The following is a 55,722-nucleotide window of genomic DNA, read 5'->3' on the forward strand; positions in this document are numbered from 1 at the left end:
CTTCGTCCACCTCCGCGCCGAAGTCGGCCGCCTCGTCCGCGGCCCCGCCGACAACACCGCCCCCGCACGTGATCAGGAGGAGACAACCCGTGGCGCACGCGTCTGACCCGGTCTGGGAGATCATCCGGGCGAACTGGCGGTTCTCGGCGCTGAGCGCCGCCGTACGGCTCGGCGTGGCCGAGCACCTGGCCGACGGCCCGCTCTCGCCCGGGGAACTGGCCGCGCGCTGCGGGGCCCACGCCCCCTCGCTCGCCCGGGTGCTGCGGGCGCTGGCCCCGCACGGGCTGTTCGCCTCCGACGCCGAGGGCCGTTACGCCCTGACCGAGGCCGGCCGGACCCTCCTGCCGGACCACCCGCGGTCGATGCGCGGCTCCGTGCTGATCAACTCCGACCCGGACCTGTCGTACTCCATGCGGGAGCTGACCGAGACGGTGCGCACCGGCCGGTCGGCGTTCGCGGAGCGGTACGGCCCGCTCTACGACTACCTGGGCACCCGGGCCGACCTCAGCAGGCTCTTCGACGACTACATGAAGCACCGGTCGCTGCCGTACGCCCTGAGCCTGCCCGAGGTGTACGACTTCTCGGGGATCACGACGGTCGTGGACGTGGGCGGCGGGAAGGGCCACGTCCTGGCCGAACTGCTGCGCCGCCACCCGCACCTGCGGGGCACCCTGTTCGACCTGCCCAGGGTGCTGCCGAACGCCCGGGAGAACCTGGCCGAGCTGGGCGACCGGTGCGAGCTCGCCGAGGGCGACTTCTTCGTCTCCGTCCCCGAGGGAGCGGACTGCTACGTGCTCGGCAGCGTCGTGCACAACTGGGACGACGAGGACGCCCTGCGCATCCTCTCGACCGTACGGCGGGCCGTGCCGGACCACGGGCGCGTGCTGCTGCTGGACATCCTGCTCGACGAGGGCGACGAGCCGCACCTGGGCAAGGACATGGACCTGCGCATGATGGGCTACTTCCAGGGCGGCTGCGAGCGGACCCGCTCGGAGTACTTCGCGCTGCTGGAGAAGTCCGGCCTCCAGCCGGTGTCCGACGCCGACCTGGACGGGATCACCAGCGTCATCGACGCCCGCCCGCGCTGACCCCGGCCCGCTCCGGCGGGCCGCACCCGGACGAGCACCCGCACGAGCACCCGAAAGAGCGCCCGGGCCGCCACGGCCCGGGCGCTCTTCGCGGTCCGGCCCCCCGAGCGCGCCGGACCCCGCGGCCGCGCCGTCGCCGCCCGGTCCGCCGGGCGGTCACTTGAGCGCGGCCAGGACCTGTTTGCGGACCTCGTCCCTGCGGCCCGGGTCCTCGACGGGCTCGCCCGCGCGGTCCACCACGTAGAAGACGTCCACCGCCTCCGCGCCCAGCGTCTCCACCCGGGCGGCCCGCACGTCGAGCCCGCACTCCCCCAGCGCCCGCCCCACGCGCCACAGCAGCCCGGGCCGGTCGTGGGCGCGCACCTCGACCACGGTGGCGGTGTGGGAGGCGTCGTCCAGCACCGTGACCCGGGGCGGGGCCACCGGCACGCGGGGAGCGCGCATGGCCCGCGCGCGCCGGGCCAGCCGCTGCTCGATGTCCAGCCGCCCGGCCAGCACCAGCCGCAGGTCCGCCTCCAGGTTCGCGGGGTCGGGCGGCGAGCCGTACTCCGGCACCACCGAGAACTCGATCACCGCCGTGGACCCGGCCGAGGCGGCCGTCGCGGCGCGGACGACGAGCCGGTGCGAGGCCATGACCCCGGCCGCGCGCCAGAGCAGCCCGGGCCGGTCCGGGGCGACCACCGTGACCGACTGGCCGGCCACGCGCACCGCTCCCCCGCCGTGCCGCGCCAGCGCCGCCTGCGCCTCCGACAGCGCGGGCGCCGGGGGCGGCGGAGTCCCGGCCAGGGCGGCCCGCACCCGCCGTACGAGATCGTTGACCAGGCCCGCCTTCCAGGTGTTCCAGGCGGCGGGACCGGTGGCGTGCCCGTCGGCGACGGCGAGCGCGGCCAGCAGTTCCAGCACCTCGCGCGTGCCCACGGCCCGCGCCACCGTGGAGATCGTCACCGGGTCGTCCAGGTCCCGCCGCGTCGCCGCCTCCGGCAGCAGCAGATGGTGCCGTACGGCCGTCGCCAGCACCTCGACGTCCGCCGGGGGCAGCCCGATCCGCGCCCCGATGTCGCGGGCGATGGCCTCGCCGGACACCGAGTGGTCGCCGGGCCAGCCCTTGCCCACGTCGTGCAGGAGCGCGGCGATCAGCAGCAGGTCGGGCCGGGACACCTCGCGCGTGAACGCCGCCGCGCCCGCCGCGGTCTCGATCAGGTGCCGGTCCACGGTGAACCGGTGCACCGGATTGCGCTGCGGGCGGTGCCGCACGCGCTCCCAGTCGGGCAGCAGGGTCACGATGATCCCCGCCTGGTCCAGCTCCTCCCACACCGGTACGGCGGCGCGCCCGGCCCCGAGCAGCGCCACCAGGGCGTCGCGGGCGGCGTCGGGCCACGGGATCGGCATGGGGGCGGACCGCGAGGCCAGGACGGAGACGGTCGCGGGCGCGAGCGGCAGCCCGGCCCCGGCGGCCGCGGCGGCGGCGCGCAGCACGAGCACGGGGTCCTTGCGCGGGTCGGCCCCGCGCGCGAGCACGACCTCGCCGCCGTGCTCGACCACCCCGTCGGCCAGGGGGCGGCGGCCGCGCGGGGCGGGCCCGGACAGCAGCCGGTCCACCGAGCGCCAGGCGCCGTCGAGCGCGTGGGTCACGGTGCGGCCGGCCTCGGCGAGCATGCGCATGAGCTGCTCGGCGTCGAGCAGGCCGAGGGCGGCGGCCACCGCGTCCTGCTCCTGGAGCACGAGCCGGTCGGAACCGCGCCCGGTGACCAGGTGCAGCGCGTGCCGCACGTCCAGCAGCAGCTCGTACGCCTCGCGGACGCGCGGGCCGGGCGCGGAGGCCACCCAGGCGGCGGCGATGGCCCTCATGGCCTGCACGTCGCGCAGGCCGCCTCGGGCGTCCTTGAGGTCGGGTTCGAGGAGGAACGCCAGCTCTCCGCCGGCCTCGGCGCGGCGGGCGCCCGCCTCGCGCAGCTCGGCCAGCCGGCGGCGGGCGTCCGCGCGCCAGGAGGCGAGCACGGCCTCGCGGGCGGCGCGGGTCAGCTCGGGGTCCCCGGCGACGTGCCGGGCGCTGATCAGGCCCAGCGCGGCCTTCAGGTCCTCGCCGGCGACCTTGACCGCCTCGTCCACCGTGCGGACGGAGTGGTCCAGGCCGATCCCTGCGTCCCAGACGGGATACCAGATCCGGTCGGCGATCTCGGCGACGTCGTCGCGGCCCCGGTGCAGCAGGACCAGGTCCAGGTCGCTGCCGGGGGCCAGCTCGCCCCGGCCCAGGCTGCCGACGGCGACCAGGGCCACGGCGCCCTCCCCCGGCGGGGCCGCCTCGGCGGGGGCGCGCCCGTCCGCGTGCGCGGGGGGCGGGCCGCCGGGCGGGGCGGGCTGCCCGCCGTACGGTCTGACCAGGTCCCGCAGCCAGCGGTCGACGTCCGCGGCCCGCTCCCTGCGGGCCGCGGCGTACGAGCGTGCGTCACGGCGCATGCGATGCGTCCCCCGGTCGCGCCCGCTAGAGGGCGTCCGGTCCGCGTTCGCCGGTACGGACCCGGACCACCGTGTCCACGGGCACCGACCAGACCTTGCCGTCACCGATCTTGCCGGTCTGCGCGGCCTTCACGATCACGTCGATCACGTCGTCGGCGTCGTCCTCCTCGGCCAGGACCTCCAGGCGCACCTTGGGCACCAGGTCCACCTGGTACTCCGCGCCCCGGTAGACCTCGGTGTGGCCGCGCTGGCGGCCGTACCCGCTGGCCTCGCTGACCGTCATGCCCCGGACCCCGAACTGCTCCAGGGCGGCCTTCACGTCGTCGAGCTTGAAGGGCTTGATCACGGCGGTGATGAGCCTCATGCCTCCACCTTCTTCGAGGTCGTCTTCTCACCGTTGGCGCCCGCGGAGGGCGTCCCGGCGGGGGCGCCGGCCGTGCTCCCGGCCACGCTCCCCGAGAGGGCCGCCACGCCCGAGGCGTGCACGGTGCCCAGGTCGTAGCCGGTCTCGGCGTGCTGGGTGATGTCGATGCCGGCGATCTCCTGCTCCGCGCCGATCCGGAAGCCCATCGTCCTGTCGATGATCTTGCCGATGATCCAGGACATCACGAACGAGTACAGCCCGACCGCGACCGGGCCCAGCACCTGCAGCCCGAGCTGGCCGAGGCCGCCGCCGAAGAACAGGCCCTTGCCCTGCTGCGGCAGGAAGGGGTAGTTGGCCAGGAAGCCCAGCGCGACGGCGCCGATCACGCCGCCGACCAGGTGCACGCCGACCACGTCGAGGGAGTCGTCGAAGCCCAGCCGGTACTTCAGGCCCACGGCGTACGCGCAGGCGACGCCGGCGAGCAGGCCGATGAGCGCGGCGGCCCAGGGGTCCACGAACCCGCAGGCCGGGGTGATCGCGACCAGTCCGGCGACCGCGCCGGAGGCCGCGCCGAGCGAGGTGGCGTGCCCGTCGCGCAGCTTCTCCACGATCAGCCACCCGCCCACGGCGACGGCGGTGGCGATCTGGGTGTTGATGAACGCGAGCGCGGTGGTGCTGTCCACCGCCAGCTCCGAGCCGGCGTTGAAGCCGAACCAGCCGAACCACAGCAGCGCCGCCCCCAGCAGGACCAGGGTCAGGTTGTGGGGCCGCATCGGCTCCTTGCGCCAGCCCGTGCGCCTGCCCAGCACGAGGGCCAGGGCCAGGGCCGCGGCCCCGGCGTTGATGTGCACGACCGTGCCGCCGGCGAAGTCCTCGATGCCCATCGTGGCCAGCCAGCCGCCGCCCCACACCCAGTGCGCGACCGGGAAGTACACGACCGTGGCCCACACGCCCGCGAAGACCACCCAGGCCCCGAACTTGGCGCGGTCGGCGATCGCGCCGCTGATCAGGGCGACCGTGATGATGGCGAAGGTCATCTGGAACATCGAGTAGACCAGGTTCGGCATGTTGTCCGAGGTCTCCTTCAGGAGCCCCTCGTACGCCGTGTCGATCAGCCCGGTCAGCCCGAGGTGGTCGAGACCGCCGATCACCTTCTGGACGAAGCCCTCGCCGTCACCCGCCGGGTCGAAGGTGAGCGAGTGCCCGTAGAGCACCCACAGCACGGTCACGACCACGATGCTGACGAACGACATCATCATCATGTTCAGGACGCTCTTGGCCCTGGTCATGCCCCCGTAGAAGAACGCGAGGCCCGGCGTCATGAGCAGCACGAGCGCCGCGCTCACGAGCATCCAGGCGGTGGTGCCGCCATCGATCTTCATCCGACGCGGCCCTCCCTTCCAGTCTGGCGTACGGCCGATGAACTCCGGGGTGACGTGAGACCCCGGCGTTCCCGAAAGGGTGGCCACGCCCCGTTTCAGCTCCCGTCATCCCGTGTTTCACGTGGATGAATCTCGGCCACAGGGTGTTTCCGCGAGGTTTCGGTCCGCTCACAACCCGCCCGCGCGCGCCCGCCCCTCCCGTCCGTACGGCCCCCGCCCCGCCTCTCCCGTACGGCCCCGCCCGGCGTGAACCGCGGCGTCGGCCGTACGCGGCGGGAGCCGTACGGAAACGACACGGCCCGCCCGGGAGGACCGGGCGGGCCGTGCGGTGGAGCGGGACGGGTCAGGCGGACTTGCCGTCACCGATGATGGCGTCCACGAAGACCTCGGGATCGAAGGGGGCCAGGTCGTCGGGGCCCTCGCCGAGGCCGACGAGCTTGACCGGGACGCCCAGCTCGCGCTGGACGTTGATGACGATGCCGCCCTTGGCGGTGCCGTCGAGCTTGGTCAGGGCGATGCCGGTGATGTTGACGACCTCGGCGAAGACGCGGGCCTGGCGCATGCCGTTCTGGCCGGTGGTGGCGTCGAGGACGAGGATCACCTCGTCCACCGGGGCCTTCTTCTCGATGACCCGCTTGACCTTGCCGAGCTCGTCCATGAGGCCGGTCTTGGTGTGCAGGCGGCCGGCGGTGTCCACGATCACCGTGTCCACCTTGAGGTCGAGGCCGGTGGCCACCGCGTCGAACGCGACGCTGGCCGGATCGGCGCCCTCCTCCTTGCGGACCACGGTCGCGCCGACGCGGGCGCCCCAGGTCTCGAGCTGGTCGGCGGCGGCGGCGCGGAAGGTGTCGGCCGCGCCGAGCACGACGGTGCGGCCGTCGCCGATCAGCGACCGGGCGAGCTTGCCGCAGGTGGTGGTCTTGCCGGTGCCGTTGACGCCGACCATCATCAGCACCGCCGGACGCTCGCCGGTGGGGGCGGTGCGCAGCGTGCGGTCCATGTCCCCGCCGACCTGCTTGAGCAGCTCCTCGCGGAGCAGCCCCCGCAGCTCCTCCGGGGTGCGCGTGCCCAGCACCTTGACCTTGGTGCGCAGCTCCTCGACCATCGCGCGGGCCGGGGCGACGCCCACGTCGGCCGTGATCAGGGTCTCCTCGACCTCGTCCCACGTGTCGTCGTCGAGCTTGTCGCGCGAGAGAAGGTCGAGCAGGCCGCGGCCCAGGGCGTTCTGGGACCGGGCGAGGCGGGCGCGCAGGCGGACCATGCGGCCGGCCGAGGGCGGCGGGAGCTCCAGCTCCGGCTTCGTCTCGACCGGCGGGGCGGGCGGCTCCTCCTTCTCCTCCACGGGAGGCCGCGGCAGCGTGGCGACGCCGCCCTCCTCCTGGTCACCGGCCCCCCGGGCGGGTTCGCGCGGCGCCAGCAGGTCCGGCGGCGGCTGCTCCGTCTTCGGGGGCACGGCCTTGCGGCCCGGCCGGAACACGAAATAGAGGGTGCCCATGGCCGCGAACGCGACCAGCGCGACGATCAATATGATGCCGAGGTAATCTCCCACAACATTGCAGTTTCCCAGATGAGTCGCGGTGCTCACGACACGGCGCGGCCGGAACCGGGGTTACGCCGGCTCCGGTTCCCGCATCCGCTGGCTGATCACCTGGGTCACGCCGTCGCCGCGCATGCTCACGCCGTACAGCGCGTCGGCGACCTCCATCGTGCGTTTCTGGTGGGTGATCACGATCAATTGGGAGCTCTGCCGCAATTCCTCGAATAGCGTGATCAAACGCTGGAGATTCGTGTCGTCCAGCGCCGCCTCGACCTCGTCCATGACGTAGAACGGCGACGGCCGCGCCTTGAAGATCGCCACGAGGAACGCCACCGCCGTCAGCGACCGCTCGCCGCCCGACAGCAGCGACAGCCGCTTGACCTTCTTGCCCGGGGGCCGCGCCTCGACCTCGACGCCCGTGGTCAGCATGTTCTCCGGGTCGGTGAGCACGAGCCTGCCTTCGCCGCCGGGGAACACCCGGCCGAAGATCGTCTCGAACTCGCGGGCGACGTCGGCGTATGCCTCGGTGAACACCCGCTCGACCCGGTCGTCCACCTCCTTGACCACGGTCATCAGGTCGCGCCGGGTCTTCTTGAGGTCTTCGAGCTGCGAGGTCAGGAACGCGTGCCGCTCCTCCAGCGCCGCGAACTCCTCCAGCGCCAGCGGGTTGACCTTGCCGAGCTGCGAGAGCTGCTTCTCGGCCGTGCGCGCCCGCTTCGACTGCTGTTCGCGGTCGTACGGCACGTGCCCGTCCTCGGTGGGCACCGGCACGTCCGGGCCGTACTCCGCGACCAGCGCGGCCGCCTCCACGCCGAACTCCTCCAGGGCGCGGGCCTCCAGTTGCTCCAGCCGCAGCCGGTCCTGGGTCCTGGCGACCTCGCTGCCGTGCGCGGCGTGCACGAGTTTGTCCAGCTCGCCGGACATCTCCCGGACGGCGACGCGCACGGTCTTCAGCTCGGCGTCGATCGCGGCCCGCGCCTCCTCGGCGGCGGCCCGCTCGCCCTGGGCGGTGACCAGCGAGGACTCCAGGGCCCTGAGCGTGATCTCGGTGCCGCGCACGACCGCGTGCGCGACCGCGGCCTGCCGGCGCAGCGCCTCCCGCCGCGCGGCCGCCCGCTGCCGCTCCTCGCGCTCCCGCCGCGCGGCGCGCAGCAGGCCGTCGGCGCGACCGCTGATCGCCCGCACCCGCTCCTCGGCCGTGCGCACGGCCAGGCGCGCCTCGACCTCGCCCTGCCGCGCCACCGCGCACGCCTGCGCCAGCTCGTCGCGCAGGTCGGCGTCGGGCTCGGCGTCGTCCTCGTCCGCGACCTCCTCGGCCTCGGCCAGCCGGCGTTCCAGCTCGGCCAGGCCCGCGCTCTCCCGCTCCCGCGACTCCTCGGCGGCCCGGACGGCCCTGGCGAGGCGGGCGGCCTCCTCCTCGGCCGCCCGCGCGGCGGCGTGCAGCCGGGCCAGCGCCTTGGCGGCGTCCGCCTGCTGCCGGTCGGCCTCCCGCAGCCGGCCGCGCACCCGGTCCAGCGCCGCCTGCGCCTCGTTCACGTGGGTCTGCGCCGCGCTCACCCGGGCCTGGGCCGCCTCCAGGGCCGCCTGGGCCTCGTGCTCGGCCTCGGCCGCCCGCTCCAGCCGTACGGCGGTGCCCTCGGCGGCCTCCCGCGCCGCCGCCAGCCTCTCGACGGCCTCGTCCAGCGCGGAGCGGACCTCCAGCGCGCCCCCGGCCGCCCCGGACCCGCCCTGCGCCCAGTGGGCGCCCAGCAGGTCGCCGTCCCTGGTCACGGCCTTGAGCCGGGGATGCTTCCCGACCAGTTCCCGCGCCACCGCCAGGTCGTCCACGACCACGACGCCGTCGAGCAGGTGGTGCACGGCCTCGCGCACGCCGTCCGGCGCGTCCACGAGCTCCACGGCGTGGACGGCCCCCGGAGGGACCGGCTCGCGGTCCGGGACGCGCGGCGCGATCGTCCCGCCGGCGGCGGCGATGACCAGAGAGGTGCGCCCCGCGTCGGCGGCGCGCAGGTGCGCGAGGGCGGCCACGGCGGTGTCGGGGCCGGACACCGCGACGGCGGTGGCGGCGGCCCCGAGGGCGGCGGCGACGGCGGTCTCCGCGCCCGGGGTGACCTTGAGGAGGGCGGCGACCGGGCCGAGGACCCCGTCCAGGCCGGCGGCGAGGACGGACTCGCCCCCGTCGGCGGCTCGGCCGAGGCTCATCTCCAGGGCGTCGCGGCGGGCCGAGAGGGCGGCGACCTCGCGCTGGGCGTCCTGGTCGGCGGAGCGGGCGGCGGCGACCGCCGTGCGGGCCTGGGCCAGCGCGGCCTTGGGGGCCTCCACCCCGGACCTGGCCGCGTCCAGGGCCTCCTTCGCCGCGTCCAGGGCGGCCTGGGCCGTCTCGTGCTCGGCGGCCAGGGCCGGGTCCTGGGCGGGCTCGCGGCGCTCCTGCTCGTCGTGCTGCTCGCGGGCCTGGGCGGCGCGCTCCTCGGCGTCCTGGCGGGCCTCGATGAGGCGACCGATCTCCTCCTCGGCGGCGCGGACCCGGCCCTGCACCGCGCCGAGCCGGCCGCGCAGCCGGGCCAGGCCCTCGCGGCGGTCGGCGGCGGCGCGGGCGGCGGCGGCGAGACGGCGTTCCTCGGCGGACAGCCGCTCCTCGGCCTCCTCGCGGCGGGAGACCGCGGCCTCCAGCGCGGATTCGGCGATCTCCAGTTCCTCCTGGAGCACCGCCTCCTGCTCGCGGATCTCGGCGGCCTCGCGCTCGTAGTCCTCGGGGTCGCGGCCCCGGCGCTCGACGGCGGCGGTCTCGGTGGCGTGCCGGTGCCGCTCGGCCGCCAGCGTGCCCACGCCGCGCAGCCGTTCCCGCAGCGCGGACAGGCGGAAGTACGTCTCCTGGGCGGCGGCCAGCCGCGGCTGGGCCTGCGCGGCGGCCGACTCCAGCTCGACCTCGCGCTCCTGGACGGCGGCGAGGCGTTCCTCCACCTCGGCACGGCGCCGGCGTACGGCGGCCTCGTCGGCCTCCTCGCGCTCCAGCTTGGCGCGCAGCGTGATCACGTCGTCGGCGAGCAGGCGCAGCCGGGCGTCGCGCAGGTCGGCCTGGATGACGGCGGCCTTGCGGGCGATCTCGGCCTGGCGGCCGAGGGGCTTGAGCTGGCGGCGCAGCTCGGTCGCGAGGTCCTGGACGCGGGTGAGGTTGGCCTGCATCGCGTCGAGCTTGCGCAGCGCCTTCTCCTTGCGCTTGCGGTGCTTCAGGACGCCCGCGGCCTCCTCGATGAGGGCCCGGCGCTCCTCGGCCCCGGCGTGCAGCACGGTGTCGAGCTGGCCCTGCCCCACGATGACGTGCATCTCCCGGCCGATGCCCGAGTCGGACAGCAGTTCCTGGACGTCGAGGAGGCGGCACGTGTCGCCGTTGATCGCGTATTCGCTCTGGCCGGACCGGAACATCAGCCGGCTGATCGTGACCTCGGTGTAGTCGATCGGGAGCGCCCCGTCGGAGTTGTCGATCGTCAGCACGACCTCGGCACGGCCGAGCGGCGGGCGCGACGACGTGCCCGCGAAGATGACGTCCTCCATCTTGCCGCCGCGCAGCGACTTGGCCCCCTGCTCGCCCATCACCCACGCGAGGGCGTCGACCACGTTGGACTTGCCCGAGCCGTTCGGCCCGACCACGCAGGTGATCCCCGGCTCGAACCGCAGCGTCGTCGCGGAGGCGAAGGACTTGAAGCCGCGCAGCGTGAGGCTCTTGAGATACAACAGGCCCCTCCCTGGCTACCTCCGGGAACCCTACCGTTCCGGCCCGCCTCCCGTGGCGCACGGCCCCCCGGCGGGGAGCCGCGCGCTCAGGCCGTACGGCATGCGCCGATCTCCGTACGGCAAGGGCCGATCTCCGGGCGGCGTGCGGAAGGCGCGCCGGCACGGTGGGACACGACCGGAAATATCAGGAAAAAAGTGGGCAAACGATTAGGGACGCCGTCCCGGTGGATGACGTCCCTAGGGTTACGTGCCGGCCCCGCCTCTAGGTGAGGGCGGGCTCGCGGTCCTGCACGCCGGGCACGAACTCCTCGTGCGCGGCGGCGGCGAGCGCGTCGTTCTGGGCCTGAAGCCGGATGAGCTCGGCTTCCAGATCCCTGACTCGCTGCTGGAGACGGCGCATCTCCGAGACCATACGAGGGTCAGGACCGCCGACGTGGCCGAGTAGAGCCTTCGCCATGGTAAAGGGTCCTCCACGCTGAGTGACCAGACTGGTTCGCGCACATCAAGCCGCGGGAGGAGTGCGCGTGGTTCCTTTCAAGAGTCGCACCAGCAGGGAAGACGGTCAAGTTGAACGCTCCGCGTGAAGTGCTGGCAGACACTCTCGACATAGAAGTATACCCGATATGGGCGGTTTCTCGCGAGGGGGTGGGGCAGGGTCCACCTCTTCGGCCCCCGACGGGCGGTCCCGCGCGCCCCCGGGCCCCCGGTGACCCCGGTCCCCGGTGACCCGTCGTCACCGTTCCTCGAAGCCCCGCAGGCCCCCCTTGGCCGCGCTCCACCGCTCCACGACCCCGTCGACCCGCCCGGGCGTGCCGGGGCCGCGCAGGCGGTCCAGCAGTTCCGCGCAGGACTTCTCGGGGCCCTCGGCCACCACCTCGACCCGCCCGTCCACCAGGTTCGCCGCCCAGCCCACGAGCCCCAGCTCCAGCGCCCGGGCCCGCGTCCACCAGCGGAACCCCACTCCCTGCACGCTCCCGCGCACCCACGCGGTCAGCCGTACGTCCTGCCGCTCCTCCATGGGTCCAGCCTCCCACGAGCGGGGCTCGCGGCTGTCCACGCCCCGGGATGCAGATATCCCACCGGATCGGGGTATCCAGGGCGTTTCCGGGTATCGGGGACAGGGCGCGCGAGGGCCGGAGACGGCGCCCGGCGCGCCGCATCCAGCGGCGCCGTGATCCCCTCGGGAGGAACCCGTGAAGCGCACGCTCAGACTCGCCGGGATGGCGGTCCTGCTGCCGGCGTCCCTGGTCGTCCTGCCGTCCGGGCGGGCGGGGGCCGCGGACGAGGCCCCGGGCGCCCCGGGGGCGCGACCCGCGTGGACGCCCGCCGACAAGACCGGGTACGGCACGTCGCGCACCCTGGGCAGCAAGGTCTGGTTCACGCTGCGCGACGGCGCCCTGTCCGAGGTCTATTACCCCGACCTGGGCACCCCGAGCGTCCGCGAGATGCGGTTCGTCGTCTCCGACGGCACGGGCTTCACCGAGCGGGAGGGCGAGGCGACCCGCGGGTCCACCACGCTCGTGGACGGCAGGGCGCTGGTCTACCGGCAGACCAACACGGCCAGGTCGGGGAAGTGGCGGCTCACCAAGACGTACGTCACCGACCCCGCCAGGGCGTCCGTCCTCGTGGACGTGACGTTCGAGTCGCTGACGGGCCGGCCGTACCGGCTCTACGCGCTCCACAACCCGCGCCTGTCCAACGGCGGAGTCCGCGACCTCGACGACCGCGGGGAGACCAGGGGCGGGGCGCTGGTGGCCGAGGACGGGCGGACCGCCGGCGCGCTCGCGTCCTCGCCCGCCTTCGCCGAGACCTCCAGCGGTTACCAGGGCGTCAGCGACGGCTGGACCGACCTGCGCGCCGACCACACGATGAACTGGCACTACGAGGCCCGCTCCGGCGGCAACGTCGTGCAGACGGGGCGGATCCCCGTCACCGGGCTGCGCGGCGGCAGGAAGGCGACCCTCGCCCTCGGCTTCGGGGCCGACGGGGACGCCGCGCTGGCCACCGCCCGCGCCACGCTGGGGACCGGCTGGCCGAAGGTGTCCGCCGCGTACGCCAGGGGCTGGCACGACTACGTCGCCTCGCTCAAGCGGCCCCCCGCGAGCGCCGCGCGCGGCCGGAACCGGGCGGTGTACGACTCGTCGGTCATGGTCCTCGCCGCGCACGAGGACAAGGCCAACCGCGGCGCCTTCATCGCCTCCCCGTCCATGCCGTGGGCCTGGGGGACGAACCCGGAGCTGGAGGACCCCTCCGGGGCGTACCACCTGGTCTGGGCGCGGGACATCGTGCACAAGGCCACCGGGCTCCTGGCCGCCGGGGACCGGGCGGCGGCCGACCGGGCCCTGACCTGGCTGTTCCGCAGGCAGCAGAAGCCCGACGGCTCCTTCCCGCAGAACAGCACCGTGGAGGGCCGCGAGCACTGGACCAACGTGCAGATGGACGAGGTCGCCGCCCCGATCATCCTGGCCTGGTCGCTCCGCCGTACCGGCGGGGATGACTGGTCCCACGTCAGGCGGGCGGCCGACTACATCGTCGCCCACGGGCCGGTCACGAGGCAGGAGCGCTGGGAGAACCAGGGCGGCTATTCCCCGGCGACCATCGCCGCCGAGATCGCCGGGCTGGTCTGCGCCGCCGACATCGCCGCGGCCAACGGGGACCGGGCCGCCCGGCGGCGCTACCTGGAGACGGCCGACGAGTGGCGCTCGAAGGTCAAGTCCTGGACGGCCACCCCCAACGGCCCGTACGGCCCCCGGCCGTACTTCGTGCGGATCACCAAGGACGGCAGGCCGGACCTGGGCACCCGCTACGACATCGGGGACAGCGGGCCGGCGGGGGTGGACCAGCGGGCGGTGGTGGATCCCAGTCACCTCGAACTCGTCCGCCTGGGCGTGCTGCCCGCCGGCGACCCGGTGATCCGGAACACGAACGCCGTCGTGGACGCCCGCCTCTCCGAGCTCACCCCCGCCGGCCGCCACTGGCACCGCTACGACTTCGACGGGTACGGCGAGCGGCGCGACGGCGGCGAGTGGAACGTGGGGCACCCGCCCGGCAGCCGGACGACGATCGGCCGCCTGTGGCCCCTGTTCGCGGGCGAGCGCGGGGAGTACGAGGTCGCCGCGGGCCTGGACGCCCGCCGCCGCCTGGCCGACATGGCGGCGACCGGCACCGAGAGCGGCATCCTGCCCGAGCAGGTCTGGGACGGGACGGGCCCGGGCCGCCCCGGCACCCCGACCTACTCGGCGGCCCCCCTCGGCTGGGCCCACGGCCAGTTCATCCGCCTGGCCTGGTCCATCGAGGCGGGCAGGTCCCTCAGCACCCCGGCGGTCGTCGCCTGCCGCTACCTTCGGACGTCCTGCCGCTGAGCGCGCGGCCCGGGCCGTGCCGGAGGTGGCGGGTGGCACTCCGGCGAGACGCCGGACGAGCGTTTTTTCCCGGCTTTCCTGGACAGGCGACCCCCATGTCCATGAGAAACCAGGCCGGGCGAGGCAAGCGAACGGTGCCGCAGCTCCTGGCGGCGGTCATCGGCGCCCTCTACCTGCTGGCCGGCATCGCGGGGTTCTTCGTCACCGGGTTCGACGACTTCGCCCGGCACACCCATGAGACCCTGCTCGGGTTCGGGGTCAACCCGCTGCACAACATCGTGCACATCCTCATCGGCGCGCTCGGCCTGGCCATGGCCAAGTCCCTGCGCCTGGCCCGGGGATTCGGCTGGGTCCTCGTGATCGCCTACACCCCGACCCTGCTGTACGGCCTGTGGGCCGCGAGCCGCCCGGACCGCGACTTCCTGAACATCAACGTCGCCGACAACTGGCTGCACTTCCTCAGCGTCCTCGCCGGCCTGGCGATCATCGTGATCCCCAGCCGCAGGGAGACGCGCGGAGGCGCCGGCACCCCTGAATTCTGACCGCGCCCGGGCGATCGGCCCGCCGGCGCCCGAGGTGCACGAGGGAGATCCGATGACGCTGACGCGGAGTCCCCGCCCGGCGGCCCCGCCGCGCGACCGTCGTACGCGGGCGGGGGGCGGCGTGGTGCGGCGCGTGCTGTGGCAGGGAACGCTGGCCGGGCTCGCCGGCGTGGCGGTGATGACGGCCGGGGAGAAGGTCGAGCAGCGGCTGACGGGCCGCCCGGACTCCCTCGTCCCGGGCCGGGTCCTGGAGCGGCTGCTGGGCCTGTCCGAGCGGCCCCCGAGCCGGGCGGTCAACCTCGCCATGCACTACGGCCAGGGAGCCGCGCTCGGCGTGCTCCGCAGCGTCATGGCCACGGCGGGCCTGCGCGGTCCGGCCGCCTCGGCGATGTTCTCGGTGATCCGGCTGGCCAACGACCAGATCCTGGAGAACGCCACCGGGGTCGGCGCCCCGCCGCAGACGTGGCCCCGCGCCGAGCTGGTGATCGACCTGCTCCACAAGACGGTCTACGCGTTCGCGACCGGCGCGGTGGCGGACGCTCTCGCCGCCCGCCACGGCCCCGGCCCCGGGCAGCGCCACGCGGCCCTCCGTCCCGGCCGCCATCCCGACGTCGGCCCCCCGCCCCGGGGCGCCTGAGCGGTCGCCGCGGTACGGGCCGAGCCGTCAGCGGGGGCTCAGAAGCGGCCGTTGCGGGGGCGGGGCTGGCACTTCGGGCAGGTGTACGACGAACGGTTCATGAAGGCGTCGCGGCGGATGGGGGTGCCGCAGCGCGGGCAGGGCTCGTCGCGGCGGCCGTACGCGGCGAGCGAGCGGTCGAAGTAGCCGCTCTCGCCGTTCACGTTGACGTACAGGCTGTCGAAGGACGTGCCGCCCTGGCCGAGCGCCTCGGTCATCACCTCGCGCACGGCCTGGACGAGTTCGGCGACCTTCGGGCGGGTCAGCGTCTCGGTGGGCCGGGCCCAGTGCAGCCGCGCCCGCCACAGCGCCTCGTCGGCGTAGATGTTGCCGACGCCGCTGATCAGCGACTGGTCCAGCAGCGCGCGCTTGATCCCGGTACGGCGGGCCTTGAGCTTGGCCGCGAACAGGGCCTCGTCGAACCCCGGCTCCAGGGGGTCGGCGGCGATGTGCGAGATCGGCGCGGGGACCCCGTCCACCAGCGGCGCCACCATGAGGTGCCCGAACGTCCGCTGATCGACGAACCGCAGGTCGCCGCCGCCGTCGTCGAAGGTGAGCCGCACCCGCAGATGCTTCTCGGCGGGCGACCCGGGCGCCATCACGAGCAGTTGCCCGCTCATCCCCAGATGGGCCAGCATCGCCTCGTCCGCGTTCCCGGCCTCGTCGGCGAGCGGCAGCCACATGTACTTCCCCCGCCGCCGCGGCTCCGCGATCACCCGCCCCGCGAGCCGCCCCGCGAAGTCCTCGGCCCCGGCGACATGCCGCCGGATCGCCCGCGGATGGAACACCTCCGCGGCCGCCACCGTACGCCCCGCGACGTGCTTCTCCACGCCCCGCCGTACGACCTCGACCTCCGGCAACTCCGGCATGACCCCACTCCCTCCGGTGCGCCCCACAGGCACACCGAAGGAAAAACACCGGAAAACCCGGCGAACTTCCCCGCGGCATGCCGAACCCGAAGGTCAACCTAAACCCTCGCGCGCGCCGAAGCCCGAGGATCGAGGGGCCCGGGGTCAGCGGGATCGCTGCCCGCCCTTGAGAGCCTGGACGCCGCGGAACTCCTCGGCCATCGCGCGCAGCCTGTCCTCGTCGCAGTGCTCGCGCAGCTTGGGGAACTCCTCCCGCTGCTCATTGGTGGCGTGCGTGTCCACGTCATGCTTGAGCAGCGAGAACATCTCCTCGAACCCCTCGGCGTCCGGCCCCATCTCCACGAGCCGCCCCAGCAGCTTCTTCGCCTCGTCCTCCTCGTGCACCCGGGCCTCGGCGACGCCCCGCGCCACCCCCCGGGTCACCGGATGCACCACCTTCTCCTCGGCCTCCTCGTGCACGGTCAGCAGGTGCGCCAGCTCCGCGAACGCCTTCGCCCGCGCCTTCCCCCGCCCATGCGTCACCTCACTGAAGAGCTGCCGGATCCGCTTGTGCTGCTCCACGATGACATCGATGACGTCACCCTCCTGCACGACCTTCGCCATGGGTCCCCCCTCGCGCCGTTTCCCGACCCGGCCCGCCTACCCCCGGGCCCCCGCCCTGACGCCCAAGAACGCGCCGCCCCGCCACAGTCGTACGGCAAAGCCGGGCGGTCCCGCGATCGACGTCCCGCTGATCGGCCCTGGCGCCACGGGGGACGGGCTTGACGGCGAGGGTGAGCGCCGCGGCGACCGCGGTCACCGCGAGCGGCAGCGTGTACGCGCCGCTGACCGCGTGGGTGAGATCGCCGGAGGTCCGCAGGAGGGCCCCCGCGCCGGCGCTGCCGATCAGGGCTCCGATCCGGGTGACCGTCGAGAAGACCCCCGAGGCCGCGCCGGACATCGCCTGAGCCACCCCGTACATCGCGATCGTCCCGGGCGGCGCGTAGACCAGCCCCATCCCGGCCCCGAACACCAGCAGGCCGGGCAGCAGCTCCGGCCAGGCCCCGCCGACGGCCACGGCGGCCCACCCCAGCCCGGCCAGGAACAGCAGCAGCCCCGTGAACAGGACGTACTTGCCGCCGTAGCGGTCCGTGAGCCGCCCGGACAGGGCCGCGAACGGCACCGAGACCACGGGGGCCGCCGCGACGACCAGGCCCGCCCCGGCGGCGGGCAGGCCGCCCGCGTTCTGCAGGTGGTAGACGGTCAGGAACATCATCGACCCGACGGCGGCGGGCAGGGCCAGGTTGACCACGGCCATCAGGGTGAAGCCACGGTCCTTGACGAGCGCGAACGGCAGCAGCGGGTCCCGGTGCTGCCGCGCCCGCTCCACCAGGACGAAGGCCGCCAGCGGGACGGCGGCCGCCAGGGCCGCCTCCGCCCGGCCCTCGATCAGCGCGAAGGCGACGGCGAACAGCGCCAGGGCGAGCAGCGCGGAGCCGAGCAGGTCGAAGCGCCGCCTGCTCCCCGCCCGCGGGTTCGGGCACACCAGCGCCACGGCGACGAGCCCGAGAGCCCCGAGCGGCAGGTTGAGGTGGAAGATCCAGCGCCAGCCCAGCGAGCTGACGATCAGCCCGCCGGCGGCCGGGCCGAGCGCGACCACGATCCCGGCCACCACTCCCCAGAGGCCGAACGCCCGGCCCCGGCGCTCCGGCGGGAAGATATGGGTGATCATGGACATGGTCTGCGGCAGCAGCAGGGCCGCCCCGATGCCCTGCAGCACCCTGGCCGCGATCAGCGGGCCCGCCCCGCCCGCCGCCCCGGCGAGCCCGGAGGCCAGCGTGAACACGGCCAGGCCGGCCAGGAAGAGCGTGCGCGGGCCGTACAGATCGGCCAGCCGCCCGCCGCTGACCAGCAGCATCACGAGCGCGAGCACGTAGGCGTTGACCACCCACAGGACATCGTCGAGCCCCGCGCCCAGGTCGAGCATCATCGCGGGGATCGCCACGTTGACGGCCGTGCTGTCGAGCGCGCAGATCGCGCTCGACAGCAGGAGCGTCCAGAGCACCAGCCAGGGGTTGACAGCACGGTTCATGGGGGCAGCTTGGTGGCCCGGTGGCTCAGGCTTAAGCTCCACTTTCATGCCGAGCGAATGGACCACCTTGCGCGAGCTGCTCCTGCCGGAGCTGCACGGGGGACGCCGCGCCCGGGGGCTGGAACGCGCGCTGCGCGAGGCGGTGCGCGACGGCCGGATCCACGGCGGCACCCGGCTTCCGGCCAGCCGCGACCTCGCCGGCCAGCTCGGGCTCGCACGGGGAACCGTCACGGCCGCCTACGCCCAGCTCGTGGCCGAGGGGTACCTGGTCGCCCGGCGCGGCTCGGGCACGTGGGTCGCCGACGGAGTGGCCACCGGCGGGCCCGGCCCGGGGGATGCGTCCGGGACCACGGGCGCCGCCCTCTACGACGTGCGTCCCGGCCTGCCGTCCATGGCGCAGTTCCCGCGGGCGGCGTGGCTGGCCGCCTGCCGGGCGGGGCTGGCCGCGCTGAGCGACGCGGACCTGTCCTACCCCGACCCGGCCGGGCTGCCCTCGCTCCGCGCCGAGCTGGCCGCCTACCTGTCCAGGGTCCGGGCCGTACGCGCCCGCGCGGACGACCTGGTGATCACGCACGGCACCTTCGAGGGGCTGGGGCTGCTGGCCGGGGCGCTGCGGCGGCGGGGGCACCGGCGGGTCGCGGTGGAGGACCCCAGCAACCCCGAACAGGGCGAACTGCTGCGCAGGCACGGGCTGCGGCCGGTCCTCGTCCCGGTCGACGAGCGCGGCCTGCGCGTGGACGAGCTGGCGGCGACCGGGTGCCGCGCGGTGATCGTCACGGCCGCGCACCAGTACCCGCTCGGCATGGCGCTGCACCCGGAGCGCAGGCACGCGCTGCTCGACTGGGCGCGCGCGCACGACGGGCTGATCGTGGAGGACGACTACGACGCGGAGTACCGCTACGACCGGCCGACCGTGGCCGCCCTGCAGGGCGTCGACCCCTCCCGGGTGATCGGTCTCGGCACGCTCAGCAAGACCCTCGCGCCCGCGATCCGCCTCGGCTGGCTGGTCAGCGCCGTGGAGTGGGTCAGGGACGAGGTGCGGACCGGCAAGCGGCTCAGCGACCGCGGCTGCAGCTCGCTGCAGCAGGCCGCCTTCGCCGAGCTGTTGCGCACCGGCGGCTACGACCGCCACCTGCGCAGGACCACCGCCGTCTACCGGCGGCGGCGCGACGCCCTGCTGGCGGCGCTGCCACCGGGGTGGACGCCGATCGGGATCGCCGCCGGTCTGCACGTGGTGGTGCGGCTACCCGACGGCGCGGACGACCGCGCGACGGCCGCGCGGCTGGCGGAGCACGGGATCCTGGTCACCCCGCTGTCGGAGTACGCCCACGCGGCCCCGTCCTTCCCCGCGCTGGTGGTCGGCCACGCCCGCCTGACCCCCGACCGGCTCCGCGCGGCGGCGGCCCGCTTCGCCGCGCTCTGACCCGGGCGGCCGGCGGCGTACCGGGCCCCCGGTGGCCGGCGGCGTGCCCTGGGCGGCCCCGGCGGGCGTCAGGCGTCGACGCGCTCGCCGGTGGAGCCGTCCTGGGACTTCTGGGCGTCGCTCATCGCGCGGATCGCGGTCCAGGCGGCCTCGGCGGCCTGCTGCTCGGCCTCCTTCTTGGAGCGGCCGGCGCCGGAGCCGTACTCCTGACCGCCGACGCGGACCACCGCGCGGAAGGACTTGGCGTGGTCGGGGCCGCTCTCGTCCACGTGGTACTCCGGGACGCCGAGCATCTCGGCGGCCGTGAGCTCCTGGAGGGAGGTCTTCCAGTCCAGGCCGGCGCCGAGCTGGGCGGAGCGGGCGATCACCGGGTCGAAGAGCTGGTGGACCACGCGGGAGGCCTCCTCCAGGCCCTTGTCCACGTAGACCGCGCCGATGATGGCCTCCAGGGTGTCGGCGAGGATGGAGGGCTTGTCGCGGCCCCCGGTGCCCTCCTCGCCGCGCCCGAGGCGGATGTAGCGGCCGACGCCCAGCGTGCGGGAGACCCCGGCCAGGGCGCGCATGTTGACCACCGCGGCGCGCAGCTTGGCGAGCTGGCCCTCGGGCAGGTCGGGGTGGTTCCGGTAGAGCGTGTCGGTGACGACCAGGCCGAGCACCGAGTCGCCCAGGAACTCCAGGCGCTCGTTGGTGGGCAGGCCGCCGTTCTCGTACGCGTAGGACCGGTGGGTCAGCGCGCGCTCCAGCAGGTTCAGGTCGAGGCGCACCCCGAGAACCCGGTCGAGCTCGTCACAGGCGTCGCGTGTTCCGCTGTCGACGTCCACGGCTTCCTCCTCGGGCCTTCGTGTGGCCCACGGTTACACGATCATCGCAATGCGTAGCAGTCATGCACGCGAGATGACGGCAAGACGCGCGGAGGGTTGGGTCACCGAGCGTCGGAAAGGCGTGAGATTCCCCGAAGACGTGGTGGGCGCCGGGCTTTCGACGTCCAGGCGTCCACCACGGCCTCGGGCGTGCTGTGGTCGCGTTCGCCGCTCCACACCGCCACCTGCGCGGTACGGACGGGTGTCATGCCGGCCGGCCTCGACCGGCCGGCACGATCCGTCCGGGTGCGATCAGGCCGACGGCTCGACGACCTGACGCCGGTTGTAGGTGCCACAGGTCGGGCACGCGATGTGCGGCAGCTTGGGGTCGCGGCACTGCGGGCAGCGCACGAGCACGGGCGCCGAGGTCTTCCACTGCGCGCGGCGGGAGCGGGTGTTGCTCCGCGACATCTTCCGCTTGGGGACGGCCACGTCAGCCCTCCTGATCGTTGTCTGTGTTCGGGGTGTCCTGCTTGAGGGCTTGCAACGCCGCCCATCGGGCGTCGATCTGATCGTGCCGGTGGTCCGGACCGGCTTCCGCCAGCCTGGTTCCGCACTCCGCGCAGAGACCCGGACAGTCGTCCTGGCACAGCGGGCTCAGCGGCAGTGCGAGCACCACCGCGTCACGGAACACCGGCTCAAGGTCGAGCAGATCACCGTCGAGGATGTAGTCGTCCTCTCCGGCGTCCTCGGCGGTGTAGAAGAACAGCTCCTGGAAGCTCACCTCGATGGACGAGGTCAGCGGGTCCAGACAGCGTGCGCACTCCCCGGCGAGCGGGGCGCGCGCCGTGCCCGAGACGAGCACGCCTTCCATGACCGCTTCGAGCCGCAGATCCAGCTCGACATCGGCGCCCTTGGGGACGCCGATCAGATCGACGGCGAGATCGTCCGGTGCCGCGACAACGCGAGTGACCTGTCGCATCGATCCCGGGCGTCGTCCGAGGTCGTGAGTGCTGATCACGAACGGAGCTCGGGGGTCGAGGTGCAGGGGTCTCCCGCTTTCTTGAGGCATGGCAAATCACCGCCGTCGTGCAAGGCCGAAACGAAAGACTACCAGGTGAGGGGGAGCGCTCAGCCCTTGAGCCGGTCGAGCAGCCGCTCGTTGACGTGCGCCGGCACGAGGCCGGACACGTCGCCGCCGTAGCGGGCGATGTCCTTGAGCAGGCTGGAGGACAGGAACGAGTGGTCCGGGCTGGTCGGCATGAAGACGGTCTCGATGCCCGCCATGCGGTGGTTCATCTGCGCCATCTGCAGCTCGTAGTCGAAGTCGCTGACCGCGCGCAGGCCCTTCATGATGACCGGGATGTCGTTCTCGCGGCAGAAGTCCACCAGGAGCCCGTGGAACTTCTCCACGCGCACGTTGCCGTACTCCTTGGTGACCTCGCGCAGCATCTCCGCGCGCTCGTCCGTGGTGAACATGGTCGTCTTCGACATGTTGATCAGCACGGCCACCACGACCTCGTCGTACAGCCGGGACGCCCGGCCGATGATGTCGAGATGCCCGTTGGTGACCGGGTCGAAGGACCCGGGACAGACGACTCGTCGCAACGTGTCCTCCTGGTCGCGCGGCTGATTACCCCGGCGGGCGCGACGGTACCAAACGCCGCTCGGGAGCCGCGCGGCGGGCTCAGCTCGCCGGGGAGCCGTACCAGAAGGTGGCCTCGCCGTAGCGGCGGTCGCGCCGGGCCTCGAACCCCCCGGGCCAGGTGAACGGCCCGCCCCGGGTCTCGCGCTCCACCGCGACCAGCGCGTCGCCCGCGAGCCAGCCCCCCTCGGCCAGCAGCGCGAGCACGCCGCGCACGGCCTCGTCGGCCACGGCGTACGGCGGGTCGAGGAAGACCAGGTCGTACGGCTCCGCCGGGCACGGCTCGGCCACGACGCGCTCCACCTTGGCGGCGACGACCTCCGCGCCCGGCAGGCCCAGCGCCTTCACGTTCGTCCTGATCGCGCGTACGGCCTTGGCGTCCGCCTCGACCAGGAGGGCGTGCGCGGCCCCCCGCGACAGCGCCTCCAGCCCGACCGCCCCCGACCCGGCGTACAGGTCCATCACCCGCGCCCCGTCCAGCGACCCGAGCAGCGACCCCACGCTGGAGAACAGCCCCTCCCTGGCCCGGTCGCTGGTCGGCCGCGTCCCCTTCCCCGTCGGCACCACCAGCCGCCGGCCCCCGGCGCTCCCCGCGATCACTCGGCTCATACCGCCAGTCTGCCGGACCCCCACCCCTCCTCCCGCCGCGGCGTGAGCCGTACGGCGGCGCGGGACGGCGGCGCGGGGCTGGGGCGCGGGGCTGGGGCCGGGGCGGGAGCCGTACGGCGGCGCGGGACGGCGGCCGGGGCGGGGGTGGGTCATGGGGTGGGCAATGGGCGGGGTGAGGGCAAGGGGCGCAGGTCAAGGCTCTCTATGGGCGGGGCGGGAAACGGTAAGCACGCTTACCTTCGGGGCCGCGGACCCGCATGATGGTCACAGGCCTTCAGGTGACCCAGGGGAAGGCCTACCGGCGTGATCGTGAGCCCTTCCGCACGCCGGTTCCCTCGGCACCTGACCCGAGGGGTGGGCCTGGCCGGAGGCGGCATTCGGGGGGAGGCCGTCTCCGGGCCGGGCCGGGTCACTTTCGGAGAAAGCCGGTCCCGTTTTCGGGGGGAGGCGGGACCGGCCCTCCAGATCATCCCGTTCATCGCGAACGGGATTCTTTTTTCGCGGCCCGCGGCCCCTCCCCCGACGCCCGCCCGGGCCGCCCCGCCGCCCTCGGGCCGAAGTCCCGTCCTCGTCGTGACGGCCTACGTCTTCTCCAGGTACTCGGCGCGTTCCTCGTCGAGGAGCCGGGCGATCTCCGCGCGCAGGACGGGCTGGGACTCCAGGGAGGGGTCCTCGGCGACCAGGGCGGTGGCCTCCTGGCGGGCGGCCTCGATGACGTCCTCGTCGCGGAGGAGCTTGAGCATGCGCAGCGAGGACCGCCGCCCGGACTGGGCCGCGCCGAGGACGTCGCCCTCGCGGCGCTGCTCCAGGTCGATCCGCGACAGTTCGAACCCGTCCGTCGTGGAGGCGACCGCGTCCAGCCGTTCGCGCGCCGGGGACCCGGCCATGGCGTCCGTCACCAGCAGGCACAACCCCGGCAGCCTCCCCCGGCCGACGCGGCCGCGGAGCTGGTGGAGCTGGGAGACGCCGAACCGGTCCGCGTCCATGATGATCATGACGGTGGAGTTGGGGACGTCCACGCCGACCTCGATCACCGTGGTCGCGACCAGCACGTCGATCTCACCCGCCGCGAACGCCCGCATCACGCGGTCCTTCTCGTCCGGGTGCAGCCGGCCGTGCAGCACCCCGACCCGCAGCCCCGAGAACGGCCCGTCCGCGAGCATCGGCGCGACGTCCATCACCGCCAGCGGGGGCCGCCGCTCGTCGGAGCCCGCGCCCGCGTCCGTGTCCGAGATGTCCCCCTCGTCGCCCTCGGCGTCGCCGATGCGGGGGCAGACGATGTACGCCTGGCGGCCGCGCGAGACCTCCTCGCACACCCGGTCCCAGGCGCGCGTCAGGTAGTTGGGCTTCTCGGCCGCGGGCACGACGTGGGTCGCGATCGGCGACCGGCCCGCCGGGAGCTGCGTCAGCGCGGAGGTGTCCAGGTCGCCGTAGACGGTCATGGCGACCGTGCGCGGGATCGGGGTGGCGGTCATCACCAGCACGTGGGGGCGGGTGTCCCCCGCCTTCTCGCGGAGCGCGTCCCGCTGCTCGACGCCGAACCGGTGCTGCTCGTCGATCACCACCAGGCCCAGGTCGGCGAACTGGACCTTGTCCTCCAGGAGGGCGTGGGTGCCCACGGCGATCCCCGCCGCGCCCGAGGCGATCTCCAGCAGGGCCTCGCGGCGCGCCGCCGCGCTCTGCGAGCCGGTCAGCAGCGCGACCCGGGTGGCCTTGTCCGAGCCGCCCAGCATGCCGCCCTCGGCCAGGTCGCCGAGCATGGCGGTGATCGAGCGGTGGTGCTGCTGGGCGAGCACCTCGGTGGGGGCGAGCAGCGCGGCCTGGCCCCCGGCGTCCACGGTCTGGAGCATGGCCCGCAGCGCCACCACGGTCTTGCCCGAGCCCACCTCGCCCTGGAGCAGCCGGTGCATGGGGTGGTCGCGTGCCAGGTCGGCGGCGATCTGCGCGCCGACCTCGCGCTGGCCCTCGGTCAGCTCGAACGGCAGGCGCGTGCCGAACTCGGCGAGCAGCCCGTCGTCGCGGAGCGGGCGGGGCCTGGCGGGCAGCGCGTTCGCGGCGAACCGGCGCTGCGCCAGCGCCGCCTGGAGCAGGAACGCCTCGTCCCACTTGAGCCGCTGTTTGGCGCGCGCCACCTCGCCCCTGTCGCGCGGCCGGTGGATCATGCGCAGCGCGTCGGCCAGGTCGATCAGCCCGTGCCGCCGCCGCAGGTCCGCGGGCAGCGGGTCCTCGGGCGCGACCAGCGTGTCGAGGACCACGCGGGCGCACCGGGCGAGCTGCCAGGAGGGCACCTTGGCCGCCGCCGGGTAGACCGGGATGAGGCTCCCGGCGAACTCGGCGATCGTCTCGCCGTCGGAGCTGCCGTCCAGCAGGACGTATTCGGGGTGGTTGAGCTGGCGCTTGCGGGTGGTCCTGGTGACGAACTCGCTGACCTTCCCGGCGAACAGCCCGCGCGTGCCCGGCTTGAGCCGCGACTCGTGCCACTGCGGCTTGTTGAAGAACGTGAGCGAGAGCTTGCCGCGCCCGTCGGTGACCACGGCCTCCAGCAGCTTCTTGCGCGGGTCGCGCATCGGCCGCACGGTGACCTTCTCGACCTCGGCCAGCACCGTCACGTGCTCGTCCCGCTCCAGCGAGGCGAGGTCGGTCAGCTCGGCCCGCTCGGCGTAGCGCCGGGGGTAGTGCCGCATCAGGTCGCCCACGGTCTCCAGCCCGAGGTGGGTGGCGAGCGCCTTCCCGGTCTTGGCCCCCAGCACCTTCGTCAGCGACTCCTCGAAAGTGGTCACCCGCCTAGTCTTACCGCCCCCACCGACCAAACCGCCCGCGCGGCCGGCGACACGGCCCGGCGCGGGTCGCGGAGACCGCCCCGGCGGGCGTACGGCGGGCGGCCGCGCTCACTCGACGCCGATGAGGAGGGGGTATCCGCCCTGGCCGCCCTCGTAGACGGCGACCTCGACGTCCGGGCGGGTCCGCGCCAGGTGGGAGGTGACGGCGGCCTCCAGGTCCGGCGGGGCGTCGGCGCCGATGACGAGCGTGACGAGCTCCCCGCCGCCGGACAGCATGCGGTCCACGATCTCGACCGCGACCTCGTGGAGGAGCGCCCCGATGAGGGCCACGTCGCCGTCGATCAGTCCCAGGACGTCGCCGGGGTGGCACATGCCCGCGCTGGTCACGGCCTCGCGCGGCGCGATCGTGAGCTGCCCCGCGCGGGTGTGCCCGGCCGCGTCGGTCATCGCCACCACGTCGTCGTCGAACCGGCGCAGCGGGTCGTGCACGGCCAGCGCGGCCAGCCCCTGGACCGAGGCGCGGGTGGGCAGCACGCTCACGGTCAGCCCCTCCTCGCGCGCGACCTCGGCGGCGGCCTCGGCGACCGCGCGCACCCCGGTGTCGTTGGGGAGGATCGCCACCTCGTTCCCCGCCCGGCGCACGGCGTCCAGCACCATCGCCAGCGGCGGGCTCGACCCGGGCTCACGCCGTACGACGACCGCGCCGGCCCGCTCGAACAGGGCGGCGAGGCCGTCGCCCGCGGCGACCGCGACGACGCCCCGGCCGCCGCCCGCCCGGTGGGTGCGGGCGGCGGAGGCGAGGTGGGTGACGCGGACGCGGTGAGGGCGGCCCGCGCGTATCCCGGCCTCGATCGCCGCCCCGGCGTCGTCCACGTGGACGTGGATGTTCCACAGCCCGTCGCCGCCGATCACGACGAGGGAGTCGCCCAGCCGGTCGAGCTCGGCCCTCAGCGCGGCCACGGCGTCGTCCCCGGCGTCCAGGAGGTACATCACCTCGTAGGCCTGGTCGCCGTCAGGCTCCGGCTCGGGCGCCACGCGGGAGCGGGGTCTCGGCACGTCGTAGTGCTCGGGGTAGGAGTCGGTGACGACGGACAGCAGCGCGTCGAGCACGATCGCGAGCCCGGCCCCGCCCGCGTCCACGACGCCGTTCTTGGCCAGCACCGGGAGCTGGTCGGGGGTGCGCCGCAGCGCGTCCCTGGCCCCCTCCGCCGCGGCGCGCGCCACGGACGCCAGGTCGCCCGGCTCATGGCGTACGGCGTCCGCGGCCGAGGACAGGACGCTGAGCACGGTGCCCTCGACGGGGCGGGCGACGGCGGCGCGGGCGAGGTCGGCGGCGCGGATCAGACCGCGGCACAGCTCCCCGGGGCCGATCCGCTCGACGCCGCCGAGGGCGTCCGCCAGGCCGCGGAACGCCTGGCTGACGATCACCCCGGAGTTTCCGCGCGCCCCCAGCAGGGCTCCCCTGGCGAGCGTCCGCCACGTCTCCCCCGCGCCCGCGCCGGGGGGCAGCGCGTCCAGGGCCTCGGCGGCCGACAGCAGCGTGAGATGCAGGTTGGTGCCGGTGTCCCCGTCGGGCACCGGGAACACGTTCAGGGCGTCGATGTCGGCGCGCGCCCGCCCGAGCGCGTCGGCCGAGAGGCGGCACCAGCGGCGAACGGCCCGCGCGTCCAGGACGTCGAGCACGCGCACCTCCTGTATCGTTTCATGTGGCTGTGTCTTTCAGCTTTGCCCGAGGTTATCTCGGGCGAACGTCCCGCGTTGGCGTGCGGTGCCCGACATCGGATATCCTCTGACGGCTGACCGGGTGACATCCGGCATGCCCGCCGCCTGGCATCCGCCGAGCGGGGCGGGCGCAATTCGACTTGATATAAGGAGCGATTCCCGTGGCTTCCGTCTGCGACGTCTGCGGCAAGAGGCCGGGCTTCGGCAACTCGGTGTCCCACTCCCACCGCCGCACCCGCCGCCGCTGGAACCCGAACATCCAGACCGTGCGGGCCATCGTCGGCCGCACGCCCAAGCGGCTCAACGTCTGCACCTCCTGCATCAAGGCCGGCAAGGTCACCCGCTGACCCAGCCCTGAACGCAGCGCGGCCCGCACTCCACCAGGAGCGCGGGCCGTTTCCTTTGGGTGAGCGGGACGGGTCAGGAGGCGCGCCAGGACCAGGCGTGGTCCACCGGGCCGATGCCCGCGCCCAGCGGGAAGCCCCTGGCGATGGCGCCGGTGACGTAGGACTTCGCCCGGGCCACGGCCTCGGGGACCGCGTGCCCCAGGGCCAGGTGGGAGGCGATCGCGGAGGCCAGGGTGCACCCGGTGCCGTGGGTGTGGCGGTTGTCCAGGCGGGGCGCCGGGAAGCGGTGCTCCTCGACCCCGTCGTACAGCAGGTCCACGGCCTCGCCGGGCAGGTGGCCGCCCTTGATGAGGGCCCACTTCGGGCCCAGCGCGAGGACGGCCTCGGCGGCCTCGCGCAGGCCGGACTCGTCCACCACCTTCACGCCCGTGAGCTGCTCGACCTCCCACAGGTTCGGCGTGACGACGGTGGCCACGGGCAGCAGGCGGGTGCGCAGGGTGTCCACGGCCTCGGGGGCGAGCAGCGAGTCCCCGTGCTTGGAGACGCCCACCGGGTCCACCACGACGGGCGCCCCGGCCTTCCCCAGCGCCTCGGCGACGACCTCCACGAGGACCGGCGACGCCAGCATCCCGGTCTTGATCGCCTGGGCGCCGATGTCGCCGAGCACCGAGTCGAGCTGGGCCCGCACCGCCTCCGGGGGCAGCTCCCAGTACCCCTGGACGCCCAGGGAGTTCTGCGCGGTCACGGCGGCGATCACGCTCATGCCGTGCACGCCCAGCGCGAGCATGGTCTTCAGGTCCGCCTGGATCCCCGCTCCCCCGCCCGAGTCGGACCCGGCGACGGTGAGCACCCGAGGCGGTGCGACGTTTCCTGACATATCGCCATTCTCCCCGATGGACGCACGCCCTCCGCGCGGCCGCTACTGGGACGGCTCGGGCGCGCAGCAGTACGGCTCGGCGGTGGCCGGCACGGTCGGCAGCGGCTCCGGGCTCGGGGGCCGGGTGACGCGGGGCCGCGGCGGCGGAGGCGTGGTCACGCGGGGCCGGGCCACCGGGCGGGCGGTCGGGCGGCGGGACGGGGTGGGCGAGGGCGTGACCCGGTCCGCCACGGCCGCCGCCGTCGGGGCGGCCGGGCTCGGCGTGGGACGGCCGGGGGCCGCGCAGGCGGGCGAACCGGGGCACAACGCGCTGTCCAGCGGCTCGGAGCCCCTGGTGAGCCACAGCGTGGTGGCGAGGAGCACGCCGACCGCCGCCGCGCCGATGAGGAGGACCGGTCTGCCCGGCCATCGACGTCCGGCCGGCTTCCTCGGCCGATGGCGGCCCATGTCACCCCAAATCCCGGTAAAAGATCGTCCGGGAGAACTTTACCTCCCGGTAGGGGCTCCTCTCAGCGGAAGTGGTCCCATCCGGCGGCCTCGTACTCCCGCCCGGCGACGGTCACGTCCCGCCCGGCCCGGGTGACGCCCACCTCCAGCCAGCCCTCGGGCAGCGCCGCGCCCGCGGGGAACACCGCGGCCAGGGCGTGGTCCTCGCCGCCGGTCAGGATCCAGGTCAGCGGGTCCTCCCCCAGCTCCCGGCCCGCCTCCGCCAGCGCCGCCGGGACCGGGAACGCCCCGGGGTCCAGGTCGATCCCCACGCCGCTCGCCGCCGCGATGTGCCCGAGGTCCTGGAGCAGGCCGTCGCTCACGTCGAGCATCGCCGTCGCGCCCAGCGCCACGGCCTCGGCCGCGCGGCCGTACGGCGGCTCGGGCCTGCGGTGCGCCTCGACCAGCTCGCGCGGGCCGGCGCGCCCGGCCAGCAGCAGGGCCAGCCCGCCCGCGGCCCAGCCCAGCCGCCCGGCGACGGCGACCACCTGGCCCGGGGCCGCGCCGGAACGGGTGACCGGCCGCCGCCCCTCCAGGTCGCCGATCGCGGTCACGCCGAGCACCACCGAGTCGGCGCGCACGACGTCGCCGCCGGACACGCTCGCGCCCACCAGCGCGCACTCGTCCCGCAGGCCGTCGGCGAGCGCGTCCAGCCACTCGGCCGCAACGTCCCCCGGCACGCCCAGCCCGACGAACAGGCCCGTCGGGCGCGCGCCCATCGCGGCCACGTCGGCGAGGTTCTGCGCCGCCGCCTTGCGCCCCACGTCGTAGGGGCCGGACCAGTCGCGGCGGAAGTGCCGCCCCTCGACGAGCAGGTCCGTGGTGACCACGACGCGCCCGTCCGGCGCGCGCAGCACCGCCGCGTCGTCGCCGGGGCCGATCAGCACGTCGTCCCCCTGGGGAAACCGCGCCGTGACGCGCGACACGACGCCGAATTCCCCGAGCTCGCCGATCCCGATGACACACCTCCAGGCCGTTCAAGGTACGGTTGCGGGCGGCAGCGCTCCAATTCTGATCTGCCCCGCTCACCGGGAGGACGTGATGGTGCAGGCCTACATCCTCATACAGACGGAAGTCGGCAAGGCGGCCGCGGTCGCCCGAGAGATCGCGGTGATCTCCGGCGTGACCCAGGCCGAGGACGTCACCGGCCCCTACGACGTGATCGTGCGGGCCGAAGCTCGAGACGTCGACGAGCTCGGCAAGCTCGTCGTCGCGCAGATCCAGGCGGTGGAGGGCATCACCCGCACTCTCACCTGCCCGATCGTACACATCTGACCGATGCCGAGACGACTCCGGCGACGGGGGGCCGGAGTGCTCGCCCTCGCCCTGATGGTGGCGGGCTGCACGTCCGCGGTCCGGGTCGAGCCTCCCGCGCCCGGCCCCCCGGCCGACGCGGCGTGCCGCGCGCTGGCCAAGGAGCTCCCGGCGCGCCTGTCCGGCCAGGACCGGGTCGAGACCGACCCGCCCTCGCCGTACGTGGCCGTCTGGGGCTCCTCGCCGGCGATCATGCTGCGCTGCGGCGTGCCCCGCCCCGCCGCGATGCGCCCCTCCGACCAGGTCGCGGTCGTCGAGGGCGTCTCCTGGTTCGAGGACCCGGCCCGCCCCGCGCTCTTCACCGCGATCGGCCTGCAGGCCCACGTCGAGCTGACCATCCCCCCGGCGTACTCCTCCGGGGGCGTGCTCACGGACCTGTCCCCGCTCATCAAGAGGACCGTCCCGCGCTAGCCGTACGGCTCGCGCGCGGACGCCCGCCGGTCACCGGCCGGCTGGCGGGGCGCGGGACGGCTAGCGCAGGCCCTGGGGCTTGGCCAGGGCGAGCTGGATGAGCCGGTCCACCAGGGCGGAGTACGGCAGGCCCGAGGCGGCCCAGAGCTGCGGGGCGACGGAGACCGCGGTGAAGCCGGGCATGGTGTTGATCTCGTTGAAGATCACTTCGCCGGACGGGGTGTAGAAGAAGTCCACGCGGGACAGGCCCTCGCAGCCCAGCGCCTCGAACGCGCGGACGGCCAGGGCGCGGATCTCCTCGGCCTTCTCGGCGGGGATGTCGGCGGGGACCGACAGCGCCATGTCGTCGCCGATGTACTTGGCCTCGAAGTCGAAGAACTCGTGGTCGCCGCGCACGAGCACCTCTCCGGGCACGGACGCCTGCGGGGGCTCGTCGCCCAGGGACTCCAGCACCGCGCACTCGACCTCGCGGCCCACGATCGCGGCCTCGACGAGCACCTTCGGGTCGTGCTCGCGCGCGAACTCGATCGCGGCCTCCAGCGACTCCAGGTCGTGGGCCTTGGAGATGCCCTGGCTGGAGCCGGCGCGGGCGGGCTTGACGAAGACCGGGTAGCCCAGCTCCTCGACGTCCTCCAGCACCCGCTTGCGGTCGTGGCGCCAGTCGCGGTCGCGCACGACGACGTAGCGGCCGACGGGCAGGCCCGCCCCGGCGAGCACCGTCTTCATGAACTCCTTGTCCATGCCGACCGCGCTGGCCAGGACGCCGGAGCCGACGTAGCGCACGCCGGCCATCTCCAGCAGGCCCTGGATCGTGCCGTCCTCGCCGTAGGGGCCGTGGAGCACCGGGAAGACGACGTCCACCTCGCCGAGGGTGTTCGGCACCTCGCCGGGCTCGTAGGCGATCAGGCCGCTGGCGTCGAACGGCAGCGCGAGCGCTGCCCCGGACTCGTCCACCTCGGGCAGGTCCGAGCCCTCCAGGGCGTACCGCTGCGTCCCCGGGGCCAGCACCCACCGGCCGTCACGGGCGATGCCCACGGGCACCACGTCGTACTTGTCGCGGTCGATCGCCTCGAAAACGCTGCCCGCGCCCATGAGGGACACGGCGTGCTCCGAGTTGCGACCCCCGAAGACAACAGCCACTCGAACCTTGCTCATGGTGGACCAAACTACCGTTGTTCGGCCCAACGGCACTCATGGCCGGAATCCCCAGGGGGGCAGGTCTGGTGAAATTTCCCCCAAACTCCCCACTGGGCGCCGTCCGGGTCAGACGCCGTACCGCTCCGGCTTGGGCGTCCGGGACAGCAGCAGCATCGCCGCCTCCTCGGGCGTCAGCCCCTCGTGGATCACGCCGACGACCACCTCGGTGATCGGCACCTCGACGCCGTGCGCGCGGGCCAGCGCGAGCACGCTCTCGCAGGACTTCACGCCCTCGGCGGTCTGCTTGGTCGCCTCGGTCACCTCGGCCAGCGTCATGCCCCGGCCCAGGTTCTCGCCGAACGTCCGGTTCCGCGACAGCGGCGAGCTGCACGTCGCGATCAGGTCGCCCATCCCGGCCAGCCCGGCGAAGGTGTGCTGGTCGGCTCCGAGCGCCGCGCCGAGCCGCGCGATCTCGGCGAGCCCGCGCGTCATCAGGCTGGCGCGGGCGTTGTCGCCCAGGCCCATCCCGACCGCGATGCCCACCGCCAGCGCGATGACGTTCTTGACCGCGCCGCCCAGCTCCGCGCCCACCACGTCGGCGTTGGTGTACGGCCGGAACCACTGGGTGTGGCACGCCGCCTGCAACCGCTCGGCCGTGCCGATGTCCGAGCAGGCCACGACGGTCGTCGCGGGCTGGTGCTCGGCGATCTCGCGGGCCAGGTTGGGCCCGGACACGACGGCGACGCGATCCCCGGGCACGTCGGCGACCTCGGTGATCACCTCGCTCATACGCTTGCAGGTGCCGCGCTCGATGCCCTTCATCAGGCTCACGAGGACCGCGTCGGGCGGGATCAGCGGCTTCCACGCCGCCAGGTTGGCGCGCAGCGTCTGCGACGGCACGGCGAGCACCACGAAGTCGGCCCCGGCCAGGGCCTTGGCCGGGTCGGTGGTCGCCGTCAGCGTCTCGGGCAGCCGGATCCCCGGCAGGTAGTCGGGGTTCTCGTGCCGCTCGCTGATCGCCTCGGCGATCTCGCTCCGCCGCCCCCACAGGGTGGTCTCGGTGCCCGCCTCGGCCAGCACCATCGCGAACGTCGTGCCCCACGACCCGGTCCCCAGGACCGCCGCTCTGCTCATGGCTCGCTCCGCCCCGCGCCCGTCTCCGCCTGTCCCTCGCCCGCGGCCCGTCCCGCGCCCGCGTTCCGCCCCGCGGCCCGTCCCGCGTTCCGTCCCGCGGCCGGGGCCCGTCTCGTCGCCGCAGCCTGTCCCGTGCCCGCCGCGGGGCCGGACTCACCCGCCCGGCTCATCGATCCCGGTCCGCGGAGGGGCGGTACGGCTCGGCGGGCGGCTTCTCGTGCCGGATCTCGGAGAGCTGGTGCGTGATCGCCTTCATGACCTCCTCGGTCGCGGCGCGCAGCGTGCTCGCCGTGAGGGGCCGGTCGCGGTACGCCGACAGGTCCACCGGCGGGCCGGCGAGCACCTTGAACGTCTTGCGCGGGAACAGGCGGGGCAGCTTGTCGCCGTAGGGCAGCACGTCCTGGGCGCCCCAGTGCGCCACCGGGATCACCGGCACCCCGGTCTTGATGGCCAGCCGCGCCACGCCCGTCTTGGCCGCCATGGGCCACAGGTCCGGGTCGCGGGTGCAGGTGCCCTCGGGGTACACGATCACGGCCGCGCCCTCGCGCAGGCCCTTCTCGGCGTCGCGCAGGGACAGCGCGGCGTCGCTGCGGTCCCGGTAGACGGGGATCTGCTTGACCTGCCGCAGGAACGGGCCGAGCAGCGGCACCTCGAAGATCCCCGACTTGGCCAGGAACACCGGCCAGCGCCCGCTGTTGTAGAGGAAGAGCGACAGGAACAGCGGGTCGGACCAGGAGAGGTGGTTGGCCGCGATGATGACGCCGCCGTGCGCCGGCACGTGCTCGCGGCCACGCCAGCGGTGCCTCACGACGATCGCCAGCAGCGGCCTCAGGATGCCTACGGTGAAGGCCTCCCAGGGCAAGCGTGGTCTTCCTGGCCGGGGCATTGACTCCTCCTGTCGAACGCGTTGCGCGCTCTCAGTCTCCCGTTACCCGGGTCGGGTGTCGAGGCGGGACCATTGAGGCATGCGTCCCGACAACCCGCCCGGCTGGTCGATCGTGGTCCCGGTGAAGCCGCTGGCCGCCGCGAAGTCCCGGCTCGCCGACCTGGCCCGCGAGCACCGCGCCCCGATGGCGCTGGCCGTCGCCCTGGACACGGTCGCCGCGGCCCTGGCCTGCCCGCGCGTCCACCGGGTGATCGTCGTGACCGACGACCCCGTGGCCGCGCCGCCGCTGGCCGCCCTGGGCGCGATCGTCATCGGTGACACCCCGGCCGCGGGGCTCAACCCCGCCCTGCGCCACGGCGCCCGCCACGCCGTACGGCTGGCGCCCGGCGACGGGGTGGCCGCGCTCCAGGCGGACCTGCCCGCGCTGCGCCCGGCCGAGCTGGCGGCGGCGCTGGACGCGGCGGCGGGGTTCGCGCGGTCCTTCGTGCCGGACGCGCTGGGGATCGGGACGACGTTGTACGCCGTGCGGCCCGGCGCGGAGTTCGCCCCGGCGTTCGGGGGGCCGTCGCGGGCGCGCCACCTGGAGTCGGGGGCGCGCGAGCTGCTCCTGCCCGGCACCGAGTCCGTCCGCCGCGACGTGGACACCCCCGACGACCTGCGCGAGGCCCTCACCCTCGGCGTCGGCCCCCGCACCGCCGAGGTCGCCGCCCTGCTCGTCTGCTGAGCCGTACGGCTCGCGCCCCTGGCCGCTCCGCGCCGGGCCGTACGGCTCTCGCGCCGCGACGCACCGGGCCGGGCCGTGCCGTGCGGCGGGCGGGGCCGGGTCTCACAGGGGGGCGCTGGTGCGCTGGTCAGGGGGCGGATACGCTGCTGGGCGTGCAGGCCACCGTGCGGTACTTCGACGAGAGCACCCGGTCGGGCAGCGTGTTCCTGGACGACGGGCGGGAGATGGCCTTCGAGGCCGCCGCGTTCGACGCGGGCGGGCTGCTCCTGCTGCGGTACGGCCAGCGGGTGAACATCCTCGTGGACGGGGACCGGATCACCTACATCACGCTGTCCACGTTCCCGCTGCCCGGAATATAGCGGCGCCCGCGTCCCGCCGGAGGCGGAACACGGGCGCCGGGTATTTCCGGCCGGGGAATTCCCCGGCGTGCGACTACTTCTTCTTCTTGGCCGGAGCCTTCTTGCCGCCCGAAGCCTCGTTCACGAGGTTCTTGAAGTCGGCCCCCGGACGGAACCTCGGGACCGCGCTCGCCTCCACCTTGATCGCCGCCCCGGTCGAGGGGTTGCGGGCGGTGCGGGCGGGACGGTCGACCTTCTCGAAGGCGCCGAAGCCGGTGATGGCCACCTTGTCCCCCGAGGCCACCGTCTTCTGAATCGTGTCGATGATGGCGTTGACCGCCTCCGTGGCGGTCTTCTTGTCACCTACCCGATCCGCAATGGCGTCGATGAGTTCACGCTTGTTCATGCGTTGCTCCCCCTGGTTCACAATCAAGCGCCATACGCGCTTGAAATTAGGGGAGAAAGCGCCGGGACTCAATCACCACAGGGGTTGTCACCCCACATCGGCGTGTCGCGTTGCGCCCGCTGAGGGCGATTCGGCAATGAAACGGCAAAGCGCGGGCCGGGAAATGTGAAATCGGGTCCCGTCGCGCCCGGTGCGCCCTCTTTCGCGGGGTTCTGCGGCCATAACCGCGTGATCGCCGCGAGAGGGGGACTCCCCCGGCCGGGTGCGCGACGGCACGAAGCCCGCCGCCGGTGGGCGCGCCCGGGCGGGCCTTGCCGGGACGGGGACGCCCCCGGAGCCGCGCCGTGCCGGGCGGGCGGGGCCGGGGCGTGCTCAGGGCGGGCTTATCGCGTCCAGGTCCTTGGTGAAGGCGCGGAGGCGCAGCTCCGCGTGGTCGAGGTCGCGCTTGGCGACGTCGCAGATGGTGAGCAGGCGGCGGTGCAGGCGGGCGCGCTCCTCCTCGGGGAGGGGCAGCGCGCGGACGCGGCGGTGCGCGTCGCGCAGCCGCCGCGCCAGCTCCTGACCCGGTGGTTCGGTGTTCTCGGTGGGGTCGTCGTTCAGACGGTCGTCGGCAGCCATGACTGCCGACCATTCTCGTATGTGGTGATGTGGTCGGCGTAACGCAGGGTCAGCCCGATGTCGTCGAGGCCCTCCATGAGCCGCCAGCGCGTGTAGTCGTCGATCTCGAAACCGTGCGCGCCGTCCGCCCCGTAGCGCACCTCGCGGGCACCCAGGTCCACGGTGATCTCGGCGGCCGGGTCGGCCTCGACCAGGTCCTGGATCTCCTCGACGACCTCGCCCGGCAGCACGACCGGGAGCAGGCCGCCCTTGGTCGCGTTGTTGCGGAAGATGTCGCCGAAGCGCGGCGCGATCACGACGCGGAAGCCGTACTGCTGGAGCGCCCAGACGGCGTGCTCCCGCGAGGAGCCGGTGCCGAAGTCGGGCCCGGCCACCAGGATGGACGCGCCCTCGTGGGCGGGGTCGTTCAGGACGAAGGAGGGGTCCTCGCGCCAGGCGGCGAACAGGCCCTTCTCGAAGCCGGTGCGGCTGACCTGCTTGAGCCAGACGGCCGGGATGATCTGGTCGGTGTCCACGTTGCTGCGCCGCAGCGGCACGGCCCGGCCGGTGTGGGTGGTGAAGGCTTCCATGGTGAGCGGGCTCCTTACAGGTCGGCGGGGGCGGTCAGGCGGCCGGTGACGGCGGTCGCGGCGGCGACGGCCGGGGACACCAGGTGGGTGCGGCCGCCCTTGCCCTGCCGGCCCTCGAAGTTGCGGTTGGAGGTCGAGGCGCTGCGCTCACCGGCGGCGAGCTGGTCGGGGTTCATGCCCAGGCACATGGAGCAGCCGGCCTCGCGCCACTCGGCCCCGGCCTCCTTGAACACCCGGTCCAGGCCCTCGGCCTCGGCGGCGGCCTTGACCCGCATCGAGCCGGGCACGACGAGCGTGCGGGTGACGACCTTGCGGCCGCGCAGCACCTCGGCGGCGGCGCGCAGGTCCTCGATGCGGCCGTTGGTGCAGGAGCCCAGGAAGACCGTGTCCACCGCGATCTCGCGCAGCGGCGTCCCGGCGGTCAGGCCCATGTACTCCAGCGCGCGCTCGGCGGCGGCGCGCTCGACCGGGTCGGCGAACTCCTCCGGCGACGGCACGGACGCGCCCAGCGGCAGGCCCTGGCCCGGGTTCGTGCCCCAGGTCACGAACGGCGTGAGCGACGCGGCGTCGATCTCCACGACCGTGTCGAACTCGGCGTCGTCGTCGGTGCGCAGCGACTTCCAGTACTCCACGGCGGCGTCCCACTCGGCGCCCTGGGGGGCGTGCTCGCGCCCGCGCAGGTACTCGAAGGTCGTCTCGTCCGGCGCGATCATGCCGGCCCGGGCGCCCGCCTCGATCGACATGTTGCAGATGGTCATCCGCGCCTCCATGGAGAGCTCGCGGATGGCCTCGCCGCGGTACTCCACGATGTGGCCCTGGCCGCCGCCCGTGCCGATCTTGGCGATGATGGCCAGGATCAGGTCCTTGGCGGTGACCCCGGCGGGCAGCTCGCCCCGGACCTCGATGGCCATGGTCTTCGGCCGGTACGCCGGGAGGGTCTGGGTGGCCAGCACGTGCTCGACCTCGGACGTGCCGATGCCGAACGCGAGCGCGCCGAACGCGCCGTGGGTGGAGGTGTGGGAGTCTCCGCAGACCACGGTCATGCCGGGCTGGGTCAGGCCGAGCTGCGGGCCGATGACGTGGACGATGCCCTGCCCGTCGTCGCCCATCGGGTGCAGCCGGATCCCGAACTCGGCCGCGTTCTTGCGCAGGGTCTCGACCTGGGCCCGGGAGACCGGGTCGGCGATCGGCGCGAGGATGTCGCGGGTCGGGACGTTGTGGTCCTCGGTCGCGATGGTGAGGTCGGGGCGGCGGACGGTGCGGCCGGCCATGCGCAGGCCGTCGAACGCCTGCGGGCTGGTCACCTCGTGGATGAGGTGAAGGTCGATGTAGAGCAGGTCGGGCTCGCCCTCCGCTCGTCGCACGACATGCTGGTCCCAGACCTTCTCGGCCAGGGTGCGGCCTTCGCTCATCGTTCTAACGCCTCCTCGCGTCGTCTCGCCACCGAGTTGCGTCTCGCATCCCGAGACGGCAGTATCGGGGTATGGACAACTCTAGCGGAGTCGGCGTACTGGACAAGGCGGTTCTCGTGCTCAACGCCCTGGAGGCCGGGCCGGCGTCGCTCGCGCAGCTCGTGCAGTCGACGGGATTGGCCCGTCCCACCGCCCACCGGCTGGCCGTCGCCCTGGAGCACCACCGCATCGTGTCCCGCGACACGCAGGGCCGTTTCGTGCTCGGCCCCCGGTTGTCGGAGTTGTCGGCGGCGGCGGGTGAGGACCGGTTGCTCGCGGTGGCCGCCCCGGTGTTGGTCCAGCTCCGGGATCTGACCGGCGAGAGCGCCCAGCTCTACCGCCGCCAGGGTGACGAGCGCGTGTGCGTGGCCGCGGCGGAGCGTGCCAGCGGCCTCCGCGACACCGTGCCGGTCGGCGCGGCCCTCCCGATGACCGCGGGCTCGGCCGCCCAGATCCTGCTCGCCTGGGAGGAGCCCGACCGCCTGCACCGGGGCCTGCGCGGCGCCAAGTTCACCGCCGCGACCCTGGCCAGCGTGCGCCGCCGCGGCTGGGCCCACAGCGTCGGCGAGCGCGAGCAGGGCGTCGCCAGCGTCTCCGCCCCCATCCGCGGCTCCGGCGGCAAGGTCATCGCCGCGGTCTCCGTCAGCGGCCCCCTGGAGCGTCTCACCCGCACCCCCGGCCGGCTCCACGCCGCCGCCGTCGTCGCCGCCGCCGAGCGCATCACCGAGGCCATGCGCCGCAGCTCCTGACGCCCGTCCCCTTCGCGTACGGCCGGCGCCGCGCCCGGCGCTCCCCCGCGCCGCCGCCCGGCCGTACGCCGTCCCGGGCGCCCGCCGTACGCCTTCCGCACCCCGCCGGACGCCTCCCGGAACCGGCCGTACGCCTCCCGGACCCCGGCCGTACACCTTCCGGACCCGGCCGTACGCCTTGCCGCACGGCGCCGTGCGTCTCCCGGCCCCGCCGTACCGGCTCCCCGGGCCCCGGGGGACCGCCGGCGCAGGGAATCCTTTCCGCCGGGAAGGCCCGCCGTACGGCCCGGGGTGAGGAATTCTGGTCGGCGCGACTGCCGCACGGGGCGGGCGGGCCTAGGCTTGCCGGGTGACCGATCGAATCGAGGCCGCGGCCGAAGAGCTGCGGCCCCTTGTTGAAGAGTTCATCGTGTGGGCGGGGGAGCGATCCCTCGGCGTGGACGCGGACCTCGCGGCCACTCCGGCGTTGTGGCACCGGATCGCGGTGCGTGACCGATGCGACGTGTGGACGCGGGAGGATCTGCGGGAGGTCCTGCTCCAGCACCTTCCGCAGGTGACCGACGACCCGGAGAAGACGGGCGCGGGCACGCTGCCGGCGATGCGGGCCTACCTGGGCTTCCTCGACGAGACCGGTCGCCTGGCGCGCGGATCCGACGATCTGGCGGAGTTGACGGCGGAGCTGGACTCCATCGGGCCGGAGTTCGAGGCGGTCCTGGCCGAGCCGAACGACATCGAGTGGGACGACGAGGACGAGGACGGCCTGGGCGACTTCCGCCGCTACGCCGACCAGCTCGAAGAGCTGCCCACGATGCGGCTGGCCCCCGAATCCGAGCTGGCCGGGGCCGTGCGCGGGACGCCGTTGCTGGCCAAGGCGCGTGACCTGGCGTTGTGGGTGGGCGAGGACCGCGAGGTGGGCGAGGACGAGACGCTCACCGAGGACGAGATCGAGCAGGCCGGCCGGGCCGCGGCGCTCGGCGCGCTGGCGACCCACCCCGAGGCGCTATACGACCTGTGGGACCTGGCCGTGGACCTGGGCTTCATCGAGTCCTCCGGCGAGAACCGCGTGAGCTGCACCTACGATCCCGGCGCGTGGCCCGACGCCTCCGACGAGGACGTCATCGCGCTGTGGATGGACGGCGTGCACTCGGTGGTGCTGGCGGACCCCGCGCCCGAGGACGACGACCTGGCCGAGGCGCTGATGGGCCTGGGCTCGGAGACGCTCATCCACCTGCTGCTCGCCCAGGGCGCGATGTCGGTGGACGAGCTGCGCGAGGACCTGGCCGAGGCCGTCGCCGAGGCGCACGAGCTGGGCGAGGAGGCCTGGGAGTCCGTCGAGGACCCCGTGGGCCACGTGATCGCCTGGCTGTCGGAGTACAACGTCGTCGAGACCGAGCCCTCCGAGGACTCGGTACGGCTGACGCCGCTGGGCCTGGCCGCCGCCGCGCACCTGGCGGGCGACGAGGGCGTCGCGGTGGACGTCCGGCCGCCGGTGGAGTCGATGCCCGCGAGCGTCCTGCTGGACATCAGCACCGGCGTCCCCGAGGAGGAGGCCGAGGCGGAGTACACCGCCTGGCTGGCGCTGCGCACCCGCGAGCAGGCCGCGCGGGAGCTGCTGGAGGCCGCCGCCAAGGACGAGGACGCCCTCGTGCGCGTGCAGGCCGCCCGCCTGGTGGACACCCTCGGTGAGGACGCCGAGCCCGCGCTCCGCGAGGCCCTGGACGTGCCGCTGCTCCGGCCGTACGCCCTGATGAGCCTCAACCGCATGGGCGCGGCGGGGGTGCCCACGCCCGGCAAGGACGACACCAACTGGATGGTGGTGGACATCCTGAGCATCGCGCTGGGCATGGACGAGGAGGAGTTCGTCACCAGCCTCGACGAGATCGGCCCCCCGGCGGAGCTCGTCACCCTGATCGACGCGATCTGGCGTCTCCCCCACCCCGACGTGGTCGAGGTGCTGGAGAACATCGCCGCCCTCCACCCCGACAACAAGGTCTCCAAGGCGGCCCGCGGCGCCCTCTTCCGCGCCCGCTCCCGCTGACCCGCCCTCCGGCCCCTCTCTTCGCGCCGATCACGCGGTTCTCGTCACACGGTGGAGTGGGACCGCGTGATCGGCGCGGGGGTCAGGCGAGGGGGGCGGGTTCGCCCAGCGCCGTGAGGACCGCGGGGAGCAGGACCCCGGCCCAGGTGCGGTAGCCCGGGGCGGAGGGGTGGAACCCGTCGGAGGCGAAGAATCCGGGCAGCTCCACGGGCACCTCCATCGGGGCGTGGACCGCGCCCGGGACCCCCGCGAGCGCGTGGGCCATCACGAGGTCGAGCGCGGCGGCGCGCCTGCCCAGGACGTCGCGCAGCGGCCGGGGAAGCGCGGGGAAGCGCCCCACCGGCGGCATGCCCGAGAACACCACCGGCGCGCCCCCGGACCTCTCCCGCAGGACGCCCGCCAGGCCGCGCACCCGCGCCGCCCAGGCTCCCAGCCGCGTCAGCTCCAGCAGGTCGTTCACGCCCACGGCCACGACCACCACGTCCGCCGCGCCCACCCCGGGCGCGAGGTCCCGCGTCACCTCGGCCGCGTTCGCCCCGGTCCGGCCCGCCACGCTCCAGGCCACGGGCCGCCCGAGGGCCCCGGCCAGCGCCCGCGCCAGGTGCCCCGGCAACCCCTCCTCGGACGTCTCCACCCCCACCCCGGCCGCCGTGGACTCCCCCACCACGGCGAGCCGCGCCGCTCCCCCCGGCCCGCCGTACGGCCCGAGCCCCGCCCCGCCGCCCTGGCCGGACGCCCCGCCGTACGGCGTGAGCGGGGCGGCGCCGCCGTACGGCGGGGGCGGGGTGAGACCGGCGCGGGGGCCGCCCGCCTCGGGGAGGCGCGGGGTGGCGCGGCGGACGCGGACGGCCTGCGGCAGGAGCAGCGGGGCCAGGGCGGCGACGGCGGGCCAGAAGACGGGGGGCCTGGGAGCGGGGGATCCGGGGGCGGGCACGGGTCACTCCGGCAGGGGGCGGTAGAGGGGGATCCCGGCGGATTCGAGTTCGGCGCGGAGGGTGAAGTACTCGTCGCCGAACGGGTCGATACCGGCCAGGGGCATGAGGCCGCGGCGGATGGTGACGTCGTGCGGGGCGAGGGAGGCGGCGGCGTCGCGGTGGCGGACGGCGGCGGCCCGGCGGTCCCGGCCGAAGAACCAGGCGGCCAGGCGCGCGTGGACGCGGGCGCGGCGCTCCTCGGGCGTGGGCAGGCGCAGGTGCTCGCGCACCGCCTCGGGGGTGAGCCCGGGGTCGCCGTCGACCACCCAGCGGCGCAGGGCCTCCATGGACCTGGCCGAGTCCAGGCCGTTCATGGACCGGAAGGTGTCGGTGGCGGTCATCGTGTCCTGCGGGCGGACGATCCGGCCCTCCTCGTCGATCCAGACCACCGTGGGCACGTTGATCACGTTGTAGAGCTCGGCCACGAGCCCGTCGGCGTCGGTCAGCGCCGGGTGGGCCAGGTCCTTCCGCCAGGGGCGCGCGTCCTCGGGGTTCCGGTCCAGGGCCACGCTGACCACGCTGAATCCGTGCGGCGCGAGCTCGCGGTGGCGCTCGTCCCAGGCTGCCAGGTCGTACCGGCAGCCGCACCACGACGCCCAGAAGACCAGCGCGACCTTCTTCCCGCGCAGGTCCGCGAGCGCGGTCCCGTCCAGCGTGAAATCCGGCGCGACGCCCTCGGCCAGGCCGCCCTCGCCGCCCTCGCCGCCCTCGCCAAAGGCGATCACCTTCTCGTCGAGGTCGGCGACGGCCGTACGGCCGAGCAGCGCGGCGAAGCGCACGACGTCCACGCCGTCCTCGTCCTCGGCCTCCGCCGCGCGGAAGGCGGGGATGCACGCGTCGCCCTTGCACCATCCGTGCGGCTTCCGCGTCCAGCCCAGGAGGGTCGTGGCCGGGGCGCGGCCCCCGGGGGTCAGGTCGAGGCGCTCCTCGCGCCCGTCGATCAAGAGAGTGAAGGCGGTCATGCGGCACTCCTTGGATAGTGAAGGTATCCAATTATTAGATAGTGCTAGTATCCAATGTCAAGAGGTGAACGAATGCGACTTTCCGAGCTCAGCGAACGCAGCGGCGTCCCGGTGGCGACGATCAAGTACTACCTGCGCGAGGGCCTGCTCCCGCCCGGCGAGGCCGTCTCGGCCACCCGTTCGGAGTACGGCCAGGAGCACCTGCGGCGGCTGCGCCTGGTGCGCGCGCTCGTGGAGGTGGGCCAGCTCCCGATCGCCTCGATCCGCCGCGTCCTCGCCGCCGCCGACGACGAGCACGAGCCACTGCACCTGGTCCTGGGCACCGCCCTGTACGCCCTCAGCCCCCGCGTGGAGCCCGCCGCCGACGACCCGGAGTGGGAGCGCGCCGAATCCGACGTCAACGCCCTCCTCGGCGGACTGGGCTGGCGCGTGGACCGGACGGCCCCCGCGCGCGGCCGGCTCGCCCAGGCGGTCATGACCCTGCGCCGTCTCGGCCACCCGGTTTCGATGGACGACCTGCGCTCCTACGCCGAGTCCGCGGCCCGGCGCGCCACCACCGAGATCGGGAGCCTGCCCGCCGACGCCGGCCGCCTGGCCATGGTCGAGGCCGTCGTGGTCCGCAGCGTCCTCTACGACCAGGTGGCCCTGGCGTTCCGCCACCTGGCCCAGGAGAACGAGTCGGCCCACCGCCCCTGGCCCCACCTCCCCCCCGGCTCCTGACCCGGTCGTGCCCCTCTTGTGGCGCCCGCCGCGTCCGCGCACTCCAGCTCCGGGACGACATCTCCAGGGCGACATCTCCGGGGCGACCTCCTCGCCGTGATCATGCAGTTTTGAACACAGGGTGTGTTCAAAACTGCATGATCACGGCGAGGAGGGAACCCGGGCGTGGAACGCGGGAGAGCAAACCGCGGGAAGGCCAACGCGGGAGGGCGGACGCGGGAGGGCGGACGCGGGAGGGCGGACGCGGGGGTCGGGACCCGGGGCAGGAGGTCAGTGGGTCGTGGGAAGGCGTTTGAGGCGGGAGGTCAGGGCGCTCTCCTGCCAGGGGATCTCCTCGGCGGGGACGGCCAGGCGGAGGGTGGGGACGCGGTCCACGAGGACCCGCAGGGCCTCCTGGAGCTCCATGCGGGCGAGGTTCGCGCCCAGGCAGTAGTGGGCGCCGCGGCCGAAGGAGAGGTGGGGGCACTCGCCGCGGGCGGGCCGGAAGTCGCCGGGGTCGCGGAGGACACCGGGGTCGAAGTTGGCGGCGCGGACCATGGGCAGGACCACCTCGCCCGCGGCGATCCGGCCCGAGGGCAGGTCCACGTCCTCGGTGGCGACGCGGAGCAGGGTGCTGTCGCCGGGCGGGTCCCAGCGCAGCATCTCCTCGACGGCGGCGGGGATCCGGGAGGGATCGCGGACCAGGCCGGCGTACTCCCCCTCGGAGAGCAGTCGCAGAAGGCCGCGGGCGAGCACGTTCGCGGTGGTGTCGTGGCCGGCGGCGATCAGGCCCATGACGGTGTTGACGAGTTCGTCCTCGGTCAGCCGGTCGTCCTCGTCGCGGGCGTCGAGGAGAAGGCGGAGCAGCCCGTCGCCGGGGTCGCCGCGGTGCTCGGCGACCAGCTTGCGGACGTACTCCATGAACCGCAGCGTGCTGGTGACCTGCTCCTCCACGTTGTCCACGTGGACCGTGAGGATCGTCTCCGACCAGGCCCGCACGCGCTCGTGGTCCAGGCCCTCGACCCCGAAGATCTCGCAGATGACGGTGATCGGGATGGGGAACGTGTAGGCCTCGATCAGGTCCGTGACGGTCCCGGGCGGGCCGAGGCCGTCCAGGAGGCGGCCGGCGATCTCGCGCACGCGGGGACGCCACTTCTCGATCTGGCGCGGCGTGAACGTGCCGGAGAGCAGGCGGCGCAGGCGCGCGTGCTCCGCCCCGTCCATGTTGACCAGGAGGTCGGGGTTGTCGCTGATGTCGAGCCCGGGCTGGATGCGCGGCGCGCCCGGGTACCGCAGGTCGCGGCTGAACCGGGGGTCCGTGAGCACGGCGACGATGTCGGCGTGCCGTACGGCCAGCGTCACCACGTCGCCCGTGGGCAGCCGCACCGGCCCGAGAGGTTCCTCGGCCAGCCTGCGCGCCAGCTCGCGCGGCAGCGTGTGCCCCGGCCCGGACTCGAACGGAATGGTCGCGATCGGTTCGGCCACGAAGATCTCCCCACTCGGCGGTGCAATCAACGTAACCGCGGCGAGATCAGGCGGAAAGGGGCCGACGGTGTCCGAGAAGGACCCCGTCACGTCCGGGAGCGGCCCATCGAGAGGGACTCGGCGCGTACGAGAGAGGCCGTTGTGGGCGAGAGGGGCAGGTCGCGGGCGAGAAGAGCGCGACGTGAGCGAGCGGGGCCCGGGAAACGACGAAGGCCCGACCACTTCCGTGATCGAGCCTCTGCTCGCTGGTAGTCCCGACCGGATTCGAACCGGCGTTACCGCCTTGAGAGGGCGGCGTCCTAGGCCACTAGACGACGGGACCGTGGGATGTTCCCCGCTTCGCGGGGTTCGTCCTGAAGAACTCTACCGTATCCGGTGAGTGCTTCCGTCTTCGCTTCCGGCGCCCCCGAGGGCTCCTTCCGCCGCCGGGCCTCTCGGCTTTCGCCTTGGCGGCCCGACACGTGAAACTTTACCGCACCCTCACCACCAGTACCAACTCAACGACCCCCGCCCCGGGCCCGCAGTACGGCGCCGCCCGCGCCCGCCGGGCCGTACGGCCCGAGCCCCGGGGAAGCGAGGATCCGGCGGCCGTGAGAACCCCCGGAGAAACCGAAAAGCGGACGCCCTCTCGGACATCCGCTTCACTGATCGAGCTGGGGTACCAGGACTCGAACCTAGACTAACTGAACCAGAATCAGTCGTGCTGCCAATTACACCATACCCCAATGGCGGTTACGGGCCGTTCCGGCTCGCTCGCGCCCCCAAAGAATAGCCCACCTGGGGACCAACAACCAAAGCGAATGACGGAGCCGGGCGGAAGTCAGGATTCCAGGTCGGCGATGGTCTCCCTCAGCCAGGCCCGTTCGGCCTTGCCGGCGGCCCTGGCGATGAGGAGGATCCCGCGCCGGTAGGGGTCCTCGACGTCCTCGGCGCGCAGGGGGGCGCCGTCGCGGTAGAAGAAGCTGGAGGGCTCCTCCAGGAAGTCCAGGCGGCGGCGCAGCACGCGGGCGCGGTCCTCGCGCGACGGGAGCGCGGACAGGAACGTCAGCAGCGTGAAGAAGCGCATCTGGTCGGAGATCTCCGAGTCCTTCGGCTCGCGCAGCCTGCGCAGCAGTTCCTCGCGTCCCGCGTCGGTGATCGAGAGCACCTGGCGCGGCGCCGGCCCCGACCCGGCCTCCTCCCTGCGGCGGAGGAGGCCCGCGGATTCCAGGCGGGCGATGGCCGGGTAGAGCGCGCCGTCGCTGACCGGGCGCACGTGCCCGGTGAGGCGGCCGATCCGCGCCCGGAGCTCGTAGCCGTGCAGCGGCTCGCCGTACAGGAATCCCAGGATCTGCAGCGCCAGCATCGGACGCTCTCCTCTCGGCTTGCGATCACCGGCATCGTATCGCTATATCTCTAAGCGAGGTATAGCGAAAAGAGGTAGACACATGCGGATCATCCGACTCGCGGTGCCCGTGTACGTCGAACTGCTCGCGGCCGTCGTGGCGGTGGGCCTGATCGACGCGTTCTGGCTCGCCCGGCTCGGGGCGGCGGCGGTCGCGGCGGTGACCGTCGGGACCACCGTGGAGTACCTGGCGTACGGCGTGATGCTCACCGTGACCATGGGGACGACCGTCGTCATCGCCCGGCGGACGGGCCGGGGCGAGGGCGGCACGGCGGAGGTGCGGCGGACCGCGTGGATGCTCTGGGCGGCCGTTAGCCTGCTGATCGCCGTGCCCGGGTTCCTGCTGCGCGAGCCGCTGGCCGCGCTCTTCGTCGCCGATCCCACCGCGCGGCGCCTCACCGCGGACTTCCTGGCGGTCTCGCTGCCCCTCGTGCCGATCTACTTCGCGCAGGCCACGGTGGACGCCGTCTTCAAGGGCCACGCCGACACCCGCACGCCCATGCGCATGGCCCTGCTCTCCAACGGCCTGGTCTTCGCCCTCGACCCGCTCCTGATCCACGGGCTGGACCTGGGTGTGCCCGGCGCCGCGCTGGCCACGGCGGCGGCCCGCGCGATCACCCTCGCGATCGCCCTCACCCTGCTCCGCCGCCGCCACCCGGTCAGCGGCGGCGCCTTCTCCCCCGGCGTCGCCCGGGACATCGCCGCCACGGGGACCCCCGGCGCCGGGGACTTCCTCTCCCGCAACGTCGTCGCCATGATCCTCATCAACGTGATCGCCGGGTTCGGCGTGGCCGCGGTCGCGGGATACGGCGTCGCCAACCGCATCCTGTTGGCCGGGGCCATGTTCTTCTACGCCGTACGGCAGGCCGCCATGATCGAGTCCGCCCGCAGCCCCAAGCCCGTCGAAGGGCTCGCGCTGCGCCTGGGCCTGGGCGCCGGCCTGACGGCGGCCGTGATCCTGGCGGTCGGGGCCACTCCCCTGATGCGCCTGTTCACCACGGACCCGCAGGTCGTCGCCCACGGCGCGGACTTCCTGCGCGCGGTGCCCGGGTACCTGATCCTCTTCGGGGGCCTGATCGCCCTCTCCGGCGTCCTCCAGGGCACCGGGCGGGGCGGCCGCTACCTGACCACCCTCCTCATCGGCTACGCCGCCCAGATCCCCCTCGCGTACGCCCTGAGCGCCTGGCTCGGCCTGGCCGGCGTCTGGGCGGCCATGACCGTCACCGCCGCCCTCCAGCTCGCCCTCACCCTCCCCACCGCCTTCCGCCGCGCCCCGGCGCCCGTCCCGGTCCCGGCCCCGGCCCGGAGCTCGGCCCCGAGCCCCGCCACCCGCTGACCTCGCGGGATCTCCGCGTACGGCTCGCGCCCGCCACGCGCGAGCCGTACGGCATGCGCGAGCCGTACGGCATGCGCCCGCGGGACCTCGCCGCGGCCGTACGGCGGAACGCGGGGGCGTGGAGTCGGCGCACACGAGAACGCGCCCCGGCGGAGATCCGCCGGGGCGCGTCCGGGAGGGGGTCAGCCGAGGCGGGCGAGGGCCGCTTGCAGGCGGGCCCTGACGCGCGGGGCGCCCAGGAGCTCCAGGGACTCGAACAGGGGGAGGCCGACGGTGCGGCCCGTCACCGCCACGCGGACGGGGGCCTGGGCCTTGCCCAGCTTGAGGCCGTGCTCGGCGCCGACCTCCTCCAGGGCGGTCTTGAGGGCGTCGGCGGTCCAGTCGGCCGTGCCCAGCCTCGCGAGGTAACCGGACAGGATCTCGCGGGGGGAGTTCTTGCCGGCCATGGCCTTGTCCCAGGAGGCCTGGTCGAAGACCGGCTCGGGGAGGAACAGGAAGTCGACGTTCGCGGTGATCTCGGACAGGACCGCCACGCGGGTCTGGGCCAGGGGTGCGGCCTGGGCGAAGACGGCCGGATCGAAGTCCGACGGCTTCCACGGCGCGACGGGCGCCTGGAGCCAGGGGCCGCAGCGCTCGATGAAGTCCTCGACGGTCAGGCCGCGGATGTACTCGCCGTTGAAGGCGCGCAGCTTCTTCTCGTCGAAGAACGCCGACGCCGAGTTGACGTCCGACAGGTCGAAGAGCCGGACCATCTCCGCCCAGGGCAGGATCTCGCGGTCCCCGCCGGGGCCCCAGCCGAGCAGCATCAGGTAGTTGACCATGGCCTCGGCCAGGTAGCCCTCGTCGCGGTAGGACTCCAGGGCGACCTTGTCGCGGCGCTTGGACAGCTTCTGCCGCTTCTCGTTGACGATCACCGGCAGGTGCGCCCAGACCGGCGGGCGGGCCCCGAGCGCGGGCCACAGGAGCTGCTGGCGGGCGGCGTTGCTGAGGTGCTCCTCACCCCGGATCACGTGGGTGATCCGCTGCTCGATGTCGTCCACGGCGTTGGCCAGGACGTAGAGCGGGCTGCCGTCGCCGCGCGCGATGACGAAGTCCTCCATCGCGTCGTTGGGGAACTCCACCCGGCCGCGGATCAGGTCGTCCACGACGTTGACGCCCTCGTCGGGGGTGCGGAAGCGCAGCGCCCGGCCCGGGGCGGCCTCGAGGCCGCGGTCGCGGCAGAAGCCGTCGTAGCCCTTGTGCTCCGAGCCCGTGCGCGCCTGGACGTCCTCGCGGGTGCAGTCGCAGTAGTAGGCGCGGCCGTCGGCGTGCAGCTTGGCGGCGGCGGCGCGGTGCTGCGGCTCGTAGGCCGACTGGAAGTAGGGCCCCTCGAAGATCGGGGAGCGGGTGGTGACGCCGATCCAGTCGAGGGCGCTGATGATGCCCTCGGTCCACTCGGGCCGGTTGCGGGCCGCGTCGGTGTCCTCGATGCGGAGCACGAAGATGCCGCCGGCGCGCTCGGCCACGGCCCAGTTGAACAGCGCGGATCTCGCGCCGCCCACGTGGAACATGCCGGTCGGCGACGGCGCGAAGCGCACGCGCACGGGAGTGTCAGTCACGGGATACCACCCGGTTGGTGAGAGTGCCGATGTTTTCGATGGTCACGCTGACCTCGTCGCCGATCTGGAGCGGCCCGACGCCCGCCGGGGTGCCGGTGAGGATCACGTCGCCGGGCAGCAGCGTCATGACCGAGCTGACGTAGGAGATCAGCGTGGGGATGTCGTGGACGAGCTGTGACGTGCGGCCGTCCTGCCGGACCTCGCCGTTGACCGAGGTGGAGATGGCCAGGTCGGACGCGTCGATGCCGGTGGAGATCCACGGGCCGATCGGGCAGAACGTGTCGAAGCCCTTGGCGCGGGTCCACTGCCCGTCGCGCTTTTGCAGATCGCGCGCGGTCACGTCGTTGGCGCAGGTGTAGCCCAGGATCACGTCCTTGGCCCGCTCGACCGGCACCTCGCGGCACAGGCGGCCGATCACGATGGCCAGCTCGCCCTCGTGGTCCACGCGCTCGGTCAGCCCGACCGGGTAGGCGATGGCCTCGCCGGGGCCGATCACGGCGGTGGACGGCTTGGAGAAGATCACCGGCTCGGGCGGGGGCTGGTCGCCGCCCATCTCCGTCACGTGGTCGGCGTAGTTCTTGCCGATCGCGATGATCTTCGAGGGCAGCAGCGGGGCGACCAGGCGCACGTCGGCCAGTGCGTGCCGCTCCCCCGTGAGCTGGATGGGTTCGAACGGGTGGCCCGCCATCCGGGCGACGAACTCCTCGCCGGGCCCGCCCTCGACGACGCCGAAGGAGACGCCGTCACCACTGGAATACCTGCATATGCGCACCGCAAAAGCCTATCCGGGACCGTCCCCCGCCCATGCCCCCCTGTGGACGAAGGTTCCCCCTGTGGACGACCGGCCCTCTCGTACGGCTCGCGCCCGCTCAGGCCGTACGGCTCGCGCCGGCTCAGGCCGTACGGCTCGCGCCGGTGCCCGCCGTACGGCTCGCGAGGCCGGTTCCGGGGGCACGTGGCCGGTGGCGGGCGCCGGGGCACCGGCCGCCGTGCGGGGGTCAAATCTTGGGCGGGGGGCGGTAAGCGGCGGAGCGGGGTGCGCGGGGCGCGGGCGCGGGGGTGCTTACGTTCGTCCCGTCTTCGACGATCAGGACCCTTCACACGGGTCGTTCACAACCGGTGGAGGAGTAGTGCGGCTTCCGCGCGCGTACACGGCACTGGCTCTCCCTGTCGTCCTGTCCCTCGCCCTCCCCCAGCCGCCCCCGACCCGCGCCCCGGCGCTCCCACCGGCCTCGCCTGCCCCGGCGTCCCCCGCCGTGCAGTCCCCGGCCCCGGGCGTACGGCCTGCGGCCACGCCCTCGGCCGCCCCCGGGCAGCCGTCCCAGCCGTCCCAGCCGGGGCAGCCGTCCCAGCCGGAGGACCGCAAGGCGCTGACGCCCCGTCATCCGTACGCCGACCTGCTGGCCCAGGTGGTGAGCGGCGCGAACGTCATGGTCCACCTGAAGAAGCTGGAGGAGTTCGCCAAGACCGGCGGCGGCTCGCGCGCGGCGGGCACGGCGGGCTACGAGAAGTCCGTCCGGTACGTCGCGGACCGGCTGCGCGCGGGCGGATACCGCGTCACGGTGCAGGACTTCGAGTACCCCAAGAGCTTCAAGGTGCTCAAGCCGCCCGTGGTCCAGCGGCTCGGGGCCAAGGCCAGGCAGTTCCGCGCCGGGGAGGACTTCCGCACGACGTACCACTCGGGCTCCGGCGACGTGACCGCGCGGGTCCGGCCGGTGGACGTGAGGATCCCGCCGGGCAAGACCCCGAACAGCTCGACCAGCGGGTGCGAGGCCGACGACTTCGACGACTTCACGCCCGGCGACATCGCGCTGCTGCAGCGGGGGCGCTGCGCGATGCGGACCAAGGCGCGCAACGCCAAGGCCGCCGGGGCCGCCGGGCTGATCATCTTCAACGAGGGGCAGAAGGACCGCACCAAGACCGCCCGCGTGGACATCGGCGACTGGACGCTCGGCCTGCCCGCCGTCTTCACGTCGTACGCGATGGGCGCCGACCTGGCGCGCAAGCCCGGGCGGGTGCGGCTGGCGACCTCGACCAGCGTCAAGACCGCGCGCACCAAGAACGTGATCGCCGAGTCGGTGTACGGGCGCGAGGACCAGGTGGTCATGCTGGGCGCCCACCTGGACAGCGTGCCCGAGGGGGCCGGGATCAACGACAACGGCTCGGGCTCGGCGGCGCTGCTGGAGGTGGCGATGCGGATGAACGCCGCCGACTCCCCCAACCGCATGCGGTTCGCCTGGTGGGGCGCGGAGGAGGCGGGCCTGCACGGGTCGCTCCACTACGTGGACTCCCTCGGCGAGGCCGACCGCGAACGGATCGCGGTGTACCTGAACTTCGACATGGTGGCCTCCCCCAACTACGCCTACAAGGTCTTCGACGGGGACGACTCGGACAAGGTGGGCGGGGTCGCGGGGCCGCCCGGGTCGGACCAGATCGAGCGCGACTTCCGGGCCTTCTACACGCGCCGCAAGCTGACCAGCGTGAGCACCGACTTCGACGGCCGGTCGGACTACGCCGCGTTCGTCGTCGCGGGCATCCCGGCGGGCGGCATCTTCACGGGCGCGGAGGGCAAGAAGAGCAAGGCCGAGGCCGAGCGGTTCGGCGGCGAGGCGGGCAAGCCGTACGACCCCTGCTACCACGCGGCCTGCGACAACGCCTCCAACATCAACGCCACGGCGCTGGACGTGAACGCCGACGCGATCGCCACGCTCGCCGCGACGTACGCGTTCGCCCCGGACCTGCCGGGGCCGGACGCGCCCGAGCGCAGCGCTAGGACCGCCGGGCCGCCGCCGTGGGATGCTTCGGCTCGTACAGTGCCAGCTCGCTTCCCGCCGGCGTTCTGATCCAGGCCACCAGGCCCCACCCCTCGTCGCTGACCGGCCGCGAGAACTCCACGCCCCGCCCGGCGAGCTCCTTCACGGTCGCGTCGATGTCGTCGCACATCAGGTAGAGCTCGTGGCTGCCGCCCTCCCCCGTGGGATGGATCCCCACCTCGGCGGGCGGCAGCGCGAAGATCGGCCACCCGTCGCCGGCCTTCACCGAGGGGAACCGGAGCACGTCGCGGAAGAACGCCCGGTCCGCGTCCGGGTTCCGGCTGAACATGACGACGTGCGCACCGGTGATCATGTCTCGCTCCTCGCCTCGCGTTGCCATTCGACCACGCGACATCCCCCGTCCGCGCCCGGTGTACTCCACGGGCATGGTGAGGGCTTCTCACGTCCGCCCGCGGCCTTCCCGGAGGGCGTCCCGGGTGCCTCCCGGAGGGCGTCGTGCCTCCCGGAGGGCGTCCCGGGAGCCTCCGGGAGTGCGATCCGCGAGCCTCCGGGAGGGCGCCGCCGGAGGCCGTACGCCCGGGGAGGCGCGGGCGGCGGCCGTACGCGACGCGAGGGGACGGGGTGAAAGAATCGGCAAAGCCGTCTCAACCACTGAGATCCGTGTGTCAGATGTTGTCGGCCTGTGGCAGACTCGCAGGCACTATGCGCGAACTGCTCATTATCGGCAGGCGCGCCGGCTGATCCAGGGACACCGCCGGCGCGCAGACCTCTCACGTCCGTGAGGGGTCTTTTTGTTTGCGCATCCAATCCACTCCTAGGGAGCGTTCGATGACCGACGACCGGTTCCACGTCTACGACACGACGCTGCGCGACGGGGCCCAGCAGGAGGGCCTCAACCTCACGGTGACCGACAAGCTGGCCATCGCGCGGCATCTGGACGACCTGGGCGTCGGCTTCATCGAGGGCGGCTGGCCCGGCGCGAATCCCAAGGACACCGAATTCTTCCGGCGGGCTCTGACCGAGCTCGACCTGAAGCACGCGCAGCTCGCCGCGTTCGGCGCGACCCGCCGGGCCGGAGTGAAGGCCGCCGACGACCCCCTGGTGGCCGCCCTGCGCGAATCCGGCGCGCCGGTCGTGACGCTTGTCGCCAAGAGTCACGACCGGCACGTCGAGCTGGCCCTGCGCACGACCCTCGACGAGAACCTCGCGATGATCCGCGACACCGTCACCCACCTGCGCGAGAACGGCCAGCGCGTATTCGTGGACGCCGAGCACTTCTTCGACGGCTACCGGTCCAACCCGGCGTACGCCGTCGAGGTCGTGCGGGCCGCGGCCGAGGCGGGCGCGTCCGTGATCGCCCTGTGCGACACCAACGGCGGCATGCTCCCCGACGAGCTGGCCGACGTGGTCCACGAGGTGATCGGGGCGTCCAGCGCCCGCCTCGGCATCCACTGCCACGACGACACCGGCTGCGCGGTCGCCAACACCCTGGCGGCCGTCAAGGCGGGCGTCACCCACGTGCAGGGCTGCGCCAACGGGTACGGCGAGCGCAGCGGCAACGCCAACCTCTTCACCGTCGTCGCGAACCTCCAGCTCAAGCGGGGCTTCGACCTCGTGCCGCCGGAGTCTCTGGCCGAGATGACCCGCATCGCGCACGCCGTCTCCGAGGTCACCAACGTCACGCCGAACCAGCACCAGCCGTACGTCGGGATGTCGGCCTTCGCCCACAAGGCCGGCCTGCACGCCTCCGCCGTCAAGGTGGACCCCGGCCTCTACCAGCACATCGACCCGGCCGAGGTCGGCAACGACATGCGCATGCTGGTCTCCGACATGGCCGGGCGCGCGTCGGTGGAGCTCAAGGGCAAGGAGCTGGGGTACGACCTGTCCGGCGACCGCGCCAAGCTCACCGAGCTCACCGACAGGGTCAAGGAGATGGAGGCCCGGGGCTACACCTTCGAGGCCGCCGACGCCTCCTTCGAGCTGCTGTTGCGCGAGACCGTCGAGGGCGAGCGCCGCCGCCACTTCGACGTCGAGTCCTGGCGCGTGATCGTCGAGCGCCGCCCGGACGGCGAGCTGGTCAGCGAGGCCACGGTCAAGCTGCACGCCAAGGGCGAGCGCATCATCGCCACCGGCGAGGGCAACGGCCCGGTCAACGCCCTGGACAAGGCCCTGCGCCTGGCCCTGGAGCGCCTCTACCCGGAGCTGGCCTCGATGGAGCTGTACGACTACAAGGTCCGCATCCTCGAACTCGGCCGCATGGGCACCGGCGCCGTCACCCGCGTCCTCCAGGGCACCACCGACGGCAAGGCCGAATGGAACACCGTCGGCGTCGACGAGAACATCATCGAAGCCTCCTGGCAGGCCCTCGAACAAGCCGTCACCTACGGCCTCCTCCGAGCCGGCCACACCCTGGACGCCTGACCCCGCCCCCGCGCCCGCCGTACGGCAAGAGCCCCCGCCCCTGCCGTACGGCGCGCCCAACGACAAGACCCTCGCAGGAGAGCGCTCCGCGCGCCCGCGCCCGGACAGCGCCCAGTGGGGGCAAGCCCCCGCACCCCCCGGCGAGGGGGCCGCAGCCCCCTCCCCCTCCTCCTCCCCCGCAGGCGCCGGCCGCGCCGAGGAGGGGAAGGCGAGAACCGCACGTCAACCGGCGGCCGGCCCCGGGACGACGAACCACACGCTCTCACCCGGATCACCGAACCCGAAGAGACGAGTGGTCCGCAGCGCCGGGTGACGGAGGGCGGATCGGTGGGGGTGTGGGTCTGGAGTGGAGGTGGGATGCGATCTAACGTCGGGGTATGCGGCCGATACGGATCGCCTCGGGATTGCTGCGGCGCGATCCCCGGTATGTCAACGCCCTGCGGGACCGTCTGCGGCGGGGGGTCGCGGAGTCGTGCCGGGTGTGCGGCTCGTCCCCGGTCCGGCTGAAGACCGTCACCCACGTCAGGAAGGGGAAGACGTTCACGGTGCGGGTGTGCGGGCGGTGCGGGCACATCGGCAATCCGGAGAACTTCAACGACTACACCGTCTACGAGTCCATCGACCAGTTCCCGGTCGCGCCCCGGGTGGGCACCGAGGACAAGCCGGGGCGGGAGTACCACATGGCCGCGATGGCCTGCAAGATCGTGGGCCGCCGCGACCAGTCGGTGCTGGTGTACGGCGCGGGGCGCAGCGTGGACTACCGCCGGATCGCCGGGCTCGCCGCGGTCGGGCGGGTCGCGATCGGCGACGTCATGCGCCCGCTGCACGAGGACGCCGAGTTCCTGGACCTGACCGAGCCGCCCGGCGAGCGGTTCGACGTCGTGGTCGCGTGCGAGGTCATCGAGCACTTCGTCGAGCCGCCCAAGGACTTCGCCAGGCTCTTCGAGTACGTCAGGGACGACGGCCTCGTGGTGTGCTCGACCAACATCTACGACGGCGGCGACCTCACCAAGCACGACTACCTCTACATCAAGGGGCACACGTCGTACTACACGCCGCGCGCGATCGCCCGGATCGCCCGGGACAACGGGATGTACTTCGACTTCCGCGTCCCCCGCTCGGCCACCACCTACGCCGGCCCGCGCAAGCGCTACGTCCTGTTCACCCGATCGGTGGACCGCCTCCAGGACGTGGCGGAGTACTTCGGCGACCACACCTACGCCCCGTCCGAGAAGTAGGGCGCGGACAGCGGCCCCTCACCCCCCGGCGGGGCTCGCGGCGCGGTTCACCGCCTCAGCGCCACCGGGCTCGGCCGCCGCGCGCGCCCTGGCCGTCCCGGCCCCGAACGCGGAGTTCAGCCCGGCCGCGAGCCCGGTGAGCATCAGCCCGACCCCGAGCAGCGCCAGGACCAGGAAGTCCGGATTGCCGATCATGGCGAACAGCGCGGGACCGAGACAGAACCACCCGAGGGCGAACATGACGCGCATGGGGATCATCCGCCGATGCTAACGGCGGCGATCTCCGCCGGCGAGGGCCGCGCGCGCCGGA

General features: G+C 73.9%; 52 protein-coding genes and 2 tRNA genes. 17 read left to right on the plus strand and 37 right to left on the minus strand.

The window, feature by feature from the left end:
• Positions 1–89 precede the first annotated feature (89 nt).
• Entirely contained in the window at positions 90–1,088 is a 999-nt protein-coding gene (locus D5H75_RS27100; protein ID WP_119929390.1) for a methyltransferase, read from the plus strand.
• A 156-nt stretch (positions 1,089–1,244) separates the two neighbouring features.
• Here the strand turns inward: D5H75_RS27100 and D5H75_RS27105 are convergent, their stop codons facing one another.
• The 7 genes from D5H75_RS27105 to D5H75_RS27135 form a co-directional block, all read right to left on the minus strand.
• Positions 1,245–3,545: a [protein-PII] uridylyltransferase gene (locus tag D5H75_RS27105; RefSeq protein WP_119929391.1), complete on the minus strand. Its 2,301-nt coding sequence runs from the start codon at positions 3,543–3,545 to the stop codon at positions 1,245–1,247.
• Between the two features lie 25 nt (positions 3,546–3,570).
• A complete protein-coding gene (locus D5H75_RS27110) occupies positions 3,571–3,909 on the minus strand; it encodes a P-II family nitrogen regulator (RefSeq protein ID WP_119929392.1) in 339 nt (112 codons plus the stop codon).
• Positions 3,906–5,291, minus strand: coding sequence for an ammonium transporter (locus tag D5H75_RS27115; RefSeq protein WP_119929393.1), 1,386 nt, complete (start codon positions 5,289–5,291; stop codon positions 3,906–3,908). Before D5H75_RS27115 ends, D5H75_RS27110 begins: the two co-directional genes overlap by 4 nt.
• A gap of 343 nt (positions 5,292–5,634) precedes the next feature.
• Complete coding sequence (gene ftsY, locus D5H75_RS27120) at positions 5,635–6,786, minus strand: signal recognition particle-docking protein FtsY (RefSeq protein WP_119929565.1); 1,152 nt, start codon at positions 6,784–6,786, stop codon at positions 5,635–5,637.
• Positions 6,787–6,900: 114 nt separating this feature from the next.
• Positions 6,901–10,557: a chromosome segregation protein SMC gene (gene smc / locus D5H75_RS27125; RefSeq protein WP_119929394.1), complete on the minus strand. Its 3,657-nt coding sequence runs from the start codon at positions 10,555–10,557 to the stop codon at positions 6,901–6,903.
• A gap of 262 nt (positions 10,558–10,819) precedes the next feature.
• The gene (locus D5H75_RS27130; RefSeq protein WP_119929395.1) at positions 10,820–11,014 is read right to left on the minus strand and encodes a hypothetical protein; all 195 of its coding nucleotides are present in this window, start codon (positions 11,012–11,014) and stop codon (positions 10,820–10,822) included.
• Between the two features lie 276 nt (positions 11,015–11,290).
• The gene (locus tag D5H75_RS27135) at positions 11,291–11,575 is read right to left on the minus strand and encodes an acylphosphatase (protein ID WP_119929396.1); all 285 of its coding nucleotides are present in this window, start codon (positions 11,573–11,575) and stop codon (positions 11,291–11,293) included.
• Between the two features lie 175 nt (positions 11,576–11,750).
• Between D5H75_RS27135 and D5H75_RS27140 the strand changes: the two genes are divergently transcribed.
• The 3 genes from D5H75_RS27140 (at position 11,751) to D5H75_RS27150 (ending at position 15,098) form a co-directional block, all read left to right on the plus strand.
• Positions 11,751–13,919 carry a glycoside hydrolase family 15 protein gene (locus D5H75_RS27140; protein WP_202638556.1) on the plus strand — a complete coding sequence of 723 codons (2,169 nt, stop codon included), beginning with the start codon at positions 11,751–11,753 and terminating at the stop codon, positions 13,917–13,919.
• 95 nt (positions 13,920–14,014) lie between these two features.
• The gene (locus tag D5H75_RS27145) at positions 14,015–14,461 is read left to right on the plus strand and encodes a DUF4383 domain-containing protein (RefSeq protein WP_202638557.1); all 447 of its coding nucleotides are present in this window, start codon (positions 14,015–14,017) and stop codon (positions 14,459–14,461) included.
• 52 nt (positions 14,462–14,513) lie between these two features.
• The gene (locus D5H75_RS27150) at positions 14,514–15,098 is read left to right on the plus strand and encodes a hypothetical protein (protein ID WP_202638558.1); all 585 of its coding nucleotides are present in this window, start codon (positions 14,514–14,516) and stop codon (positions 15,096–15,098) included.
• 38 nt (positions 15,099–15,136) lie between these two features.
• Here the strand turns inward: D5H75_RS27150 and mutM are convergent, their stop codons facing one another.
• The 3 genes from mutM to D5H75_RS27165 form a co-directional block, all read right to left on the minus strand.
• Positions 15,137–16,006, minus strand: a complete 870-nt coding sequence (gene mutM / locus D5H75_RS27155; protein WP_119929397.1) for a bifunctional DNA-formamidopyrimidine glycosylase/DNA-(apurinic or apyrimidinic site) lyase — start codon at positions 16,004–16,006, stop codon at positions 15,137–15,139.
• Between the two features lie 144 nt (positions 16,007–16,150).
• Positions 16,151–16,609 carry a hemerythrin domain-containing protein gene (locus D5H75_RS27160; RefSeq protein WP_119929398.1) on the minus strand — a complete coding sequence of 153 codons (459 nt, stop codon included), beginning with the start codon at positions 16,607–16,609 and terminating at the stop codon, positions 16,151–16,153.
• The gene (locus tag D5H75_RS27165; protein ID WP_202638559.1) at positions 16,584–18,077 is read right to left on the minus strand and encodes an MFS transporter; all 1,494 of its coding nucleotides are present in this window, start codon (positions 18,075–18,077) and stop codon (positions 16,584–16,586) included. Before D5H75_RS27165 ends, D5H75_RS27160 begins: the two co-directional genes overlap by 26 nt.
• Before the next feature lie 46 nt (positions 18,078–18,123).
• On the opposite strand from D5H75_RS27165, the gene pdxR reads away from it, so the two are divergent.
• On the plus strand, positions 18,124–19,500 hold the full coding sequence (pdxR, locus tag D5H75_RS27170) for a MocR-like pyridoxine biosynthesis transcription factor PdxR (RefSeq protein WP_119929400.1): 1,377 nt from the start codon (positions 18,124–18,126) through the stop codon (positions 19,498–19,500).
• Between the two features lie 68 nt (positions 19,501–19,568).
• On the opposite strand, the gene rnc is transcribed toward pdxR, so the two are convergent.
• The 7 genes from rnc to D5H75_RS27205 form a co-directional block, all read right to left on the minus strand.
• Complete coding sequence (gene rnc, locus D5H75_RS27175; RefSeq protein ID WP_119929401.1) at positions 19,569–20,321, minus strand: ribonuclease III; 753 nt, start codon at positions 20,319–20,321, stop codon at positions 19,569–19,571.
• Positions 20,322–20,612: 291 nt separating this feature from the next.
• Positions 20,613–20,792 carry a 50S ribosomal protein L32 gene (gene rpmF, locus D5H75_RS27180; RefSeq protein ID WP_119929402.1) on the minus strand — a complete coding sequence of 60 codons (180 nt, stop codon included), beginning with the start codon at positions 20,790–20,792 and terminating at the stop codon, positions 20,613–20,615.
• A gap of 1 nt (position 20,793) precedes the next feature.
• Positions 20,794–21,372: a YceD family protein gene (locus D5H75_RS27185; RefSeq protein WP_119929403.1), complete on the minus strand. Its 579-nt coding sequence runs from the start codon at positions 21,370–21,372 to the stop codon at positions 20,794–20,796.
• A 59-nt stretch (positions 21,373–21,431) separates the two neighbouring features.
• Positions 21,432–21,908 (minus strand): pantetheine-phosphate adenylyltransferase, encoded by a 477-nt coding sequence (coaD, locus tag D5H75_RS27190; RefSeq protein ID WP_119929404.1) that lies wholly within the window; start codon positions 21,906–21,908, stop codon positions 21,432–21,434.
• Between the two features lie 79 nt (positions 21,909–21,987).
• Positions 21,988–22,554 (minus strand): 16S rRNA (guanine(966)-N(2))-methyltransferase RsmD, encoded by a 567-nt coding sequence (rsmD, locus tag D5H75_RS27195; RefSeq protein WP_119929405.1) that lies wholly within the window; start codon positions 22,552–22,554, stop codon positions 21,988–21,990.
• A gap of 581 nt (positions 22,555–23,135) precedes the next feature.
• Positions 23,136–25,334, minus strand: coding sequence for an ATP-dependent DNA helicase RecG (recG, locus tag D5H75_RS27200; RefSeq protein WP_119929406.1), 2,199 nt, complete (start codon positions 25,332–25,334; stop codon positions 23,136–23,138).
• A gap of 108 nt (positions 25,335–25,442) precedes the next feature.
• Positions 25,443–27,017 (minus strand): DAK2 domain-containing protein, encoded by a 1,575-nt coding sequence (locus tag D5H75_RS27205; RefSeq protein WP_119929569.1) that lies wholly within the window; start codon positions 27,015–27,017, stop codon positions 25,443–25,445.
• A 200-nt stretch (positions 27,018–27,217) separates the two neighbouring features.
• Here D5H75_RS27205 and rpmB point away from each other — a divergent pair, with 200 nt between their 5' ends.
• Positions 27,218–27,403, plus strand: a complete 186-nt coding sequence (rpmB, locus tag D5H75_RS27210) for a 50S ribosomal protein L28 (RefSeq protein ID WP_119929407.1) — start codon at positions 27,218–27,220, stop codon at positions 27,401–27,403.
• A gap of 73 nt (positions 27,404–27,476) precedes the next feature.
• Here the strand turns inward: rpmB and thiD are convergent, their stop codons facing one another.
• From thiD to D5H75_RS27225, 3 genes are all read right to left on the minus strand, one after another.
• On the minus strand, positions 27,477–28,280 hold the full coding sequence (gene thiD, locus D5H75_RS27215; protein ID WP_119929408.1) for a bifunctional hydroxymethylpyrimidine kinase/phosphomethylpyrimidine kinase: 804 nt from the start codon (positions 28,278–28,280) through the stop codon (positions 27,477–27,479).
• Between the two features lie 42 nt (positions 28,281–28,322).
• Positions 28,323–28,727 (minus strand): hypothetical protein, encoded by a 405-nt coding sequence (locus tag D5H75_RS41945; RefSeq protein ID WP_202638560.1) that lies wholly within the window; start codon positions 28,725–28,727, stop codon positions 28,323–28,325.
• Between the two features lie 62 nt (positions 28,728–28,789).
• On the minus strand, positions 28,790–29,725 hold the full coding sequence (locus tag D5H75_RS27225) for a thiamine-phosphate kinase (RefSeq protein WP_119929409.1): 936 nt from the start codon (positions 29,723–29,725) through the stop codon (positions 28,790–28,792).
• 82 nt (positions 29,726–29,807) lie between these two features.
• On the opposite strand from D5H75_RS27225, the gene D5H75_RS27230 reads away from it, so the two are divergent.
• Both D5H75_RS27230 and D5H75_RS27235 read left to right on the plus strand, forming a co-directional pair.
• Positions 29,808–30,041, plus strand: coding sequence for an Lrp/AsnC family transcriptional regulator (locus tag D5H75_RS27230; protein ID WP_119929570.1), 234 nt, complete (start codon positions 29,808–29,810; stop codon positions 30,039–30,041).
• Positions 30,042–30,044: 3 nt separating this feature from the next.
• Complete coding sequence (locus tag D5H75_RS27235; protein WP_119929410.1) at positions 30,045–30,491, plus strand: DUF3515 domain-containing protein; 447 nt, start codon at positions 30,045–30,047, stop codon at positions 30,489–30,491.
• A gap of 60 nt (positions 30,492–30,551) precedes the next feature.
• Here D5H75_RS27235 and D5H75_RS27240 read toward each other — a convergent pair whose 3' ends face one another.
• The 3 genes from D5H75_RS27240 to D5H75_RS27250 form a co-directional block, all read right to left on the minus strand.
• The gene (locus D5H75_RS27240) at positions 30,552–31,646 is read right to left on the minus strand and encodes a D-alanine--D-alanine ligase family protein (protein ID WP_119929411.1); all 1,095 of its coding nucleotides are present in this window, start codon (positions 31,644–31,646) and stop codon (positions 30,552–30,554) included.
• 108 nt (positions 31,647–31,754) lie between these two features.
• Positions 31,755–32,762: an NAD(P)H-dependent glycerol-3-phosphate dehydrogenase gene (locus D5H75_RS27245; protein ID WP_119929412.1), complete on the minus strand. Its 1,008-nt coding sequence runs from the start codon at positions 32,760–32,762 to the stop codon at positions 31,755–31,757.
• A 166-nt stretch (positions 32,763–32,928) separates the two neighbouring features.
• The gene (locus tag D5H75_RS27250) at positions 32,929–33,624 is read right to left on the minus strand and encodes a lysophospholipid acyltransferase family protein (protein ID WP_242454548.1); all 696 of its coding nucleotides are present in this window, start codon (positions 33,622–33,624) and stop codon (positions 32,929–32,931) included.
• 103 nt (positions 33,625–33,727) lie between these two features.
• Here D5H75_RS27250 and cofC point away from each other — a divergent pair, with 103 nt between their 5' ends.
• Together cofC and D5H75_RS27260 are read left to right on the plus strand one after the other, a co-directional pair.
• Positions 33,728–34,372 (plus strand): 2-phospho-L-lactate guanylyltransferase, encoded by a 645-nt coding sequence (gene cofC, locus D5H75_RS27255; protein ID WP_119929414.1) that lies wholly within the window; start codon positions 33,728–33,730, stop codon positions 34,370–34,372.
• Positions 34,373–34,524: 152 nt separating this feature from the next.
• Positions 34,525–34,731, plus strand: coding sequence for a hypothetical protein (locus D5H75_RS27260; protein WP_119929415.1), 207 nt, complete (start codon positions 34,525–34,527; stop codon positions 34,729–34,731).
• A 73-nt stretch (positions 34,732–34,804) separates the two neighbouring features.
• Here the strand turns inward: D5H75_RS27260 and D5H75_RS27265 are convergent, their stop codons facing one another.
• The 4 genes from D5H75_RS27265 to leuC form a co-directional block, all read right to left on the minus strand.
• Positions 34,805–35,116 (minus strand): HU family DNA-binding protein, encoded by a 312-nt coding sequence (locus D5H75_RS27265; RefSeq protein ID WP_119929416.1) that lies wholly within the window; start codon positions 35,114–35,116, stop codon positions 34,805–34,807.
• Between the two features lie 372 nt (positions 35,117–35,488).
• Complete coding sequence (locus D5H75_RS27270) at positions 35,489–35,734, minus strand: SCO5555 family protein (RefSeq protein ID WP_202638561.1); 246 nt, start codon at positions 35,732–35,734, stop codon at positions 35,489–35,491.
• Positions 35,713–36,303 (minus strand): 3-isopropylmalate dehydratase small subunit, encoded by a 591-nt coding sequence (leuD, locus tag D5H75_RS27275; RefSeq protein WP_119929417.1) that lies wholly within the window; start codon positions 36,301–36,303, stop codon positions 35,713–35,715. The genes D5H75_RS27270 and leuD overlap by 22 nt, the downstream gene beginning before the upstream one ends.
• A 14-nt stretch (positions 36,304–36,317) precedes the next feature.
• The gene (leuC, locus tag D5H75_RS27280; RefSeq protein WP_119929418.1) at positions 36,318–37,715 is read right to left on the minus strand and encodes a 3-isopropylmalate dehydratase large subunit; all 1,398 of its coding nucleotides are present in this window, start codon (positions 37,713–37,715) and stop codon (positions 36,318–36,320) included.
• Positions 37,716–37,786: 71 nt separating this feature from the next.
• Between leuC and D5H75_RS27285 the strand changes: the two genes are divergently transcribed.
• Both D5H75_RS27285 and D5H75_RS27290 read left to right on the plus strand, forming a co-directional pair.
• Positions 37,787–38,503 (plus strand): IclR family transcriptional regulator, encoded by a 717-nt coding sequence (locus D5H75_RS27285; protein WP_119929419.1) that lies wholly within the window; start codon positions 37,787–37,789, stop codon positions 38,501–38,503.
• Between the two features lie 349 nt (positions 38,504–38,852).
• Entirely contained in the window at positions 38,853–40,541 is a 1,689-nt protein-coding gene (locus D5H75_RS27290) for a hypothetical protein (protein ID WP_119929420.1), read from the plus strand.
• 82 nt (positions 40,542–40,623) lie between these two features.
• On the opposite strand, the gene D5H75_RS27295 is transcribed toward D5H75_RS27290, so the two are convergent.
• Positions 40,624–41,475, minus strand: a complete 852-nt coding sequence (locus D5H75_RS27295; protein ID WP_202638562.1) for an SGNH/GDSL hydrolase family protein — start codon at positions 41,473–41,475, stop codon at positions 40,624–40,626.
• A gap of 3 nt (positions 41,476–41,478) precedes the next feature.
• Positions 41,479–42,477, minus strand: coding sequence for a TlpA disulfide reductase family protein (locus D5H75_RS27300; RefSeq protein WP_119929421.1), 999 nt, complete (start codon positions 42,475–42,477; stop codon positions 41,479–41,481).
• Positions 42,478–42,549: 72 nt separating this feature from the next.
• Between D5H75_RS27300 and D5H75_RS27305 the strand changes: the two genes are divergently transcribed.
• Positions 42,550–43,197, plus strand: coding sequence for a MerR family transcriptional regulator (locus tag D5H75_RS27305; RefSeq protein WP_119929422.1), 648 nt, complete (start codon positions 42,550–42,552; stop codon positions 43,195–43,197).
• Positions 43,198–43,467: 270 nt separating this feature from the next.
• On the opposite strand, the gene D5H75_RS27310 is transcribed toward D5H75_RS27305, so the two are convergent.
• The 4 genes from D5H75_RS27310 to D5H75_RS27325 all read right to left on the minus strand — a co-directional run bounded on the left by D5H75_RS27310 (position 43,468) and on the right by D5H75_RS27325 (position 46,006).
• Positions 43,468–44,661, minus strand: coding sequence for a cytochrome P450 (locus D5H75_RS27310; protein ID WP_147425293.1), 1,194 nt, complete (start codon positions 44,659–44,661; stop codon positions 43,468–43,470).
• A gap of 246 nt (positions 44,662–44,907) precedes the next feature.
• Positions 44,908–44,983 (minus strand) — tRNA-Glu (locus D5H75_RS27315).
• 331 nt (positions 44,984–45,314) lie between these two features.
• Positions 45,315–45,386: transfer RNA gene (locus D5H75_RS27320), tRNA-Gln, on the minus strand.
• A 95-nt stretch (positions 45,387–45,481) separates the two neighbouring features.
• Complete coding sequence (locus D5H75_RS27325; RefSeq protein ID WP_119929424.1) at positions 45,482–46,006, minus strand: PadR family transcriptional regulator; 525 nt, start codon at positions 46,004–46,006, stop codon at positions 45,482–45,484.
• A gap of 82 nt (positions 46,007–46,088) precedes the next feature.
• On the opposite strand from D5H75_RS27325, the gene D5H75_RS27330 reads away from it, so the two are divergent.
• Positions 46,089–47,381, plus strand: a complete 1,293-nt coding sequence (locus tag D5H75_RS27330) for an MATE family efflux transporter (protein ID WP_119929425.1) — start codon at positions 46,089–46,091, stop codon at positions 47,379–47,381.
• A gap of 182 nt (positions 47,382–47,563) precedes the next feature.
• Here D5H75_RS27330 and gltX read toward each other — a convergent pair whose 3' ends face one another.
• Both gltX and D5H75_RS27340 read right to left on the minus strand, forming a co-directional pair.
• The gene (gene gltX, locus D5H75_RS27335) at positions 47,564–48,979 is read right to left on the minus strand and encodes a glutamate--tRNA ligase (RefSeq protein WP_119929426.1); all 1,416 of its coding nucleotides are present in this window, start codon (positions 48,977–48,979) and stop codon (positions 47,564–47,566) included.
• Positions 48,972–49,751: a fumarylacetoacetate hydrolase family protein gene (locus tag D5H75_RS27340; RefSeq protein ID WP_119929427.1), complete on the minus strand. Its 780-nt coding sequence runs from the start codon at positions 49,749–49,751 to the stop codon at positions 48,972–48,974. Before D5H75_RS27340 ends, gltX begins: the two co-directional genes overlap by 8 nt.
• A 358-nt stretch (positions 49,752–50,109) precedes the next feature.
• Between D5H75_RS27340 and D5H75_RS27345 the strand changes: the two genes are divergently transcribed.
• Entirely contained in the window at positions 50,110–51,822 is a 1,713-nt protein-coding gene (locus D5H75_RS27345; protein WP_147425294.1) for a M28 family metallopeptidase, read from the plus strand.
• On the opposite strand, the gene D5H75_RS27350 is transcribed toward D5H75_RS27345, so the two are convergent.
• Positions 51,749–52,105, minus strand: coding sequence for a VOC family protein (locus tag D5H75_RS27350; RefSeq protein WP_119929429.1), 357 nt, complete (start codon positions 52,103–52,105; stop codon positions 51,749–51,751). The two genes, D5H75_RS27345 and D5H75_RS27350, sit on opposite strands and share 74 nt — an antisense overlap.
• A gap of 476 nt (positions 52,106–52,581) precedes the next feature.
• Here D5H75_RS27350 and cimA point away from each other — a divergent pair, with 476 nt between their 5' ends.
• Entirely contained in the window at positions 52,582–54,174 is a 1,593-nt protein-coding gene (gene cimA, locus D5H75_RS27355; RefSeq protein WP_119929430.1) for a citramalate synthase, read from the plus strand.
• 377 nt (positions 54,175–54,551) lie between these two features.
• Entirely contained in the window at positions 54,552–55,412 is an 861-nt protein-coding gene (locus D5H75_RS27360; protein ID WP_119929431.1) for a methyltransferase domain-containing protein, read from the plus strand.
• An 18-nt stretch (positions 55,413–55,430) separates the two neighbouring features.
• Here the strand turns inward: D5H75_RS27360 and D5H75_RS27365 are convergent, their stop codons facing one another.
• Positions 55,431–55,670: a hypothetical protein gene (locus D5H75_RS27365; RefSeq protein WP_119929432.1), complete on the minus strand. Its 240-nt coding sequence runs from the start codon at positions 55,668–55,670 to the stop codon at positions 55,431–55,433.
• Between the last annotated feature and the right edge of the window lie 52 nt (positions 55,671–55,722).

It is taken from the genome of Bailinhaonella thermotolerans (assembly GCF_003594875.1).
Lineage (GTDB): Bacteria > Actinomycetota > Actinomycetes > Streptosporangiales > Streptosporangiaceae > Bailinhaonella > Bailinhaonella thermotolerans.

Bases quoted from the DNA above. Each gene is read 5' to 3' on its own strand.
- D5H75_RS27265 (WP_119929416.1), bottom strand. From the start codon at position 35,116: ATGAACAAGCGTGAACTCATCGACGCCATTGCGGATCGGGTAGGTGAC.
- D5H75_RS27145 (WP_202638557.1), top strand. From the start codon at position 14,015: ATGTCCATGAGAAACCAGGCCGGGCGAGGCAAGCGAACGGTGCCGCAG.
- mutM (WP_119929397.1), bottom strand. From the start codon at position 16,006: ATGCCGGAGTTGCCGGAGGTCGAGGTCGTACGGCGGGGCGTGGAGAAG.
- D5H75_RS27305 (WP_119929422.1), top strand. From the start codon at position 42,550: ATGCGACTTTCCGAGCTCAGCGAACGCAGCGGCGTCCCGGTGGCGACG.
- leuC (WP_119929418.1), bottom strand. From the start codon at position 37,715: ATGAGCGAAGGCCGCACCCTGGCCGAGAAGGTCTGGGACCAGCATGTC.
- D5H75_RS27230 (WP_119929570.1), top strand. From the start codon at position 29,808: ATGGTGCAGGCCTACATCCTCATACAGACGGAAGTCGGCAAGGCGGCC.
- leuD (WP_119929417.1), bottom strand. From the start codon at position 36,303: ATGGAAGCCTTCACCACCCACACCGGCCGGGCCGTGCCGCTGCGGCGC.
- D5H75_RS27270 (WP_202638561.1), bottom strand. From the start codon at position 35,734: ATGGCTGCCGACGACCGTCTGAACGACGACCCCACCGAGAACACCGAA.
- D5H75_RS41945 (WP_202638560.1), bottom strand. From the start codon at position 28,727: ATGGGCCGCCATCGGCCGAGGAAGCCGGCCGGACGTCGATGGCCGGGC.
- ftsY (WP_119929565.1), bottom strand. From the start codon at position 6,786: ATGGGCACCCTCTATTTCGTGTTCCGGCCGGGCCGCAAGGCCGTGCCC.
- D5H75_RS27240 (WP_119929411.1), bottom strand. From the start codon at position 31,646: ATGAGCAAGGTTCGAGTGGCTGTTGTCTTCGGGGGTCGCAACTCGGAG.
- D5H75_RS27235 (WP_119929410.1), top strand. From the start codon at position 30,045: ATGCCGAGACGACTCCGGCGACGGGGGGCCGGAGTGCTCGCCCTCGCC.
- D5H75_RS27130 (WP_119929395.1), bottom strand. From the start codon at position 11,014: ATGGCGAAGGCTCTACTCGGCCACGTCGGCGGTCCTGACCCTCGTATG.
- cimA (WP_119929430.1), top strand. From the start codon at position 52,582: ATGACCGACGACCGGTTCCACGTCTACGACACGACGCTGCGCGACGGG.
- D5H75_RS27160 (WP_119929398.1), bottom strand. From the start codon at position 16,609: ATGGCGAAGGTCGTGCAGGAGGGTGACGTCATCGATGTCATCGTGGAG.
- thiD (WP_119929408.1), bottom strand. From the start codon at position 28,280: ATGTCAGGAAACGTCGCACCGCCTCGGGTGCTCACCGTCGCCGGGTCC.
- D5H75_RS27350 (WP_119929429.1), bottom strand. From the start codon at position 52,105: ATGATCACCGGTGCGCACGTCGTCATGTTCAGCCGGAACCCGGACGCG.
- D5H75_RS27110 (WP_119929392.1), bottom strand. From the start codon at position 3,909: ATGAGGCTCATCACCGCCGTGATCAAGCCCTTCAAGCTCGACGACGTG.
- D5H75_RS27245 (WP_119929412.1), bottom strand. From the start codon at position 32,762: ATGAGCAGAGCGGCGGTCCTGGGGACCGGGTCGTGGGGCACGACGTTC.
- D5H75_RS27105 (WP_119929391.1), bottom strand. From the start codon at position 3,545: ATGCGCCGTGACGCACGCTCGTACGCCGCGGCCCGCAGGGAGCGGGCC.
- pdxR (WP_119929400.1), top strand. From the start codon at position 18,124: ATGCCGAGCGAATGGACCACCTTGCGCGAGCTGCTCCTGCCGGAGCTG.
- rsmD (WP_119929405.1), bottom strand. From the start codon at position 22,554: ATGAGCCGAGTGATCGCGGGGAGCGCCGGGGGCCGGCGGCTGGTGGTG.
- D5H75_RS27150 (WP_202638558.1), top strand. From the start codon at position 14,514: ATGACGCTGACGCGGAGTCCCCGCCCGGCGGCCCCGCCGCGCGACCGT.
- D5H75_RS27135 (WP_119929396.1), bottom strand. From the start codon at position 11,575: ATGGAGGAGCGGCAGGACGTACGGCTGACCGCGTGGGTGCGCGGGAGC.
- D5H75_RS27330 (WP_119929425.1), top strand. From the start codon at position 46,089: ATGCGGATCATCCGACTCGCGGTGCCCGTGTACGTCGAACTGCTCGCG.
- cofC (WP_119929414.1), top strand. From the start codon at position 33,728: ATGCGTCCCGACAACCCGCCCGGCTGGTCGATCGTGGTCCCGGTGAAG.
- D5H75_RS27365 (WP_119929432.1), bottom strand. From the start codon at position 55,670: ATGATCCCCATGCGCGTCATGTTCGCCCTCGGGTGGTTCTGTCTCGGT.
- D5H75_RS27115 (WP_119929393.1), bottom strand. From the start codon at position 5,291: ATGAAGATCGATGGCGGCACCACCGCCTGGATGCTCGTGAGCGCGGCG.
- D5H75_RS27300 (WP_119929421.1), bottom strand. From the start codon at position 42,477: ATGACCGCCTTCACTCTCTTGATCGACGGGCGCGAGGAGCGCCTCGAC.
- D5H75_RS27165 (WP_202638559.1), bottom strand. From the start codon at position 18,077: ATGAACCGTGCTGTCAACCCCTGGCTGGTGCTCTGGACGCTCCTGCTG.
- D5H75_RS27325 (WP_119929424.1), bottom strand. From the start codon at position 46,006: ATGCTGGCGCTGCAGATCCTGGGATTCCTGTACGGCGAGCCGCTGCAC.
- D5H75_RS27360 (WP_119929431.1), top strand. From the start codon at position 54,552: ATGCGGCCGATACGGATCGCCTCGGGATTGCTGCGGCGCGATCCCCGG.
- D5H75_RS27285 (WP_119929419.1), top strand. From the start codon at position 37,787: ATGGACAACTCTAGCGGAGTCGGCGTACTGGACAAGGCGGTTCTCGTG.
- D5H75_RS27185 (WP_119929403.1), bottom strand. From the start codon at position 21,372: ATGCCTCAAGAAAGCGGGAGACCCCTGCACCTCGACCCCCGAGCTCCG.